This is a genomic window from Ruegeria sp. BHSB056 (assembly GCF_059613305.1).
This window is the reverse complement of record NZ_JBXWSG010000023.1, coordinates 1-46,280: the sequence shown is the minus strand read 5'-3', so window position 1 is coordinate 46,280 and position 46,280 is coordinate 1. Positions and strand designations below refer to the sequence as shown.

General features: G+C 57.0%; 49 protein-coding genes, 1 tRNA gene, 2 pseudogenes and 1 riboswitch. Of the genes and pseudogenes, 25 read left to right on the top strand and 27 right to left on the bottom strand.

The features are described 5' to 3' along the window. The 3 genes from AC2FND_RS08380 to AC2FND_RS08370 form a co-directional block, all read right to left on the bottom strand. Positions 1–1,951: cobaltochelatase subunit CobN (locus tag AC2FND_RS08380; protein WP_496769087.1), on the bottom strand; the 1,951-nt coding region annotated here is incomplete at its 3' end. A 3-nt stretch (positions 1,952–1,954) separates the two neighbouring features. Next, positions 1,955–3,010: a cobalamin biosynthesis protein CobW gene (gene cobW, locus AC2FND_RS08375; protein ID WP_209597013.1), complete on the bottom strand. Its 1,056-nt coding sequence runs from the start codon at positions 3,008–3,010 to the stop codon at positions 1,955–1,957. Between the two features lie 4 nt (positions 3,011–3,014). Beyond that, positions 3,015–3,389 (bottom strand): DUF1636 family protein, encoded by a 375-nt coding sequence (locus AC2FND_RS08370; RefSeq protein WP_209597011.1) that lies wholly within the window; start codon positions 3,387–3,389, stop codon positions 3,015–3,017. A gap of 94 nt (positions 3,390–3,483) precedes the next feature. After that, a riboswitch (cobalamin riboswitch) is annotated at positions 3,484–3,688 on the bottom strand. A gap of 84 nt (positions 3,689–3,772) precedes the next feature. Between AC2FND_RS08370 and AC2FND_RS08365 the strand changes: the two genes are divergently transcribed. Next, the gene (locus AC2FND_RS08365; RefSeq protein ID WP_496769084.1) at positions 3,773–4,786 is read left to right on the top strand and encodes an NAD(P)-dependent oxidoreductase; all 1,014 of its coding nucleotides are present in this window, start codon (positions 3,773–3,775) and stop codon (positions 4,784–4,786) included. A gap of 178 nt (positions 4,787–4,964) precedes the next feature. On the opposite strand, the gene AC2FND_RS08360 is transcribed toward AC2FND_RS08365, so the two are convergent. Beyond that, positions 4,965–5,038 (bottom strand) — tRNA-Cys (locus tag AC2FND_RS08360). 224 nt (positions 5,039–5,262) lie between these two features. Between AC2FND_RS08360 and AC2FND_RS08355 the strand changes: the two genes are divergently transcribed. The 3 genes from AC2FND_RS08355 (at position 5,263) to AC2FND_RS08345 (ending at position 8,291) form a co-directional block, all read left to right on the top strand. Further along, the gene (locus tag AC2FND_RS08355; RefSeq protein WP_209503353.1) at positions 5,263–5,916 is read left to right on the top strand and encodes a protein-L-isoaspartate O-methyltransferase family protein; all 654 of its coding nucleotides are present in this window, start codon (positions 5,263–5,265) and stop codon (positions 5,914–5,916) included. A 94-nt stretch (positions 5,917–6,010) separates the two neighbouring features. Continuing rightward, positions 6,011–7,429 (top strand): TolC family outer membrane protein, encoded by a 1,419-nt coding sequence (locus AC2FND_RS08350; protein ID WP_209503355.1) that lies wholly within the window; start codon positions 6,011–6,013, stop codon positions 7,427–7,429. A 73-nt stretch (positions 7,430–7,502) separates the two neighbouring features. Further along, positions 7,503–8,291: a hypothetical protein gene (locus AC2FND_RS08345; protein ID WP_496769081.1), complete on the top strand. Its 789-nt coding sequence runs from the start codon at positions 7,503–7,505 to the stop codon at positions 8,289–8,291. A 3-nt stretch (positions 8,292–8,294) separates the two neighbouring features. On the opposite strand, the gene AC2FND_RS08340 is transcribed toward AC2FND_RS08345, so the two are convergent. Together AC2FND_RS08340 and AC2FND_RS08335 are read right to left on the bottom strand one after the other, a co-directional pair. After that, positions 8,295–9,752 carry a cobyric acid synthase gene (locus AC2FND_RS08340; RefSeq protein ID WP_496769079.1) on the bottom strand — a complete coding sequence of 486 codons (1,458 nt, stop codon included), beginning with the start codon at positions 9,750–9,752 and terminating at the stop codon, positions 8,295–8,297. 162 nt (positions 9,753–9,914) lie between these two features. Continuing rightward, the gene (locus AC2FND_RS08335; RefSeq protein ID WP_037310273.1) at positions 9,915–10,235 is read right to left on the bottom strand and encodes a DUF6280 family protein; all 321 of its coding nucleotides are present in this window, start codon (positions 10,233–10,235) and stop codon (positions 9,915–9,917) included. Positions 10,236–10,454: 219 nt separating this feature from the next. Here AC2FND_RS08335 and efp point away from each other — a divergent pair, with 219 nt between their 5' ends. Continuing rightward, positions 10,455–11,018 carry an elongation factor P gene (gene efp / locus AC2FND_RS08330; RefSeq protein WP_496769077.1) on the top strand — a complete coding sequence of 188 codons (564 nt, stop codon included), beginning with the start codon at positions 10,455–10,457 and terminating at the stop codon, positions 11,016–11,018. Positions 11,019–11,071: 53 nt separating this feature from the next. Here efp and AC2FND_RS08325 read toward each other — a convergent pair whose 3' ends face one another. Next, positions 11,072–12,013 (bottom strand): ABC transporter transmembrane domain-containing protein, encoded by a 942-nt coding sequence (locus tag AC2FND_RS08325; RefSeq protein WP_209503363.1) that lies wholly within the window; start codon positions 12,011–12,013, stop codon positions 11,072–11,074. Positions 12,014–12,119: 106 nt separating this feature from the next. Beyond that, complete coding sequence (ygfZ, locus tag AC2FND_RS08320) at positions 12,120–12,863, bottom strand: CAF17-like 4Fe-4S cluster assembly/insertion protein YgfZ (protein ID WP_496769075.1); 744 nt, start codon at positions 12,861–12,863, stop codon at positions 12,120–12,122. Between the two features lie 73 nt (positions 12,864–12,936). Between ygfZ and AC2FND_RS08315 the strand changes: the two genes are divergently transcribed. Then, positions 12,937–13,611: a TIGR04283 family arsenosugar biosynthesis glycosyltransferase gene (locus AC2FND_RS08315; protein WP_496769073.1), complete on the top strand. Its 675-nt coding sequence runs from the start codon at positions 12,937–12,939 to the stop codon at positions 13,609–13,611. 7 nt (positions 13,612–13,618) lie between these two features. Here the strand turns inward: AC2FND_RS08315 and AC2FND_RS08310 are convergent. Beyond that, a pseudogene (locus tag AC2FND_RS08310) lies at positions 13,619–14,374 on the bottom strand (hypothetical protein); the annotation flags it as partial. Positions 14,375–14,614: 240 nt separating this feature from the next. On the opposite strand from AC2FND_RS08310, the gene AC2FND_RS08305 reads away from it, so the two are divergent. After that, positions 14,615–15,454 (top strand): EamA family transporter, encoded by an 840-nt coding sequence (locus tag AC2FND_RS08305; RefSeq protein ID WP_496769071.1) that lies wholly within the window; start codon positions 14,615–14,617, stop codon positions 15,452–15,454. A gap of 28 nt (positions 15,455–15,482) precedes the next feature. Here AC2FND_RS08305 and AC2FND_RS08300 read toward each other — a convergent pair whose 3' ends face one another. Further along, positions 15,483–16,454, bottom strand: coding sequence for a UDP-glucuronic acid decarboxylase family protein (locus AC2FND_RS08300; RefSeq protein ID WP_496769070.1), 972 nt, complete (start codon positions 16,452–16,454; stop codon positions 15,483–15,485). Positions 16,455–16,773: 319 nt separating this feature from the next. Here AC2FND_RS08300 and AC2FND_RS08295 point away from each other — a divergent pair. Beyond that, positions 16,774–17,454: pseudogene (locus AC2FND_RS08295) on the top strand (AbiU2 domain-containing protein). 3 nt (positions 17,455–17,457) lie between these two features. On the opposite strand, the gene parE reads toward AC2FND_RS08295, so the two are convergent. Beyond that, entirely contained in the window at positions 17,458–19,416 is a 1,959-nt protein-coding gene (gene parE, locus AC2FND_RS08290) for a DNA topoisomerase IV subunit B (protein WP_496769068.1), read from the bottom strand. A 152-nt stretch (positions 19,417–19,568) separates the two neighbouring features. On the opposite strand from parE, the gene AC2FND_RS08285 reads away from it, so the two are divergent. After that, the gene (locus AC2FND_RS08285) at positions 19,569–20,177 is read left to right on the top strand and encodes a carboxymuconolactone decarboxylase family protein (RefSeq protein WP_496769066.1); all 609 of its coding nucleotides are present in this window, start codon (positions 19,569–19,571) and stop codon (positions 20,175–20,177) included. 70 nt (positions 20,178–20,247) lie between these two features. On the opposite strand, the gene AC2FND_RS08280 is transcribed toward AC2FND_RS08285, so the two are convergent. Beyond that, a complete protein-coding gene (locus AC2FND_RS08280) occupies positions 20,248–21,126 on the bottom strand; it encodes an alpha/beta fold hydrolase (RefSeq protein ID WP_496769064.1) in 879 nt (292 codons plus the stop codon). Between the two features lie 121 nt (positions 21,127–21,247). Between AC2FND_RS08280 and ppk2 the strand changes: the two genes are divergently transcribed. Both ppk2 and AC2FND_RS08270 read left to right on the top strand, forming a co-directional pair. Further along, positions 21,248–22,171 (top strand): polyphosphate kinase 2, encoded by a 924-nt coding sequence (gene ppk2 / locus AC2FND_RS08275; protein WP_496769062.1) that lies wholly within the window; start codon positions 21,248–21,250, stop codon positions 22,169–22,171. Positions 22,172–22,278: 107 nt separating this feature from the next. Then, entirely contained in the window at positions 22,279–23,649 is a 1,371-nt protein-coding gene (locus AC2FND_RS08270) for an MATE family efflux transporter (RefSeq protein ID WP_496769060.1), read from the top strand. On the opposite strand, the gene AC2FND_RS08265 is transcribed toward AC2FND_RS08270, so the two are convergent. Together AC2FND_RS08265 and AC2FND_RS08260 are read right to left on the bottom strand one after the other, a co-directional pair. Beyond that, positions 23,646–24,047 (bottom strand): hypothetical protein, encoded by a 402-nt coding sequence (locus AC2FND_RS08265; RefSeq protein WP_496769058.1) that lies wholly within the window; start codon positions 24,045–24,047, stop codon positions 23,646–23,648. The two genes, AC2FND_RS08270 and AC2FND_RS08265, sit on opposite strands and share 4 nt — an antisense overlap. A gap of 2 nt (positions 24,048–24,049) precedes the next feature. Then, entirely contained in the window at positions 24,050–25,252 is a 1,203-nt protein-coding gene (locus AC2FND_RS08260; RefSeq protein WP_496769056.1) for a pyridoxal phosphate-dependent aminotransferase, read from the bottom strand. A 92-nt stretch (positions 25,253–25,344) separates the two neighbouring features. Between AC2FND_RS08260 and AC2FND_RS08255 the strand changes: the two genes are divergently transcribed. The 3 genes from AC2FND_RS08255 to AC2FND_RS08245 all read left to right on the top strand — a co-directional run bounded on the left by AC2FND_RS08255 (position 25,345) and on the right by AC2FND_RS08245 (position 26,567). Further along, positions 25,345–25,737, top strand: coding sequence for a helix-turn-helix domain-containing protein (locus tag AC2FND_RS08255; RefSeq protein ID WP_209503387.1), 393 nt, complete (start codon positions 25,345–25,347; stop codon positions 25,735–25,737). Positions 25,738–25,766: 29 nt separating this feature from the next. Further along, positions 25,767–25,991: a succinate dehydrogenase assembly factor 2 gene (locus AC2FND_RS08250; RefSeq protein WP_480505786.1), complete on the top strand. Its 225-nt coding sequence runs from the start codon at positions 25,767–25,769 to the stop codon at positions 25,989–25,991. Between the two features lie 78 nt (positions 25,992–26,069). Further along, on the top strand, positions 26,070–26,567 hold the full coding sequence (locus AC2FND_RS08245) for a MarR family winged helix-turn-helix transcriptional regulator (RefSeq protein ID WP_496769053.1): 498 nt from the start codon (positions 26,070–26,072) through the stop codon (positions 26,565–26,567). On the opposite strand, the gene AC2FND_RS08240 is transcribed toward AC2FND_RS08245, so the two are convergent. Genes AC2FND_RS08240 through AC2FND_RS08230 form a run of 3 tightly spaced genes read right to left on the bottom strand, consistent with a single transcriptional unit; the run spans position 26,568 to position 28,404 of the window. Continuing rightward, on the bottom strand, positions 26,568–27,281 hold the full coding sequence (locus AC2FND_RS08240) for a DUF1194 domain-containing protein (RefSeq protein ID WP_496769051.1): 714 nt from the start codon (positions 27,279–27,281) through the stop codon (positions 26,568–26,570). Beyond that, positions 27,278–27,979 carry a DUF1194 domain-containing protein gene (locus AC2FND_RS08235; RefSeq protein ID WP_496769049.1) on the bottom strand — a complete coding sequence of 234 codons (702 nt, stop codon included), beginning with the start codon at positions 27,977–27,979 and terminating at the stop codon, positions 27,278–27,280. The genes AC2FND_RS08240 and AC2FND_RS08235 overlap by 4 nt, the downstream gene beginning before the upstream one ends. Continuing rightward, positions 27,976–28,404: a VOC family protein gene (locus AC2FND_RS08230; protein WP_209503395.1), complete on the bottom strand. Its 429-nt coding sequence runs from the start codon at positions 28,402–28,404 to the stop codon at positions 27,976–27,978. Before AC2FND_RS08230 ends, AC2FND_RS08235 begins: the two co-directional genes overlap by 4 nt. Positions 28,405–28,580: 176 nt before the next feature. Between AC2FND_RS08230 and thyX the strand changes: the two genes are divergently transcribed. Both thyX and AC2FND_RS08220 read left to right on the top strand, forming a co-directional pair. After that, positions 28,581–29,489: an FAD-dependent thymidylate synthase gene (thyX, locus tag AC2FND_RS08225; protein WP_496769048.1), complete on the top strand. Its 909-nt coding sequence runs from the start codon at positions 28,581–28,583 to the stop codon at positions 29,487–29,489. 61 nt (positions 29,490–29,550) lie between these two features. Beyond that, positions 29,551–29,859 (top strand): hypothetical protein, encoded by a 309-nt coding sequence (locus AC2FND_RS08220; protein ID WP_496769047.1) that lies wholly within the window; start codon positions 29,551–29,553, stop codon positions 29,857–29,859. An 84-nt stretch (positions 29,860–29,943) separates the two neighbouring features. Here the strand turns inward: AC2FND_RS08220 and AC2FND_RS08215 are convergent, their stop codons facing one another. Continuing rightward, positions 29,944–30,150, bottom strand: coding sequence for a cold-shock protein (locus AC2FND_RS08215; RefSeq protein ID WP_008758035.1), 207 nt, complete (start codon positions 30,148–30,150; stop codon positions 29,944–29,946). 214 nt (positions 30,151–30,364) lie between these two features. Between AC2FND_RS08215 and AC2FND_RS08210 the strand changes: the two genes are divergently transcribed. Then, positions 30,365–30,682, top strand: a complete 318-nt coding sequence (locus tag AC2FND_RS08210; protein WP_496769045.1) for an ArsC/Spx/MgsR family protein — start codon at positions 30,365–30,367, stop codon at positions 30,680–30,682. A gap of 41 nt (positions 30,683–30,723) precedes the next feature. Further along, positions 30,724–31,092, top strand: coding sequence for a hypothetical protein (locus AC2FND_RS08205; protein ID WP_267365395.1), 369 nt, complete (start codon positions 30,724–30,726; stop codon positions 31,090–31,092). Between the two features lies 1 nt (position 31,093). Here AC2FND_RS08205 and AC2FND_RS08200 read toward each other — a convergent pair whose 3' ends face one another. The 5 genes from AC2FND_RS08200 to thrS all read right to left on the bottom strand — a co-directional run bounded on the left by AC2FND_RS08200 (position 31,094) and on the right by thrS (position 35,780). Then, complete coding sequence (locus AC2FND_RS08200) at positions 31,094–31,612, bottom strand: DoxX family protein (protein WP_267365394.1); 519 nt, start codon at positions 31,610–31,612, stop codon at positions 31,094–31,096. Next, positions 31,609–32,370, bottom strand: coding sequence for an HvfC/BufC family peptide modification chaperone (locus AC2FND_RS08195; RefSeq protein ID WP_480484200.1), 762 nt, complete (start codon positions 32,368–32,370; stop codon positions 31,609–31,611). Before AC2FND_RS08195 ends, AC2FND_RS08200 begins: the two co-directional genes overlap by 4 nt. Continuing rightward, on the bottom strand, positions 32,367–33,224 hold the full coding sequence (gene bufB / locus AC2FND_RS08190; protein ID WP_496769042.1) for an MNIO family bufferin maturase: 858 nt from the start codon (positions 33,222–33,224) through the stop codon (positions 32,367–32,369). Before bufB ends, AC2FND_RS08195 begins: the two co-directional genes overlap by 4 nt. A 73-nt stretch (positions 33,225–33,297) precedes the next feature. Then, complete coding sequence (locus tag AC2FND_RS08185; RefSeq protein WP_209503410.1) at positions 33,298–33,600, bottom strand: BufA1 family periplasmic bufferin-type metallophore; 303 nt, start codon at positions 33,598–33,600, stop codon at positions 33,298–33,300. Between the two features lie 221 nt (positions 33,601–33,821). Then, entirely contained in the window at positions 33,822–35,780 is a 1,959-nt protein-coding gene (thrS, locus tag AC2FND_RS08180) for a threonine--tRNA ligase (protein WP_496769040.1), read from the bottom strand. Between the two features lie 212 nt (positions 35,781–35,992). Between thrS and AC2FND_RS08175 the strand changes: the two genes are divergently transcribed. From AC2FND_RS08175 to AC2FND_RS08160, 4 genes are all read left to right on the top strand, one after another. Next, positions 35,993–36,742 (top strand): alpha/beta fold hydrolase, encoded by a 750-nt coding sequence (locus AC2FND_RS08175; protein WP_496769038.1) that lies wholly within the window; start codon positions 35,993–35,995, stop codon positions 36,740–36,742. Continuing rightward, complete coding sequence (locus tag AC2FND_RS08170) at positions 36,742–37,734, top strand: alpha/beta hydrolase (RefSeq protein ID WP_496769037.1); 993 nt, start codon at positions 36,742–36,744, stop codon at positions 37,732–37,734. The genes AC2FND_RS08175 and AC2FND_RS08170 overlap by 1 nt, the downstream gene beginning before the upstream one ends. Positions 37,735–37,775: 41 nt before the next feature. Beyond that, complete coding sequence (locus AC2FND_RS08165; RefSeq protein ID WP_496769089.1) at positions 37,776–38,390, top strand: hypothetical protein; 615 nt, start codon at positions 37,776–37,778, stop codon at positions 38,388–38,390. 83 nt (positions 38,391–38,473) lie between these two features. Beyond that, on the top strand, positions 38,474–39,190 hold the full coding sequence (locus AC2FND_RS08160; protein WP_496769035.1) for an alpha/beta fold hydrolase: 717 nt from the start codon (positions 38,474–38,476) through the stop codon (positions 39,188–39,190). Here the strand turns inward: AC2FND_RS08160 and AC2FND_RS08155 are convergent. Together AC2FND_RS08155 and phaZ are read right to left on the bottom strand one after the other, a co-directional pair. Continuing rightward, on the bottom strand, positions 39,181–39,768 hold the full coding sequence (locus tag AC2FND_RS08155; RefSeq protein ID WP_496769033.1) for a DUF6151 family protein: 588 nt from the start codon (positions 39,766–39,768) through the stop codon (positions 39,181–39,183). The two genes, AC2FND_RS08160 and AC2FND_RS08155, sit on opposite strands and share 10 nt — an antisense overlap. A gap of 5 nt (positions 39,769–39,773) precedes the next feature. Then, the gene (gene phaZ, locus AC2FND_RS08150; RefSeq protein WP_496769031.1) at positions 39,774–41,045 is read right to left on the bottom strand and encodes a polyhydroxyalkanoate depolymerase; all 1,272 of its coding nucleotides are present in this window, start codon (positions 41,043–41,045) and stop codon (positions 39,774–39,776) included. Positions 41,046–41,156: 111 nt separating this feature from the next. Here phaZ and AC2FND_RS08145 point away from each other — a divergent pair, with 111 nt between their 5' ends. From AC2FND_RS08145 to phaR, 3 genes are all read left to right on the top strand, one after another. After that, a complete protein-coding gene (locus AC2FND_RS08145) occupies positions 41,157–42,959 on the top strand; it encodes a PHA/PHB synthase family protein (RefSeq protein WP_209596897.1) in 1,803 nt (600 codons plus the stop codon). A gap of 130 nt (positions 42,960–43,089) precedes the next feature. Then, positions 43,090–43,536 carry a phasin family protein gene (locus AC2FND_RS08140; RefSeq protein ID WP_209503426.1) on the top strand — a complete coding sequence of 149 codons (447 nt, stop codon included), beginning with the start codon at positions 43,090–43,092 and terminating at the stop codon, positions 43,534–43,536. A 135-nt stretch (positions 43,537–43,671) separates the two neighbouring features. Then, positions 43,672–44,223, top strand: a complete 552-nt coding sequence (gene phaR / locus AC2FND_RS08135) for a polyhydroxyalkanoate synthesis repressor PhaR (protein ID WP_209503428.1) — start codon at positions 43,672–43,674, stop codon at positions 44,221–44,223. A 48-nt stretch (positions 44,224–44,271) separates the two neighbouring features. Here the strand turns inward: phaR and AC2FND_RS08130 are convergent, their stop codons facing one another. Together AC2FND_RS08130 and AC2FND_RS08125 are read right to left on the bottom strand one after the other, a co-directional pair. Continuing rightward, positions 44,272–45,486 (bottom strand): DegT/DnrJ/EryC1/StrS family aminotransferase, encoded by a 1,215-nt coding sequence (locus AC2FND_RS08130; protein WP_496769030.1) that lies wholly within the window; start codon positions 45,484–45,486, stop codon positions 44,272–44,274. 113 nt (positions 45,487–45,599) lie between these two features. Then, positions 45,600–46,280: NAD(P)/FAD-dependent oxidoreductase (locus AC2FND_RS08125; RefSeq protein WP_496769028.1), on the bottom strand; the 681-nt coding region annotated here is incomplete at its 5' end.

The window sequence follows — 46,280 nt, the reverse complement described above, 5'->3', positions numbered from 1 at the left end:
TGGTGGCCTGGTTCAGGCCCAGATCGTGCTCCAGCCCAATGGCTTGCGCCTCATCCCGGATATCTTCCTGCAACCGGTCACGGCGTCTGGGGTCAAGGCCGTCCGCGTTTGAGAACTCGTCCAGCAGGGCCTCCAGCCGCACCATCCGATCCGGCGTTCCGCTTTCTTTCATGGGAGGCGGGATGTGGCCCAGAGTCACCGCGCCGATCCGGCGTTTGGCCTGCGCGGCCTCGCCCGGGTCGTTGACGATGAACGGGTAGATCACCGGCAGGTCACGGATCAGCGCCTCGGGCCAGCAGTTTGCCGATAGGGCAACTGATTTGCCGGGCAGCCATTCCAGCGTTCCATGCGCACCGATATGGATCAGCGCATCCGCTCCTAGACCTTTGCGCAGCCACAAATAGAAGGCGACATAACTGTGGCGCGGGGTGCGCAAGAGGTCATGATAGTCGTCATCCCGCAGCTCGGGTGTTCCGCGTTCTGGTTGCAGTGCGACCAGTGCCTTGCCGCGTCGCAAAGCCGTGAAGTGAAACGCGCCATGAGCGAAAGTTGGGTCTTGCTCGGGATTGCCCCATACGGTGTGCAGATCGGTGCGCAGGGTCTGGGGTAATTCAGCGAGTGCGCTCAGATAATCCTCAAGCGGCCACGATATCCGGGCGTCCAAGAGTGTGTCGGCAATTGGTTCGCCAGCCGCGATGTTGTAGCCTTCACCGCAAAGATCAGACAACATCGCCTCAGCCGAGGCCAGTGCGTCGAGACCGACCGCATGGGCCATTTGCCAGTCTTTGCCCGGATATGTGGACAGCACCAATGCGGGAATCTGATCTGCCTTTGGTTTGTCATTCAGGGCAAGCCAGCCCGATACCCGGTCGATGATCGCCTCGATCCGGTCCGGCTCGGCCCGATGCGCAAAACGCGAGTATTCCAGTTGCGGATCGCGCTTGCCCGGCTCTTTGAAGGAGGCAACGCCTGCCGATATTCGCCCGTCCACTTCGGGCAATACCACGTGCATGGCGAGGTCGGCGGGTGAAAGGCCGCGTTCCGCCTCGGCCCAGGCCTTGCGTCGCGAGGTGGCGAGGGCGACCTGAAACACCGGCACATCCGCTGCGTCCAGAGGCGACGTGCCGGATGCGCCCTTGCCCGAGAATGAAGTGGCGTTGATGATCGCCGATGGTCTCAGGGCAACGACCTGTTCCCTGAGCCAGTCGGCAGCGACCGGTGCCTTGAGTGACGGGGCAAACAGACCCACCGCCTGGAGCCCGCGGGCGCGCAGGCTGCGGATCAGGGCCGCGACCGGGGCGGTGTCTGCGGATGTCAGATATGCGCGGTAGAAGGTGACAAGGATGCGTTTCGCATCGTTATCGAACGCGGAATCCACCGGGACGACACCCTGATCCGGGCACCACGCACCGCATTCGGGTAGGGTTTTCGCGCCCATCACCGGCCCGGCATAAAGCCCTGCTGCCAACGCCATCTGGGCCAATGCGGCCTGCGCGGCGACTTCGCCGCCGGTGTCACACAGATGTGCCAGCCGCCGCAGGGTCGAGAGGGGCAGGGTCGAATACTCATCCAACCGAGTGTCTTCGCGCCCATCCGCCGGTAAAACGGCCAGAGCGATGCCTTTGGCCTGCGCCAGTGCCAGAACCTGTTGCAATCCGTAAGACCAATAGGGCACGCCACCGATCAGACGGATCAGGATGCCCTTTGCGCCTTCAAGTGTCTGTTCAACATAGGTGTCGACGGACAGGGGGTGTTTCAGTGCTGCAAGATTGGCCAGCCGCATCGTGGGCATCCGCCCCTCAGGTCCGCCGCCGCGATGCCAGCCCGCCGCGAAAGCGCCCAGGTCACTGTCGGAAAAGGACAGCACAACCAGATCAGCCGGGCTTTGGCCCAGATCGGTTGGGGTCTCGGTTTCCTCGAGCCCGTGGCTTTCGCGAAAGACGACGTGCATGACTTACTCGGCAACCTCGGTCACACCCACGAGGATATCACGGATCTCGGCCTCTTTGATGTCGTCATGCTCGGCAATCACGACCAGGCGCGAGCGGCGCTCTTCACCGGGCTCCCACGGGCGGTCGTATTGGTGACGAACCCGCGCGCCGACAGCCTGAACCAGCAGGCGCATCGGTTTGCCTGTGACGGCGGCATAGCCTTTGACGCGCAGGATATTCAGCTCAGATGCAAGACGTTCAATCCTGGCTACCAGTTCCGCCGGGTCGGTCTGTTCCGGTAACTCGACGATGATGCTTTCGAAATCGTCATGCTCATGATCGTGATGGCCATCGTGATGTGACGGGCGGGCGTCCATGTCATCTTCGGCGGCAGCCTCAAGGCCAAGCACGACACGCACGTCGACGACACCCTCTGCGACCTCGACGACGGGAAGCGGGCGCGGCGCCTCGGCGGCGATAATCTGTTTAGCTTTCGCGACACCTTCGGGACCTGCCAGATCGGGCTTGGTCAGCAGGATGATATCCGCGCACGAGATCTGATCCTCGAACACCTCGGACAAGGGTGTTTCGTGATCAATCGAGTCATCAGCCAGCCGTTGGGCATCCACCGCTTCAACGTTCGGAGCAAAGCGACCGGCGGCCACGGCCTCGGCATCGGCCAGCGCGATCACGCCATCAACAGTGATTTTCGAACGGATATCAGGCCAATCAAATGCTTTCAGCAGCGGTTTGGGCAGTGCAAGGCCGGATGTTTCGATCAGGATGTGATCCGGGCGCGGTTCCAGCGCCATCAGCGCCTCGATGGTCGGGATGAAATCATCAGCCACGGTGCAGCAAATGCAGCCGTTTGCCAGTTCCATGATGTTTTCCGCAGGGCAATCCGGTATTGCGCAGGATTTCAGAATGTCGCCATCAACACCCACATCTCCAAACTCGTTAACAACAATCGCCAGCCGCTTTCCCTGCGGGTTCTGCATCAGATGGCGCACCAGCGTGGTTTTGCCCGAGCCCAGAAAGCCGGTGATCACGGTGACGGGAAGTTTTTCTAGGTTCGACATGATCTCAGCCTCCAATCGGGGGAATGCGCGAGGCGCAGTTTTTGCGGAAATGTTCAGGACGGTCGCGCCACTTCACCAGACCATCGTCTGTGGCCAGATACTTGGTCACACCATCGATGATGACATCGACGTGATCGATTTCGTTCAGGTTCTCGTAAACAAAGGTCCAGCGATCCGGCCCGCCCCGAAGAACGATGGAACAGCCCTGATCGCAGTTCGAAAGGCATTCGACAGGTTTCAGAGTGATACCATCTGGCAAGGCAGCCTGTTCCAGGGCCTTGTGCAACAATGTGCCGGGTCGTTCGGCGTCATCCTCGACGGGCAGACCCCGGCGGCAAGTCGTGCAAACCAGTAGCTCTACCGGTGCGGTCTCGGTCATGTCTCTCATCCCCCCAAATCCTCTTCGCGGGGGACGGGGTTTCATGCGGGCACCACGTCTGCACATGGACCCGACACCGGAACACCCCGCCCGGTTTCAACTTCGGGTGTTGGCAGGTCTCCCGGCTTGCGGATGCCAGAGCGGTCGCTCTGTCGGATGTCCCGCCTTCCCGGCACAGGCCAGTGGCATTGGGCATCCTCTCCGGTCACGGTCGCGGGGGCGGCTGCGTTTGGCGGATGAACCGTTGACGCATTCCCTTTTCATCGGCTGTCGCCGACACCAACGACAGGGACATGCGGCACCGCTGACCCGCTTGTCAAGCGGTTCGCGCGCAACAAATAAGCCAAGGTGAAAAAAGCGACCTGTAGGCGTCGTTCGGCGGCATGAAGAACGTGTTCGGTATATGGTCGCATGACGGGAAAACGACGAACTTGGAGATGCGTCATATGAAAGTGGGATTTATCGGTCTGGGTAACGTAGGCGGCAAGCTTTCGGGATCCCTTTTGCGCAACGGTATTGATCTGACTGTGCATGACCTGAACGCGGATCTGGTGGCCGAGTTTGTCGCCAAAGGCGCAAAGGCGGCAGAGGGGCCCGCCCAGTTGATGCGCGATTGCGATGCGGTGATCACCTGTCTGCCGTCTCCGGCAGCATCGGACGCAGTCATGCAGGAGATGTTGCCCGAAGTGGGCCCCGGCAAGATCTGGATGGAGATGTCGACCACAGACGAGGCGGAAGTCAAACGCCTGGGTGCCGAAGTCATATCGCGCGGCGGTGCGGCCGTCGATTGCCCGGTTTCTGGCGGGTGCCACCGTGCCGCGACGGGCAATATCTCGATCTTTGCGGGCTGCGACCGGGAAACGTTTGAACGAATTCTGCCGTTCCTGACGACAATGGGCCGCCGGGTTTTGCACACCGGTGAACTGGGCTCGGCGTCGGTGCTGAAAGTGATGACCAACTATCTTGCCACCGCCAACCTGATCACCTGTGCCGAAGCACTGGTTACGGCAAAGGCTGCTGGGATGGATCTGAACACGACCTATGAGGCGATCAAAATCTCGTCCGGCACGTCCTTCGTGCACGAAACCGAAAGTCAGGTCATCCTGAACGGGTCGCGCGATATTTCCTTCACCATGGATCTGGTGAAGAAGGATATCGGTCTGTTTCAGGAGGTCGCCGACCGCGCCGGGGTGCCGCTGGAAATAAACCCGGTGATGATCAGCATCTTTAACGATGGTATCGCGCGCTATGGCGAACGCGAGCTTTCACCAAATATTATCAAACGGCTGGAAGAGGCAACCGGCCTGGATATCACCGCCCCGGGCTTTCCAGCCGAAATGACGGATGATGAGCCGGAAGAGCCGGGATACGAGGTTGTGCCACAAGGGCGCGCCTGAGGGTAAGGCAAACACCAGACTACATCGCGCCCCGTGAACGAGCAGAGGTAGGAAGGTGATCCGAAAAAACACGCCATATCTGGCCCGCAGTTCGACAGAATCGCGGGCCATGAACGTCTGAAAATACCAAGCGTCACACGCGCGTACTGCGGGGCCAAGTCAGCGATTAGGATGTTGTTGGAGGCGAGTACCGGAATCGAACCGGTGTACACGGATTTGCAATCCGCTGCGTCACCACTCCGCCAACTCGCCTTTTCAAGTAAAATCAAATACTTGCCGTGGTGTGACTGGGTTTTTAACAGCTTTCCTCTGGGGCGTCCAGTGGATTGCGCGCGAAATTGCCGGCAAGATCGAAATTTGCCGAAGTCCACGCCCAAGGAGGTGATCAAGATTCAGGTTGCGGCAACAGGGGCGTTGCTGGAAGGTTCAGGATATGGCACAAGCCCGACATCTTTGGGAATGAGACGAGATATCCAATGACTGACTTCGCAGCCCGGCGCCGCACAATGGTTGATACACAGATCCGCCCCTCTGACGTCACCAAGTTCCCGATCATTGAGGCGATGCTGAGTGTTCCGCGCGAAAGCTTCGTACCCGATTCTCAGCGCGAGGCGGCCTATGTGGACGGCCTGATTGATCTGGGTGGCGGGCGCAGCATGCTGGAGCCGCGGACCCTGGCTAAAATGCTGGACGTGTTGAACATATCCAAGGATGAGATGGTCTTAGATATCGCTCCGGCAATGGGGTATTCCACGGCTGTTACCGCACGGATGGCTGAGTTGGTCGTGGGTGTTGAATGCGACGAAACCCTTGCAACCGAGGCGCAAAACCTCTTGGCCGAAGCCGAAGTGCTTAACGCTATCATTCACGTTGGCGCGCTGGAACAGGGTGTGGCGGAACACGGTCCCTATGATGCAATCATGGTGCAGGGCGGTGTCGAGCAGGTGCCCGATGCCCTGTTGGATCAACTCAAGGACCACGGTCGGATCGTGTGCCTGTTTGTCAACGGCAACCTGGGTACAGTTCGGATTGGTCGAAAAACCGGGGGCCGCGTCAGTTGGCGTGATGTGTTCAATGCCAATGCGCCGGTTTTGGAAGGTTTTTCGGCAGAGTGTGCATTTTCGCTATAGTCCGCCGATAGATTTTTCTATCGCCTTGATTAGTTGAAAAGAAGGCCGCAAACTGCCTGCAGGGCAGTGTAATTTCGTTTGAGAGGATTTTGGTATGCGTGGTTCGGCGACAGGTAAGCTGGTCAGGGCGTTTGCTGTGACCGCAGGACTTGCCATGAGCGTGATGCCAGGGCGTGCAGCGTGGGCAGACAACATAACGGATGCGTTCATCGGCGCGTATAACACCAGTGGTTTGCTTGAACAGAACCGGGCGTTGCTGCGCGCGGCGGATGAAGATGTGGCCATTGCGCTTTCTGCGTTGCGGCCAATCATCAACTGGACCGTGCAGGTCAGCCAGGATTACACCCGTTCGCGGGTCAATAATGTCGTGACGACAAACGAACCGTCGCGGTTCTTTTCGGGCCTGACGCTGAGCCAGCTTTTGTATGATGGTGGCGCGTCTGTACTAGGCAAGCAGTCGGCGCAGGAAACGGTGCTGTCGACCCGGCAAACCCTGATTGATATTGAACAACAGGTACTTATTCGCGCAGCAAATGCCTATCTGGGCGTTCTGCTGCAGGAAGAGACCGTGGCGATCCGCCAGAACAACGTGGATGTGTCGGCAGAGGAACTTAGGGCGTCGAATGACCGCTTCGAAGTTGGTGAAGTGACCAGGACCGACGTCGCGTTGTCCGAAGCACAGCTGGCAAGCTCTCAGGCGGATCTGGCGGTGGCACGCGGTGAATTGAGCATTGCGCAGGCCGAATACGTGAATGCAGTCGGAAAGGCACCGGGGCGAACGGCTGGTCAGCCGAGCCTGCCCAATCTGCCGCGTTCCGAAGCAGAAGCTGTGAATCTGGCGCAACGCAACCACCCGGCCATTCTATCGGCTCAGCATCAGGTCAGGGCGTTTGATCTGGTCGTGCAGCAACAGCGGGCAAACCTTGGGCCGAATGTCAGCCTGAATGCCGATGCTGGCGTGTCCGAGCGCTATGACAATAATGACTATGTGAACGACGCGACCGTGTCGCTGAACTTCACACAACCTATCTACGCGGGTGGCCGGTTGGCGGCAAATGTGCGTCGCGCAATGGCCAGCCGGGATGCCTCGCGTGCGAATCTGCTGAACGTTCAAAAGAACATCACGCAGGGTGTGACCGACCGGTATGCGGCGTTTCAGGCGGCCAGCGCCAGCCTGAGGGCATCAACTGAGCGCGTTAACGCCTCGCAAGTGGCTTTTGATGGCATCCGGGAAGAGGCGACTCTGGGCGCGCGAACAACTCTGGATGTATTGAATGCACAGCAGGATTTGCTGGATGCACAGCTGGCAGAAGTCGCTTCGCGCACCGAACGGTCGCGGGCTGCCTATCAGTTGTTGCAGGCGCAGGGCCTTCTGACAGCCGAGCGTCTTGGGTTGGCGGTGCAAATCTATGATCCGACATTGTATTACAATCTGGTCAAGAATGCGCCGGCACAGGTCAGCAAGCAAAGCAAGGATCTGGATCGCGTTCTCAAAGCATTGCGCCGGGACTGATCGACAATACTATTTGTTGTGAGGCGCGGATTGTTTGGCTACACTCGATCCAAGGATAGAGCGGTAGAGAACAATGTCTGATAATGTCGTGAAAGCAGGGATCGAAGACGTTCTGTCTTCGGTCAAACGTCTGGTCAGTGAAGACAGTCGTGATAAAACCGTCTCGGATCAAACGACTAAAGCACGAAAGCCGGGGCGGCTGGTGCTTACTGATGCATTGCGCATCAGCACACCAGATCAATTGGGGGTGATTCCCGCTAAAGCTGTGTCGGAGGCCGAAGTTTCAGATGCCGCCAAGCCCATGTTGTTACGCACCTGTGACATCGTTCAGACGGGGCAACCTGCGAACGCTGACCAGGACAAGCCAGAAGCCGCCGAGACGAAACGCGCTCCGTCGGATGATGCAACAAGCAGCCTGAGTGCAAAGATCGAAGCGCTGGAAGCGGCAATTGCGCAAACAGAAGATCAGTGGGAACCGGACGGTGACAGCCAGGATGCATATTCGGGCACACCGTCACACGCGCTGCCATGGGATGTCGAAGAAGAATTTGCCGCTGCGATGTCGATTGATGCTGCCGGTGGTGACGAACCAGAGGCAGTTCAACAGGACGAAGACGCATCTGGTCAGGCGGAATTCATCCGGTCGTCTCAGGCTGTTGTGTCTGATGCCGATGCCGAAGAACCTGATTCCGATGAAAATGTCAGGACGATCGATATGGATGAAGACGCTCTGCGCACCCTTATCGCAGAGGTTGTCCGCGCCGAGCTGCAAGGAACGATGGGCGAGCGGATTACACGAAATGTGCGCAAGATGGTCAGGCGAGAGATCGCCCGCGCTCTTGCGGCTCAGGATCTGGAGTAGCGATTACCCGCTGTGCGGGGACTGCGCGAGGCTGAACAGCAGGTCAAGGTCCATGTGGCGCTCCAGATGATCGGCCAGATCGTCCAGCGCTTGCTCGACGCCGTCCTCATAGGACAGGTCCGAGGTCACGCCTATCGTTGACAAATACCGCGCCCGGAATGCGTCGGACGAAAAGATACCGTGCAGATAACTTCCCTTGATCCGCCCGTTTGCGCTGGCCGCGCCTTCAGGGCGGCCTTCGACCTCAAGCCATGCATTGGTGCAATCCGGCCCGTCTGTATGGCCCATGTGGATTTCGTATCCGGCGACCGGCTCTCGGTCCGGCAAGGCATGGGCCGTACGCAGAACAACTTGCTTTTGTCCTCCCATGACCGTGTCTACATCCAGCAACCCCAACCCTTCGACCTTACCCGGTCGACCGTCCACGCCATCGGGGTCGGAAATGGTCTTTCCCAGCATCTGAAAGCCACCGCAAAGACCCAGCACATGCCCGCCACGCCGGACATGACCAAACAGGTCGATGTCCCAGCCTTGTGCACGGAAATAGGCCAGATCTCCGATGGTTGACTTGCTGCCCGGTAGCAAAACCAGATCGGCATCGCCGGGCAAAGGGCGTCCGGCCGGAATGATCTCGACGCTCACTCCGGGTTCGGCAGACAAGGGATCAAGGTCGTCGAAATTCGCCATCCGTTCAAGCTGTGGCACAACAACCTTGCATGTGCCGCCTGTGTGAGAGCGGATGTCCATCATATCTTCGGCCGGAAGCTTCCAGGCGTCTTGAAACCATGGCACAACCCCCAGACAGGGCCATCCCGTTCGAGAGGCGATATCACCGCGCCCTTCGTCAAAAAGGGATACATCCCCCTTGAACCGATTGACGGCGAAGCCCCGAATTCGAGCAAGATCGCCGTCATCCAGAACCGCCTGAGTGCCAACGATCTGTGCAATCACACCACCGCGGTGAATGTCGCCGACAAGTATCACCGGAATATTCGCAGCACAGGCAAAACCCATATTGGCGATGTCACCCTTGCGCAGGTTTGTTTCGGCCGGGCTGCCTGCCCCTTCGATCAAAACCAGATCCGCGTCGCTGCACAATCGGTCAAAGCTTTCCAATGCGGCGCTTAGCAGTCTGGATTTATCCTTGCGGTAATCACCGGCTTTCATGGTGCCCGCGCGCTGCCCCTGAACAATGATCTGCGCGCCGGTATCTGTTTCGGGTTTCAGCAATACAGGGTTCATATCGGTATGTGTCGCCCGCCTTGCCGCCCGTGCCTGAAGGGCCTGCGCGCGACCGATTTCCCCACCGTTTTCCGTAACAGCAGCATTGTTCGACATGTTCTGCGGCTTGAAGGGCGCAACCCGAAGACCTCGCCGTGTGAAAGCTCGCGCAAGCCCCGCCACCAGAACGGATTTTCCGACATTGCTGCCGGTACCTTGAATCATGATGGCGCGAACCATGGATTGTCTCCTACCTGTCAAGGCGCAGATGAACCGATTTGGGCGGGCAGGGGAAGCCCCGAATTCACCTTGACGCCCGGGATCGGGATCGCGGCGGTATACGCATAGAAAAACGCGCTCTGATGGCAGAGCGCGTTTTTTCTGAGTTGAAACAACCTTGGATCAGGCAGCTTCAGCCTGCTGAGCGGCATTGCGACGCTCGCTTTCTTCACGCGACAGTGCGACCGAGGTCCGCACGCCACGTCCAACGAACTCCATCAGTCCGCTGACAACCCGTTCGTTCGGGTCGATTCCCGCGCAAGACAGCACTTCGCGCCCATCGCGTGAGCGCGCCCAACGGGCAATTTGTTCCGGACCATTGCCATATTTCTTGTCATCGGCAATGGCGTCATCAAGTGCGGCCAACACAACGGCCGCGAAAAGTTTGCGAGCACGATTGCCTTGTTCGTTGTTAAAGGCAGTGCCGTCAACGAAATCTCTCATCTCGTCTTCCTTGTTTTTCTTGCTCTTGCAATTTTCGGCGTGACGGTCCTTATGACCGATAAAGTGCGATTCGGATACAGCTAATATGCATAGTTGCGTTGCGTCACTTGCATATCTCGCTGCACGTGCAGCACTAGGTTTGGTTGTCTTGTCAGGTATGTTCCCGCCAGATATAGGAGGCGCAACTGACGCATCAACCGTTTGTGAAGGAATTATGTAATGGCCAAGATAAATGGGAACGAAATTCGCCCCGGCAATGTGCTTGAGCATAACGACGGCCTTTGGGCCGCGGTCAAGGTTGACCATGTGAAGCCCGGCAAGGGCGGCGCTTTCGCGCAGGTCGAACTGCGCAACCTGCGCAATGGTTCGAAACTGAACGAACGGTTCCGCTCGGCTGACAAGGTTGAGCGTGTGCGCCTTGAACAGAAGGATCAGCAGTTCTTGTATGAAACCGATGGCATGCTGGTCTTCATGGATGCCGAAACATACGAACAGATTGAATTGCCAGCGGATTTGCTGGGCGAGCGTCGTCCGTTCCTTCAGGATGGCATGACGATTGTTGTCGAATTCTACGAAAGTGAAGCGCTGAACGCGACGCTGCCGCAGAAAGTGACCTGCAAGATTGTCGAAACCGAGCCGGTCGTAAAAGGTCAGACCGCCGCGAACTCGTTCAAGCCTGCAATTCTGGATAATGGCGTGAAAGTCATGGTGCCGCCGTTCATCGGTCAGGATGAAATGATCATCGTGAACACCGAAACGATGGAATATTCCGAACGCGCGTGACGTTTCGTCGCTTTTAATGTCAGACCGCGCAAGCAGCCGCTGCGCGGTCTTTTTTATGCACTGTTGCGGTACCGGTAATGCGCGGGGTCCGGGCCGAATAGTTCTAGCATCAGCTCGTATTTGATGCGGTTGGCACTGACTTGTCTGTAAAAGGCGATCAGGAACGCGGTCGGGCCCTGTATCCGGCCAAGCCCGCTGGTCGCGGCCACCACCGTGCCGACATCGGTCTTTCCTTGCAGCACCAGATAACCGCCCAACATCAGAATACCTACGGTTCCGGCGCCGTTGATTACGCTCAATAGGAACTTGGCCGAAAGCTTCCAAAGAAACATGCGCCGCCTTGTGTCATAGATGTCGTCGAACAGGGCATTGATATCCCGCTCGACGGCATCGATATCCTCGGTGGTCAGCCTATCAGTGGCGCTGCGCAAAAGGCGGACGCGTTCGGCGACGAACGTGTTCACTTTGCGTTGCGACACCAGAACGATAATGATCTGGGGCACAATCATGGAAAACGCGATAAGGCCAAGGCCTGGCTGCGTTGAGGATATATACCCGATCACGCTGATCAGCGTTCCAACCTGAACCACCGGGTCCGAAAATGCGCCCCCTGCAAACTTGCCCAGTTCCTCGGCTTCGGCCGAGATGGCGGTCGTCATGGTGCCCTTGCGCAGATTTTCACCCGTTTCCTTCAGGTCGGTCGCGCGCCAGAGCAAGCGTTGCCGGATCAGCCGGATCATGTCTTCGCCCAATGTACCCGCGCGAAAACCCAGAACCCATTTCAGGGCGAGGCTTAGCAGGATGACTATCATCATGCCGATGCCCAGCAGAACCAGCTTTTCGACATGAAGATCGTTGGACGTAAGGTGGTTGACAATATCGCGTTGAAATTCAAGCGGAACCGCGGCAAGCGCAGCAATGGCAATGGATAACAGAATGAGGACAATCTGCCGTCCGGCGCTGGCGCGCCAAATCGCGGAGTAAAGCTGAAACATGCGGGTATCCGTGTTGCCCCTGTGCCGACACATTGGCAGGGCTGGGTAACGGGTTCAAACTTTACGAAATAAACGGCGGATAAGGCCGTGCCGATTTGGCAACAAGTTACGCTTGATCCGTCAGGCGAACCACGATGTCTCCGGCCAACATGTCAGCACCCGCGCGGTCAAAGCGCAGATACGCGATTCCGTGTCCGCCTGATTGCGTGAACAGGGTGCCGACGGGTTTGCCGTTTGCGGCAATCTCAGTCCCCACCGGAACCGATCCTTCGACAAAGACCCGCCGCAAGCCTTTGCGCAATTCGGTCTTGTGCTTCATGCGCGCAGTCACTTCCTGACCGACATAGCAACCCTTTTTGAAGTCCACGCCGTTCAGCGCCTCAAACCCGGATTCGAGGATATAGCTGTCTGGCGTCAGTTCGACCCCAGCCTCGGGGATGCAGTGTCGAACGCGCAGCGCGTCCCAGTCGGTTCCGTCATCGCCTTCTGGGGCTGTCGAATAGACACGCCAACCCATATCCGGGTGACGGGGGTCGGGCAGGGCGGTGTCCGGTGCTGGACCTGTGCCGCGTTGTAGATGTAGATCCGTGCCTTCGATCACCACATCCGCGCGGAGTTTGTACATGTTCAGGCGCTTGATCAGGTCATCCGCAAGTGGCTCGGCCACGTCCAGCAGCACGCCACCGTCATCGCGTTTCAGAAAGAAATCTGCCAGATACTTGCCCTGTGGAGTAAGCAACGCCGTATAAACAAGCCCATTGCCCAGCCCCCGAACGTCATTGGTGACAAGGTCCTGCAGAAAGTTTTCGGTGTCCGAGCCGATCAGGCGCAGGATGCGGCGGGTGGGCATGGCTTGGTCCTCGTCATTGCCTTTGGCCTCGTGATATAGGAAGTCCTGCAGTCAAGACCAGAGGTTATCGGACGTGCCCGCACCCGTCACTGTAGTGATTCCAACCTTGAATGCCGCCGGTTCCTTGCCTGCGTGCCTTGAAGCCCTGATGGAAGGGGTGCATTCCGGGTTGATTCGGGACCTGATCGTCAGCGATGCAGGCTCAACAGACCAGACGTTGAGAATTGCAGAAGATGTTGGCGCGCTTGTTCTGAAAGGTGAGCCATCACGCGGTGGTCAATTGCGCCGGGGGTGTGCGCAGGCTGAAGGTGAATGGTTGTTAATCCTTCATGCCGATACCGTGCTGCAACAGGGATGGGCCGAGAGCGTAAGCGCCCATCTGCCATCCAACGCACCAGCGGCGTTTCGGTTGGCTTTTCGCGCGCGTGGGTTTGCGCAGGCCTGGGTGGCCGGATGGGCCAATCTGCGCAGCAGTCTGTTCGGTTTACCTTACGGAGATCAGGGGTTGCTGGTTCCGCGTGATGTCTATCTAGCGGCTGGTGGGTATCCGGACCAACCCTTGATGGAAGACGTCGCGCTGGTGCGCGCATTGCCACGGATCGAGATACTCGGGTCGCGTGCCTTTACGAGCGCGGAGCGCTATGAACAGGCAGGTTGGTTTCGGCGGGGTGCACGGAACTTGTGGACACTTCTGCGCTATTTTCTGGGGGTTGATCCACGGGTGCTGGCGCGGGGCTATCGACGTTAAGCGCCCGGCGCAACTCGACCAAAGATTTTCCCAGTCGAAACGGGGCCGCAAAGCTAACAAGACAAAGCGCCACGATTTGCAGAACCAGAATATGGGCATTGGCCTGCAGGTATTCCCACTCGTCCTTCAACTTGCCGACTTGCTGGATCAGGTCGTCATAGCTTTGTGCCAGGATCTGATAATCTCCGGCAATCGCGGGCACCTTGCGGCGCATGTTGTCGATGGCCACCTGGGTTTTGTCGTCCAGAGACGTGAAAACGAGGAACTGGTCGATATCGAAAGCATCAGCTTTGGCCGTCATATCCCGCAGCTCGTCCATTTCATCTTTGCCCTGACTTCCGAACAGGAAGTGCAGGCCCTGCAAGGGGGCCACTTCGTTGGTTACGGCGATGAACAGGGGCAATTCCGAGTTGCTGGCAGTTGATGCCGACAGAAATTCAACCTTGTCGCACAGCACTGCCGTGTCCGGATCGTAAGCAGGGTCGCAGAAACGCAGACGAAACCGTGCGGCATCCCGGTCGAATGCCAATGTTGCGGCGTAGGCTACATCAATCTGGCGATCCAGTCGCGAACTGTCCGACGTATAAAGCCCCGCCAAAACAGCCACCAATGCGCCGATGCCACCCAGCACGACCCAGACCAGATCGGCCAGTTTCCATGCCCTGTGCCCTGCTGGTTTGCGGAACAAAAAGGCGGTGCCGATCGATCCTGACAGAAAAAACAGGATAAGCAGGGGCAATTGGTTGTCTGTCACAAAACTCATGTTCACGATCTTAGAACGTCGCACGCTGCCTGCAACCGGGATCACGTGCAGTTGTAACTTCTTACCGGACACCGGCGCACAGTACAAAACCAGGAGCGGCTTGCGGACACATTCCCGACAGTGGCGGTACTTTGACCACTGGAAACCCGCTTGACAAAAATCCCGGTTTTGACAGACACCACGCCCAAGTGAATAGGGCCCAAGACCCTTGTTGCGCGTATTCTGCGGGAAAGGTCGGGCATGACCCTGTTCGTCACTCTGATTATTCTGTCGGCGGCGTTGCTGCATGCCGTATGGAATGCCATCGTGAAAACGGCGGCGGACCGCTCCACGATGCTGGGTCTGGTCGCGTTGGGTCAAGTCTTGCCAGCGGCGGTAATGGTGATGGTCCTGCCCCTGCCGAACACGCAGAGCTTTGTCTATATCCTGCTCTCGACCATCGTGCATTTCGGCTATTACTTCATGCTGAGTAAGGCCTACCAGCATGGCGATCTGAGTGTGGTTTACCCGATTGCACGCGGGATTGTTCCGGCACTGGTCTCGCTTTGGGCGATGGCGCTGGTGGGCGAAGTTCTGCCTTGGCAGGCCTGGGGCGGGATCGCCCTGATCGCGGTTGGCATTCAGCTGAGCAGCTGGGCCGCGCTGCGTTCGGGCGTTGGGCGCAGCGCGCTGGGATTCGCGCTGGGAACCGGGTTTTGCATTTCGATCTATTCGGTTGTTGACGGCATCGGGGTACGGCTGTCAGGCAATACGCTCAGCTATTGGGCGTGGGGGGCCTTTCTGCACCTGTTCATTGCAGGTTTTGTCGGGGTCAGGAAACGCGCCACCCTGAAAGACCTGCCAGCCAGAATATGGATGACGGGTCTTCTGGGCGGGCTGGTTTCGATGACAGCGTATGGTCTGGTGCTTTACGCCAAGAACTTTGCGCCGCTTGGGGCGGTTTCGGCCCTGCGGGAAACCTCGGTCATCTTTGCGGCGCTGATCGGGTTCATTTTCCTGAAGGAAGGCAACTGGATGCGACGCCTGGGCGCCGCGGTCCTCATGGCGATTGGCGTCGCGCTGATCGGCACGGCGGTCTGACCCGGTCCGCGTGCGATGGCGAGACGCGTTATCCGGCTGCGCTTTCCGACTGAAGCGCCCGGAAATACCGGATCGTTGCGTCCAACCCTTCCTTCAGTTGCACCGTAGGCTCCCAGCCCAACAAGGTCCGCGCCAGCGTGATATCGGGCTGGCGCTGCTTCGGGTCATCTTCTGGCAATTCCTTGAAACTGACAGGGGTTTCTGCTCCCACAAGGGCCTGCACCTCGCTGGCCAGCTCGTTCATCGAGAATTCGTTGGGATTGCCCAGATTAACGGGGCCGGTGACCTCCTTGCCTGTGTCCATCAGGCGGATGAACCCTTCGATCAGATCGTCCACGTAACAGAATGACCGGGTCTGCGTGCCGTCGCCAAAGATGGTGATGGCCTCACCGGTCAGGGCCTGCATGATGAAGTTCGACACAACGCGCCCGTCGGCGGGGTGCATTCGGGGGCCGTAAGTGTTGAAGATGCGGGCGACCTTGATCTCAAGCCCCATCTGACGGTGATAGTCGAAGAACAACGTCTCGGCACAGCGCTTGCCCTCGTCATAACAGGACCGCGGCCCAACCGGGTTGACGTTGCCCCAATAGTCTTCGGTCTGCGGATGGATGGTCGGGTCGCCGTAAACCTCAGACGTTGAGGCCTGGAAAATCTTGCATTTCAGCCGCTTCGCCAGCCCCAGCATGTTGATCGCGCCATGCACGCTGGTCTTGGTCGTCTGCACCGGATCGTGCTGATAATGCACGGGTGAGGCCGGGCAGGCGAGGTTATAGATCTCGTCCACTTCCACGAACAGAGGGAAGGTCACGTCGTGGCGCATGAACTCGAACCGCGGGTTGCTGTGCAGATGGTCGATATTGCGCTTGGTGCCGGTGAACAGGTTGTCGACGCACAAAACCTCATGCCCCTGATCCAGAAGCCGGTCGCACAGATGCGAGCCTAAAAACCCGGCCCCACCGGTTACGAGAACACGTTTTCGACTGTCATAAAGGCGGGCCATTGCAAATCCTTAATCGTTAAATCCAAGCCAGCTTGTCACAGGGAAGCCGGGTCTTGGTTTGATTAGTAAACCGAAGGGATTTGAATTGCAGTAGATTTTGGTTTTTTGAGGGCGCGTATGGTGGTGGTGTGTCTTCCTATACATCCAATGCTTGATGCAGAGCATCATTCACGCGCCCGACCCGCGCCCCCATGGGCGGGCGCGAGGATTTTGATCGGGTAGGATGGGTGTTTACACCCATCTCGATGCGGGCAATTTGATAGGTGCGAACATCCACCCTGCGGATGCTAGCTGCGAAAAAACTTCTGAAAGAAACTAAATGGTAAATGAAGCTGAGAACCTCTTCGAGCACTTAAAGACGGACTTCTTTAGGTTGCGTGTTGAATGGAGGTTGTACCGGTCGCTATGGGGGACCAATAAAGAAACCTTTGATATGCTCCAGTCAATTTCAGTTTCAACCTCTCAAACCTTGGAGGCAATCGTTTTTGAAAGAGTTCTACTTGGATTGAGAAAGCTAACTGATCCACCGCATGGTAGAAGAATGAGTGCAAAGTCTGTTTCCATACGTGCTTTGCCAAAGTACTTTGACGATGGTGAATAGACACTTACCAAACTTGTTTCGAGTAGCCTTAGGTCTTCGAGCTTTGCTCGAAACTGGTCAGACAAGCGGATTGCACATTCGGATTTTGAATACCGTGTAGGAAACGCGCAACTCGAACCCGCCAGCAGAGCAAAGGTCGAGAAGGCTTTAGAAAGCATCGCGACAATCGTCAAATGGATCGCGCTAAACCACTTTGATACAACGTTGATTACTCATCCAATACCGCCGCTTTCCGACGAGAGAACGTTTCTTCGTTGTCTTTATGAAGGAAAACAGGAAATGGAACGTAAACGCGAACTGTCTAAACAGCTTTCTCTTCAAGGCAGGTATGAGGAAAGAAACAAGTTGAGAGAAATGCCCGATTGGCTCAGGAGGTCTGAACCGCCGATAGACTCTTAACCCTCAAACATCCAGCTCCTCCACAAACCGCGCGTTCTCCTGAATGTACTGGAACCGCAGTTCGGGCTTCTTGCCCATCAGACGCTCGACCAGATCGCCGGTCTCGCCGGGTTCGTCCTCGTCGATGGTGACCCGGATCAATTTCCGGGACGCGGGGTCCATCGTGGTCTCTTTCAGGTCCTTGGCGTCCATTTCACCCAGACCCTTAAAGCGGGACACGTCGATCTTGCCCTTGCCGCCCAGACCTTTTTTCAGCCATTCGTCGCGCTCGGCCTCGTCCAGACAATAGACGCGTTTGGCGCCCTGGGTCAGGCGATAGAGGGGCGGGCAGGCCAGGTACAGGTGGCCCGCGTCAATCATTGGGCGCATCTGGGTAAAGAAGAACGTCATCAGCAAGGACGCGATATGCGCCCCGTCCACATCCGCGTCTGTCATGATGATGACCTTGTCATAGCGCAGGTCGTCAACGTTGAACTTGGTGCCAAGCCCGACACCCAGCGCCTGCGTCAGATCGTTGATCTCGGCATTGGTGCCCAGTTTCGAACTGGCCGCGCCCAACACGTTCAGGATCTTGCCGCGCAGGGGCAGCAGGGCCTGCGTTTTGCGGTCACGACCCATTTTGGCAGAACCGCCCGCAGAATCGCCTTCGACGATGAATAATTCTGTGCCGTCGCGTGTTGAACTGGAACAGTCCACCAGCTTGCCGGGGAGACGAAGTTTCTTAGTGGCGGACTTGCGTTGTGTTTCCTTCTCGGCCCGTCGGCGCAGGCGTTCCTCAGCCCGCAGGATGAGGAAGTCGAGGATCGCGCCCGCGGATTTCGTATCAGCCGCCAGCCAGTTGTCGAAATGGTCGCGGACCGCGTTTTCGACCAGCCGCTGCGCCTCGACCGTAGCCAGACGGTCTTTGGTCTGGCCTACGAATTCCGGTTCGCGGATAAAGCACGACACCAGCGCGCAGCCACCTGTCAGCAGGTCGTCGCGGGTGATCTGAGCGGCCTTCTTGTTGTTGATCAACTCGCCATAGGCCTTGATCCCCTTGAGGATCGCGGCCCAGAATCCAGCCACATGGGTGCCGCCTTCGGGGGTGGGAACGGTGTTACAGTAGGATTGGATGAACCCATCACGCGACGGTGTCCAGTTGATCGCCCATTCGACCTTGCCGGGGGTGCCGAATTTCTCGTTGAAATCGACGGTGCCCGCAAAGGGTTGCTCGGCATAGGTGGACGAGCCGTTCATCGTCTCTTTCAGGTAATCCGACAGGCCACCGGGAAAGTGGAACGAGGCCTCAAGCGGGGTCTCGCCGTCATCGATGGCGGTTTTCCAGCGGATTTCGACGCCCGAGAACAGATAGGCCTTGGAGCGGATGGACTTGAACAGCCGCGCGGGTTTGAACTTGTGATGGCCAAAGATGTCCGGGTCGGCGTGGAAGGTCACCGTTGTGCCGCGCCGGTTCGGGGCCGCGCCAACCTTTTCGACCGGGCCAAGTGGGATACCGCGCGAGAAACGTTGTTCATATAGCTGCTTGTCCCGCGCCACCTGCACGACCATCGAATCAGACAGCGCGTTCACCACCGACGCACCAACCCCGTGCAAGCCACCCGAGGTCTGATAAGCCTTGCCCGAGAACTTGCCACCTGCGTGCAGGGTACACAGGATCACCTCCAACGCGGACTTGCCCGGAAATTTCGGGTGCGGGTCGATCGGGATGCCGCGCCCGTTGTCACGGACGGTCAGGGCGTAGTCGGAATGCAGCTCGACCTCGATCCGGTTGGCATAGCCTGCCACGGCCTCGTCCATCGAGTTGTCAAGGATCTCGGCCAACATATGGTGCAGCGCACGCTCATCCGTGCCGCCAATATACATGCCGGGGCGTTTGCGAACCGGTTCCAGCCCTTCGAGCACCTCGATCGAGGAGGCGTCATAGGTAGAGGTGGCGCTGGGCGTCAACAGATCTTCGGGCATGGGTGCTGCTCTTGTTTTTGGGTTTCCGCCATTATGGCAGGTGATGTGGTCCGGGGGAAGAGGGACGCGAGGTGTTGTGGATTTTCTGCCAAGCCGCTTGCAATCCGTGCAGATAACCCGTCCTTTGATCCCGGTAAAGCGGAGGTGAATAAATGAGCTGGATCAGAACCGTTCCGTTCGAAGAAGCGACTGGAAAGTTGAAGAAACTCTACGAACGCGTGACCGGGCCGAACAATAACGTAGACAACATCATGATGGCACACAGCCTTCGCCCGCATTCGATGGAAGGCCATATGGCCATGTACAAGGCAGTGCTGCATCATTCGGGCAACAAGATACCGAAATGGTTTCTGGAAGTGCTGGGGGTTTGGGTCAGCTCGCTGAACCGGTGCGGCTATTGCGTCGAGCATCACTTTGCAGGTCTTCAGCGCTTGCTGGGTGACGCGACGCGCGGCGACACGATCAGGGCAGCGATTGAGGCGCGCGATCCCTTGGCCGCGCCATTGGATGCGGCGCAAACGGCTGCGATGGATTATGCCCGCAAGTTGACCGAAGCGCCGGGCGATCTGGTCGAAGCGGACATCACCGCCCTGCGCAACGCGGGGTGGGATGATGGCGAAATCCTCGAGATCAATCAGGTCTGCTCCTACTTTTCATATGCAAACCGGACGGTTCTGGGGCTTGGGTGCTCAACCGATGGTGATGAATTGGGCTTGTCGCCCAACAATTCTGACAACCCTGACGACTGGGGGCATCGGTAAGGTGCTAAAGATATCGTTGGCGCTGCGACAAAGGCTGCTTGGCTTGCCGTTGCGCACGGGCGGGGCCTGATTACGTCTGGCCTGTCCATTCCAAAATGGCCTGAGCCACGGCCTGCGGGTTTTGATGATGCAACCAATGATCGGTGCCAGGGATCATGACACGGGTGAGGTTGGTGGCGAACGCCTCCAACCCCTCAGTGGCTTCGGGTAAAAGGGCTTTGTCGTCCGGCCCCCAAAGCAACAGGTGTGGACACTTGACATGCAACCGGTCGAGCGGCAGGTCAGGTAGGTCTTTCGAGGGGACACCGGGTTTAGCTACAACGAGCGGAGAAGCTCGGTACCAGTTCAGCATCGCCTGCAGCCGACCGGGTCGGGCCCATTCAGTGCGGTAGTTGGCCATGCGAGCTTCGGTCAACCAATCCAGCCCCATACCATGGCGAAAGAACTGTTCCAGCATCGCAAAGTTGTTTTCGGACAGTTTTTGTTCGGCATCAGGTGTCCGCAGCAGATTGATATATTGCGAGGCTGTGGATTGTGCGCCACCCGAGGCCATGGCGCGTTGAAACGGCACCGGGTGCACGCCGTTTGCAATGATAAGCCGATCAACCAGTTCCGGGCGGAACATGGCTACGCCATAAGCCACCGATGCGCCCCAGTCGTGACCAAGCAACGCAACAGGCGCGCCGCAGGTTTCAATCAGTACGGCCATGTCCGAGACCAATTGCGACAAGGTATAGTTCTGCACCCCCTCGGGGCACCAGCTTTGTCCATAACCGCGTTGGTCCGGAGCAATACAACAAAAGCGTTCTGCCAGATGAGGCGCAAGATCAGCCCAGGCGCCGCTGAATTCAGGGAAACCATGCAGCATCAATAGTGGTGGCGCGGCTTTGTCGCCCCATGTCCTGACGTAAATAGAATGGCCGTTCAGCTTGAAAAAAGACGTTTGCATTGGAGCAAGTGATCCGCGCTGGAATTCATGGGTTTTTGAGGCATCTATTTGACACCAATCAAAGCGCATTTCCGAGCTTTCTGCTAGCCACCCTTCAGAACAGTAGAAAAGGACAGAATGCATGGACGCCATTGCCACGAACAAAGCGGAACTTACTCAGATCAAACCGGCACCTGCCGACAGCGCGGACCCATCAGCACCCAGCCCCGAGAAAATCCGGCAGGCGTTCGAAAGCGGAAAGTATCCGTACGAGCGCAAGATGGCGCGAGGCACGTATGAGGCGCAGAAAGCCGGGTTGCAGGCCGAATTATTAAAGGTTCAGCTGTGGGCGCAGGATACGGGGCAGCGGTTTGTGTTGTTGTTCGAAGGGCGCGATGCGGCCGGCAAAGGGGGTACGATCAAGCGGTTCATGGAGCACCTGAACCCGCGTCAGGCCCGTGTCGTTGCATTGAACAAACCCACCTGGGAAGAGAAAGGCCAGTGGTACTACCAGCGCTACATTCAGGAGATGCCGACCGTAGGCGAAATGGTGTTCTATGACCGGTCCTGGTACAACCGTGCGGGTGTGGAACGGGTTATGGGGTTCTGCACACCCAACGAATATCTTGAGTTCATGCGGCAAACGCCCGAGTTGGAACGGATGCTGGTGCGCTCGGGCATTCAGCTATACAAATACTGGTTCTCGGTTACACAGCAAGAGCAGCAACGCCGTTTCAAAAGCCGTGAAACCGACCCCCTGAAGCAATGGAAACTGTCGCCCATCGACAAGGCGAGCCTCAGCAAGTGGGATGATTATACCGAGGCGAAAGAAGCCATGTTCTTTTACACTGACACGGCTGACGCACCCTGGACGATCATCAAGTCAAATGACAAGAAACGCGCGCGCCTGAACTGTATGCGTCACTTCCTGTCCTCGCTGGATTACCCTGGCAAGGATCACGATATCGTGGGCGAGCCTGATCCGCTGATCGTAGGGCAGGCGCATCACGTTATTCACCGCTCCGAGCATATTCTGGGTACGGCTCTGCACCCCGATGCCCGCTGATTGCAAAGATGCCCGGCCACAGGAAACGTCCGGGCATCAAAGTCTCAATGTGAAATATTGCCGATCCGCCCTTGTCCCGCGCCAAAGCCGCGCATATGGCTGGAGCAATGACAAAGGTGATGACATATCCGGCCCATTTTCGGGCTATTGCCGTTCTTGGCCTGCCATTGGTTGGCGGTCATCTGGCGCAATACGCAATCGGTTTGACCGACACCATCATGCTGGGTTGGTACGGGGTCGAGGCGTTGGCGGCCGTTACCTTGGCCAACAGTTTTTATTTCGTGTTGTTTTTGTTTGGTGCGGGGTTTGGCTGGGCCGTGATGCCCATGGTTGCCACAGCGGCGGCGGAAGGGGATGAAACCAGCATTCGCCGCTCGACCCGGATGGGTCTGTGGTTGTCGTTGCTGTATGCCGTGGTTGTCATGCCCTTGCTGTGGTGGTCCTATCCGATCCTGATCGCCATGAAGCAGGAACCGCAAGTTGCTGAAACCGCAGCCGAATATCTGCGAGTTGCCGGTTGGGGATTGTTTCCGGCTCTCATTGTGATGGTGTTGAAAAGCTATCTGGCGGCATTGGAGCGAACACAGATCGTTTTATGGATCACGATTGCGGCGGCGGCTGTGAACGGGCTGACCAATTATGCGCTGATCTTCGGAAACTGGGGCGCTCCCGAACTGGGCGTGACAGGGGCGGCAGTTGCCTCGATCACGACACAAGTTGTTTCGCTGATCGCGGTCGTTATCTATGTGGTCCGAACGTTGCCGGAGCACAGCCTATTTCAACGGTTCTGGCGACCGGATTGGGAGATGTTTGCCAGCGTATGGAAGCTGGGCGTACCCATCGGGTTGACCACACTGGCCGAAGTTTCACTGTTCGCGACTTCTGCGGTGATGATGGGCTGGTTGGGTCAGGTCCCGCTGGCTGCGCATGGGATCGCCCTGAACCTGGCTTCGGCCACCTTCATGGTTCACCTGGGGTTATCAAATGCGGCGACCATACGGGCTGGCAATGCGCTGGGTCGTCGGGACAGGGCGCATTTGGAAAAGGGCGCAATCTCTGTGACTGGCATGTCGCTGGTCATGTCAGTGGCAACCATCATCCTGTTTCTGACCTGCGCCGAGCCTTTGATTTCTCTGTTCATGGAAGCAGATGATCCGCAGCGGGGGCAAATCCTGACCATTGGAACCGGATTGCTTGCCATGGCGGCGTTGTTTCAGCTTGTCGACGGCGCGCAGGTGATTGCGCTGGGCCTGCTGCGCGGGCTGCAGGATGCCAAGATCCCAATGCTCATGGCGGCGCTCAGCTATTGGGTCGTGGGGATTCCTGCGTCGTATTATTTCGGCTTTGTCCGTCATATGGACGGCATCGGCGTCTGGCTGGGGCTGGTGCTTGGTCTCGCCTTCGCGGCCGTGCTTCTCATGACCCGGTTCTGGATGCATTCGGTACAGCAGATACAGGCATCGGCCGAGCCCGCTTAGTCTTTGTCCAGCCGATCTGCCTTTTTTCGCACCAGTACCGTACGCAGGTCGTGCATGGCCATCAGTAACCTGTCTGTCACTTCCGCCAGCTGCGTGTCGCTTGCCTTGGACTGCGCCCATTGCGTGGTTAGGTTCAGATAGTCGACTGCGCGATGAATATCGTCGATGTCACGCTGGGCCAGCAGGGCCCGGCGCTCTTCCATCCATTGGGTAATTTCGGCCTGATCCCGGTCAGACAGCGTCCGCTGCCCGTGCGGCTTGACCTCGCCATTGCGGATATTGACGACGGCAATCTGGTCCATCTCGATCCGGCGCTGACGGTTTTCGGTATCGATCCGAAACACCGCAGCACCGTTTTCACGTATGCGAAAGTAATACTCGGGTAGTTCGGCGGTCATGGTCACCTCAGGGAAGCACAAAAGCGCTGGATGCGGCCGCAAGCTTCGGTCAGTGCCGCGTCAGACGTAGCATAGCTGACGCGGAAATTCGGCGACAGGCCAAAGGCGGCACCAAATACAACGGCAACGTCGGCCTCTTCCAGCAGTGCGGTTGCAAAGGCTTCGTCGTCTACAAGGACCGTCCCAGCGGGCGTCGTTTTCCCGATCAGTCCGGCGATAGACGGATAGACATAGAAGGCCCCTTCAGGTGTGGGGCAGGTAACGCCATCCATCTCGTTCAGCATCCGAACCACCAGATCGCGTCGGCGTCTGAATGTCTCGTTATTCGGGGCCAGAAAATCCTGAGTTCCGTTCAGGGCCTCGACAGCAGCCCATTGACTTACCGAACAGGGGTTCGAAGTTGATTGCGACTGGATCTTGCGCATGGCCGCAATGATCTCGACCGGGCCGGCGGCATACCCGATGCGCCAGCCGGTCATGGCATAGGCTTTTGAAACCCCGTTGCAGGTGAGCGTCCGGTCAAATAGACCGGGTTCAACTTCGGCCGGGGTACAAAATTCAAACCCGTCATAAGCCAGATGTTCGTACATGTCGTCCGACATGATCCAGACATGCGGATGACGCATCAGAACATCGGTCAGCGCCTTCAGTTCATCCCAACTGTACCCAGCGCCCGTCGGGTTCGAAGGCGAGTTAAAGATGAACCACTTCGTCTTGGGCGTGATGGCGGCTTCCAGTTGTTCTGGGGTCAGCTTGAAACTGTTTTCCAGCGTCGTCTCGACCACAACAGGGGTGCCCCCGGCCAAAAGCACCATATCGGGGTAACTGACCCAGTACGGTGCAGGGATGATCACCTCGTCGCCTTCGTTCATCGTCGCCATCAAGGCATTGTAGAGCGTTTGCTTGCCGCCGGTCCCGACCGAAATCTGGGCTGGAGAATAGTCCAGCCCGTGATCACGTTTCATCTTGGCACACGCCGCTTGCTTCAACTCTGGGATACCGTCCGGTGCGGTGTATTTGGTTTTGCCTGCTGCGATGGCCGCAACTGCGGCGTCCTTGATGTTCTGGGGCGTGTCGAAATCCGGCTCACCGGCGCTTAGCCCGATGACATCACGTCCGGCGGCCTTCAGCTCGGCTGCCTTGGCTGTCATGGCGATGGTGGGTGAAGGTTTGACGCGTGACAGTGTCGCAGACAGAAAACTCATGCTCGGCCTCGGTTTGTATGTTTAGCCTGACTGTCATAGGGTGCGCCCGAGTGACGATCAAGCCGTATAGATAAAGTGAATTGGAGACCCGAATGAATGACGAAAACGACTGGTACGGTCCGGAATCTGCTACATTCGGAGACCGCCTGGCCGGCGCACGAGAAGCCGCGGGAATGACGCAAGCGCAACTGGCGCGGCGCCTTGGGGTCAAAAAGGCAACAATTTCGGATTGGGAAAATGATTTGTCCGAGCCCCGGGCCAACAGGCTGTCAATGATGGCGGGCATGGTCAATGTCTCGATCATGTGGTTGTTGACCGGCGAGGGCGAAGGCATGGATGCGCCCGTGGATGAAGGCGAAGGCGGCATGGAACTGTCCTCGGCCGTGGCCGAACTGCGCGCCATTCGTGCGGAAATGCGCACATGTTCCGAACGCGCAGCGCGTCTGGAAAAGAAAATGCGTCAGATGCTGGAGCAGAAGAATTGAGCGAACCCCGGGATGTGCGCATCAAACGCATGCAAATGCGGTCGATGCGACGCGGCATCAAAGAGATGGACATTATCCTGTCAGCCTATGCCGGTCGCAATCTGGCCGACATGGATACCGCCGGGCTGGATGTCTATGACGCGCTGTTGCATGAAAATGACCAGGACCTTTATCAATGGGTCACAGGGCAGGTGCAGCCTCCGGCGCGATTTGCCAACCTGATTGCAGACATAGCGCAAACCTTTCAGAAATAAGGCAAAGTTCTGTTTAACCGATTTTTCGGAATTTCGGTTCATCGTGTGTCAAACAGCGCGACTGAATCGGAGGGTCGGATGAGTATGGAAATGCAGGTCTCCACACCAGAGACCAAGGGCTTCATAGCCAGCTATCTTGAGGCGTTGGCCCTGGTGGAGCGTCTGCACCGGTTGTTGCTGGATGTCATCAAGGATGAGTTTGAGCGCGTCGGCGTTTTGGAAATCAATGCGGTTCAGGCGTTGTTGCTGTTCAATATCGGTGATCACGAAGTCACGGCAGGCGAACTGAAAAGCCGTGGATACTATCAAGGCAGCAATGTCAGCTATAACCTCAAGAAACTGGTTGAGATGGGCTACATGCACCACCAAAGATGCGAGATTGACCGCCGTTCGGTTCGCGTGCGCCTGACGCCGCAAGGCAGGGAAATCCGCAATATCGTGTCCAAGCTGTTTGCGCGTCACGCAGAAGGTCTGCAAGGCAGGGGGGTGCTTGGGCTTGAAGGCATCGAGGATATCACCAGTTCGCTGCGTCGCGTCGAACGGTATTGGACGGATCAGATACGGTATATTTATTGATCAGTGGCGGGCGTCAGACAGGACAAGGCTGTCCAACTCGCGAAGAAGTTTGCGGGTCATGGCCTCTTCATACGCCTCGAAGCCCAGCGCCACTTCTACGAACGCGTTTGGCCCCAAAATGACCCAGGCTGAATAGTAAGCTGAAAGTTCACCGACCTGAACATATCTCCGATCACCTTCTTTCGGATCGTCGGCGCCGATCACCAGCCCGTTAATTGTGATCCCGTCATGTCGCAAACTGGCTTTCACATCACGTGGATGCGGTCCGAGGTTATGTTTGCCATCACCGGACAGATCCAGCGTACGGCGCCAGCACCCCCTTTGCTGATCAAGCAGGGAAGAGCCAAATAACATGGCCGACCCTAGCGCCGTTCCCTGCGGCGCTGTGCTACGCGAGTTTCGAATCAAACGATCACTGATTGCGATCAGGTCGGCGGGGGACCGTACTTCTGTCCACTCCAGCAGCATCCGTTCATGTCCCCGCTCGCTCCATTCGTAGATCGCCAGACGCAAGGAGGTTGCACCGTCCGACAACATCAGCTGGCTGACTTCGGGGCGGCTCAGGGCCGACGCCAGCCCGTCCAGTTGCAGCCTGTACTCCCGGCTGTCGACCGAACCCGACACATCCAGCCCTAGCGCAAGGGCCTGGCGGCACTCGCCAAGGGCAGGTCCTGAAATCAGGCAAGCCAGAAAGACGATCACGCGACGTATCATGGGCCTTCAATCCGCAATGCTCCGATTTGCAGACCGCTCAGTTCTCGTTTCAGTTTCTTTCGCATGGCGCGCTCGAAATCTTCAAACCCGGTGGCAATTTCCAAAAAGGCGCCGGGCCCGTGCAGGACGTTATTTTCGAAGAAAGGGATCAGGAACAGCTCTCCCTCGAAATCCGCCGCGTTGATCACAAGCCCATTCACGACAGTGTTTTGAAAGGGAAAGTGCCGATAGGCGATCTGAGGCCCATAGCCGTCGTTGTTCGTGCCGTCACCGGACAGGTCAATGGTTTGAAACAGGCATTGTGGAGCTTGCCTCATAAGGCTTGCACCATATGCCAAGGCATAGCCCATAGCTGTTGCTGATCCGCTGTCAGATCTGACGGATTGACTGACCTGGCTGGATGCGAACAGCAGATCACCAACATCATCGATCATTGTCCAGTCCAGGACGACATTTTGGGTTGAGCGGCCACTCCACTCATATACCGCCAGAGCAACCGGCATCGGTGAAGAAAAGAAGGCCTCTTGCACTTCGGGCGCAATCAATGCGGCGGCTAACCCCTGCCGCTGTAACACATCTTCGACCTCATCGACTGAAACGGAAATATCCATCGCCAAGGCCAGCGCCAAGCGGCATTGCTCGGCCTTAACAGGGCTGGCCTGAACGACCAGCCCAAACGCTATCAGCCAACGGATCACCAGTGACCACTGCTCTCCATGCTAGCCCAGGGTTCGGCTGGTTCCAGTGCTTCTCCATTCTGCAAAAGCTCAACCGAGATGTTGTCGGGAGATCGAACAAAAGCCATGCGACCATCCCTTGGCGGGCGATTGATCGTAACGCCATTGTTCTGAAGATGCTGGCAAACCTCGTAGATATTGTCGACACCGTAGGCCAGATGGCCGAAGTGACGGCTGTCGGCGGGCAACTCATCATCGCCGTCCCAATTGTACGTCAACTCGATCGGCGCGTCTTCTTGTCCCGGAGGGGCCATGAAGATCAGAGAAAATCGCCCGGCTTCACTGTCATACCGGCGTGTTTCTTTCAGACCCAGAAGCTCGTAAAACGCCATGGATTTTTCCAGATCCTTCACGCGGACCATGGTGTGAAGATATTTCAGCGCCATTTCGGCCATCCTTTTTCGACTCACATTGCCAAGAGCTTAGCGCTCCGCCTCGATGTGTCGATAGAGCCTTCGGCAGCAATTTGTTTTTTGCGCCCGCTGCGGCATATATCGCGGTTCCTGTGTCGAAATTGGCGATATATAGTAGGGGGCGACTCATTGCCAGAAAGGAAGATTCGATGCCGCTGTCCCCTGATCAACAGGCCGAGATTGACGCGCAACGCGCGCAATCGCATCCCACGCGTCGAGTTGTCTCGGCGGGAATGGAAGACCACCTGTACACGGCGCATCAGGTTCTGGATCATGGCTTTGTCCGCGTGATCGACTATATGGGGGACGATGCCGCCATCTGTCAGGCTGCGCGCGTTTCATACGGCAAAGGCACCAAATCCGTTCAGAATGACGAGGGGTTGATCCGGTATCTGATGCGGCACTGGCATTCGACGCCATTCGAAATGTGCGAAGTCAAATTGCATGTGAAATTGCCTGTGTTCGTGGCGCGGCAGTGGATCCGGCACCGAACCGCCAATGTGAATGAATACTCGGCACGGTATTCAATTCTGGATCGCGAGTTTTATATTCCCGCCCCTGAACATGTGGCGGCACAGTCCGAAGTGAACAATCAGGGCCGCGGGGCAGCGTTGGAAGGCGAAGAGGCCGCGCGCGTATTGGAAACCCTCAAGGCGGACAGCACACGCTGCTACGACAATTACGAATCCATGATCAGCCAGGACGGGCAACAGGGGCTTGCACGTGAACTGGCCCGCATGAACCTACCCGCAAACGTTTATACGCAGTGGTATTGGAAGGTGGACCTGCACAATCTGTTCCACTTCCTGCGCCTGCGGGCCGACCCGCATGCTCAGTATGAAATCCGCGTTTATGCCGAAGCGATGTGCAAGATCGTCGCTGATTGGGTGCCGTTTGCGTATAAGGCGTTTGAGGATTACCGGCTGGGTGCGGTGAACCTGTCTGCCCAGATGGTCGAAAGCCTGCAACGAATGCTGGCAGGAGAGGCGGTCACGCAAGAAAACTCCGGGATGACGGCGCGCGAATGGCGTGAGTTCGAGGCGATCATTCGTAAATAGAACCGACAAGCTGCATAGCTTTTGTCTATACGTGTCGTCATGGAATTGTTACACTTGTTCCATGGCGCGCGTTTTGGATCTTGCTCTGTTATGTCTGTTTCTTGGTCTCGCCTTGCCTGCGCAGGCCAAGTCTCCCATAGCTGAGGTTTTGTGCGAACCGACACCCCGGTTGCACCAGAAACTGGAAAGGCAGTTCGGTGCGCGGCGCGTCGCATCGGGTGTTCGCGGGCCGGAACAGATTATGGAAGTCTGGGCAAGTCAGCACGGGGACTGGACCATTGTTGTCACCTACGCGACAGGCACATCCTGCATCGTTGCCATGGGCGAAAACTGGAACACCCACGCCGACGCCAAGCCCGCGCGAGGGTAATGGAACGACACCGGTGGGGGATGGATAACGGCCGGAAATTGGCCGTCATCCTTATTGATCTACCGCGTGTTTAGCGGGATATTGTTACAGTGGTTTCAAATCAGCTGCCATTTGGCGGCCGTCGCGTCCGTCCTGCAACTCGTACGAAACTTTTTGGTTGTCTGCGAGTCCGGTGAGGCCGGACCGTTCTACGGCCGAGATATGTACAAACACATCTTTGCCCCCTTCGTCAGGGGCAATAAATCCATAGCCTTTGGTGGTATTGAACCATTTCACGGTGCCGGTTGGCATGTCCCGTGTCTCCTTCTACTTACGCATTGTCCCACAAATTGGTGGGGGCTGTGGTCAGCGTCACCACGAAAAAGATGTTTTGGCACTGGCTGAACAGTCCAATTCGTGTGTTTCGCCTTTTTCAACATTGCACGGTGAAGTAAAAAATCAAGAATAACCGCAAGAAGCGGGCAAGATTGCTTAAAATCAAAGCATGGGCAGGAGCGTCAAAGACATGCAGCTTTATGGGTTGAAAAATTGTGACACCTGTCGCAAGGCATTGAAATCGCTGCCAGACGTCAAATTTTCTGATGTGCGCAGCAATGGCGTTCCGGATTCTGTGCTGTCCCGGGCCTTTGCCGAGTTCGGCAATGACTTGCTTAATACCAGATCGACAACATGGCGCGGATTGGACGAAACCCAGCGTGCCAAGGCCCCTTTGGAGCTTTTGAAAGAGCACCCGACCCTGATGAAACGCCCATTGATCGAAGTCGATGGCAGGCTGTTGTTGGGTTGGACAGCTGAAACCCGTGCACAGCTTGGCATTTCCTGAACGGGCGCTTATCTGCGTGAAAGCAACAATGAGGATTTTCAATGCGTAATGCCGCAATGCTATTGGGTGTAATCGCCGGGTTGATCGGTATGATCGTCGGGTTCTTCGGCTATGCGAAGGTGGTCGTGGTTGACCATGTCGGCGAGATTGACGGAGTTCTAAGCCAGGTCGACAATCCCGATATGGTGCAAGCCATTTCGATTATCGCGCCCTTGCTTGCAATCGCGGGTGGGGCCATGGCGCCAGCGCGCGCGTTGATTGCCGGGGTTTTGTTGCTGGTGTCAGCGGCTGCGATGTACTACGCGTTCGGCTTTGGTGTTTTCACCATGTTCCCGATCACGTTTGCCGGGATCGCCGGGATACTTGGGCTGGCCGCGGGAAAACCGGACCAGCCCAAGGCGCATTTCTAAGTTACTTAAGGCGCAGTATCCGGTCGAGCGAGATCGGCCCTGCGCCGTTGATGACGATCACCAGCATCAGGAAGGTCCACATTGTGCGCTGATCCATCAGGGACGGCGCGGCGTCGAACAGGCTGCCCAGTTTCACGCCATGGCCGGTGACGTCGACAAGGGTCTGCACCCAGATAAAACCGATCATGCCCAAAGCCGCCAGACGCGAGAACAGCCCAACCAGAAGAAGTGCCGGTAGCACAAATTCGGCAACCGTTCCCATGAAGATGACGATGCGTTGGAAGAACGTCATCTGGGACACGTCATACAGAACAGCCTCGGCCGCTTTGGGGAATATCTGACCAAAGGCACCTGCCGAAGGCGAAAAGATTGACCCGTCGATCTTCAGCATGGCCGAGTTCCAGTAATAGACCAGAAGAACCGCAACAAAGACCAGCCGTGCCAGCGTAGGGGTCAACCAGCCAGAGGCAAGGTCCAGTTTTCCCATGGTGTTATTGTAGGTTGAGATCAAAGCAGTCATGTCTCGGGCCTTTCGATAGTCACAGAGGTTATTGCACCGCCCTGCAACAGCAGTGCCAGAGTGGTTCCAAGATCAAATTCAGGCAGTTTGGCAGTCGTTTTTTCATATGCGTCACCGATTGTGTCGCCGTTCTGCATACAGGCGATCCAGTCTGCACCACCCGCCGGAAGTGGATTGGGTGTGGGATCGAACTCGGCGCGTGTGATCAACACGTCCTCTGCACCGGCATTCGGTTTCGGTGCGTTCTCTTCGCTGTTAAATCGCCAGATCGCGAAAATTGGCCAATCCGAGCGGATCACCTGCATGGCCGGTGCAAACTGCAACCGGGCCTGCATGACCTGTTCGGGTTCGACGGCTAGAACATCTGCCGGTGCAGGTTCGCTGTCGGCGGCGTGGTAGGACTTGCGCAAGGCAATCTCCAACCGGGCCACGTCCGGCAGGTATCCAAGATGGGCAAGTTGGGGCATTCCTGCCAGAAAATCAGGAAACGCCTCGCCATAAAACATCATCAGCGGAGAGGAGGGCGGGTGCTGACGCAGGAAAATCCCGGCCAACCCATCCATGTTCTGCGCCCCTAGCAATTTGGCAATCACAGGAAACGCCTGATGCATCGCTTCGGTCAGCGACACCGCAACGTTGTTGCGGTAAACGCTGAATCTGCGACCGGCCGGTCGCGCACCGCCGTCCAGCAATCCACCGGGAACGGGCGCTGACGCATCCATCATGGCCGCGCGGAATTCAGATTGAGAAACGCTCATACCGGTATCCGGTCCAATGCGGTTTGCGCGCGAATGGCCTCATCCCGCAGAACGGGCCAATCAGGCACATCAGTGTCCCATTCGATCAGAACGGGTTTTGGCCCCGAACGCTCCAGCACATAATCCAGCAGGGCCCACACCGGATCGACCACTTCACGTCCGTGACTGTCGATCAGCAGCGGATGACCGTGATCGTCTTCATCCTCATCATGGCCGCCAAGGTGGATTTCCGACACCTTTTCAATCGGATAGGCGTCAATATAGCCTTGTGGTGAGAAATCCAGATTGGTCGCCGAGACAAAGACATTGTTTACGTCCAGCAACAAGCCGCAACCGGTGCGCTTGGCAATCTCCCTCAGGAAATCAGGTTCGGACCAGGTGCTTTCCTCGAAGGCCAGATAGCTGGACGGGTTTTCCAGCAGCATCTGACGCCCGACGGTGTCCTGCACCTGATCGATATGTTCACAAACCCGCGCAAGAGTTTCGTCGGTATAGGGCAGGGGCAGCAGATCGTTGTAGAAATGGCTGTCATGGGTAGACCAGGCCAAATGTTCGGAAAAGCTTGCAGGGTTCAGCCAACCGACCAGATGTTTCAACCGGGCCAAATGATCGGAGTCCAGCGCGCCTTCACCACCAATGGACAGGCCAACGCCATGGACCGAGATTGGGAACTTTTCGGAAAGGTGGCGCAGTTGCGCCAAGGGTCGCCCGCCGTCGCCCATATAATTCTCGGCATGGATTTCCAACCATGCGACGGGCTGTGCGTGTTCAAGTATCTGAGCGAAGTGTTGCGGCTTGTAACCAACGCCCGGCGCTGCGGGCAAGCGGTTTGACCGGTGGGTGTCATCCAACATGGGGCCAGTTCCTTGATCACGAAAGGGAAAGGGCGGGCGAAGGTGCCCGCCCCTCGAAATCGTCAGGCCAGTCTTATGCCGGCAGGTCGCGGTCAAGCGCTTCCAGCGAACCTTTGCGCGGTGTGCCGTTTGCTTCCGCAGGCAATTCGATGTCGGCGCAGGTGCCTGCATCAACCAGGGTCCATGCGTTGCCCTGATAATCAACGGTCGAGGTGCCCGCGCAGGTGGTGCCGGGGCCTGCGGCACAGTCGTTCTGACCGGCCAGCGATACGCCATAGCACTTTTCTTTTGCCTGTGCGCTTGCTGTGGTTGCGACACCCGATACGGCGGCTGCGACTGCGGTTGCGATAACCAGGGACTTAGCTGTGTTCGACATCTCGGTAATCCTCTTGATGACTGGGTATGTCTGCTTGTGACAATGACAAAGGTAGTGGCTTGGTGGGCAGAGTTGAATTCACGAGCCCGTGTCTCACAAGCGCGTCATGGGGCGGCCTGCCCCCTTGCAGCGTAATACACTGTTTTTGATGAAGAAAGGGTGAAATGTTACAATCCGACCCCTTAGTAGGGGTCGGATTTTTTTGGAAATGGTGCTGTTTGTTACAGCAGATCTGGCGGGGTGGCGGCGTGTGCCAGCTCTTTTGTTACAACATCAAGCGGTTGTACCTGGGTCTGTTTTTCACCCAGTCGCCGCACGCTTACGGTGCGTTCGTCAACTTCGCGGTGACCGACGGCCAGAATTACAGGTACTTTGCCGACCGAATGCTCGCGGACCTTGTAGTTGATCTTTTCATTACGGATGTCGGCCTCGGCCCGCACACCCGCAGCACGCAGGGTTTCGACCACTTCGGTGACATAGTCGTCCGCGTCGGACGTGATGGACGCGACGACGACCTGACGCGGGGCCAGCCAGAACGGCAATTTGCCTGCGTGTTCCTCGATCAAGATACCGATGAAGCGTTCGAACGAACCAAGTGTTGCGCGGTGCAGCATGACCGGGCGGTGCTTGGCCCCGTCGGCGCCGATATAGGTGGCGTCCAGCCGTTCGGGCAGAACAAAGTCCACCTGATGCGTTCCGCATTGCCAATCCCGGCCGATTGCGTCGGTCAGAACAAATTCAAGCTTCGGACCATAAAATGCACCTTCACCGGGGTTTAGCTCCGGTTCGATCCCAGCCGCACGGGTCGCGCTGAGCAAAGCAGCTTCGGCTTTGTCCCACACTTCGTCCGATCCAGAGCGCTTCTCGGGCCTATCCGAAAATTTGACCGAAAAGTTCTCGAACCCGAGGTCTTTGTAGATCTCGGACAGGAAGCGAATGAACTCGGCAGTCTCGGATTCAATCTGATCCTCGGTGCAGAAAATGTGGCCATCATCCTGTGTAAAACCACGCACACGCATAATGCCGTGCAATGCGCCCGACGGCTCATAGCGGTTGCACGATCCGAATTCGGCCATGCGCAGCGGCAGGTCGCGATAGGATTTCAGGCCCTGATTGAAAATCTGCACATGGCAGGGGCAGTTCATCGGCTTCAGGGCGTTGATCGCCTTTTCGCGCGCATGTTCTTCGTCCACTTCGACGATGAACATGTTTTCCTGATACTTGTCCCAATGGCCCGATGCTTCCCACAGTTTGCGGTCAACGACTTGCGGCGTGTTTACCTCAACATACCCACCCTTGCGCTGCTGACGGCGCATGTAGTCCTGCAACTGGGTGTAGATGGACCAGCCATTGGGGTGCCAGAAGATCTGACCGGGGGCTTCTTCCTGCATGTGAAACAGGTCCATCTCGCGGCCCAGTTTGCGGTGGTCGCGCTTTGCGGCCTCTTCCAGCATATGCAGGTGGTCTTTCAGCTTTTCCTTGCCGGTGAAGGCCACGCCGTAGATGCGTTGCAGCATCGCGCGGTTGCTGTCGCCGCGCCAATAGGCACCGGCGATGGACATCAGCTTGAACGCATCACCGGGAACCTGACCGGTATGTTGCAGATGCGGACCGCGGCACAAATCCTGCCAGTGGCCGTGCCAGTACATGCGCAACGGCTCATCCCCGGGAATGGCTTCGATCAGCTCAACCTTATAGGGCTCATTGTTGGCCTTGTAGAACTCGATGGCCCGCTCGCGGTCCCAAACCTCGGTGGTGACTGGGTCGCGCTTGTTAATGATCTCTTTCATCTTTTTCTCGATGAGGCCAAGATCTTCGGGCGTGAACGGTTCTTCCCGGTCGAAGTCATAATACCAGCCGTTTTCGATAACGGGGCCGATGGTGACCTTGGTCGCAGGCCAGATCTCCTGCACAGCGCGGGCCATGATGTGGGCCAGATCGTGGCGGATCAGTTCGTTGGCCTGCGTGTCATCCTTCATGGTGTGGATGGCAATTTGCGCATCGGCTTCGATCGGCCATTGCAGGTCCCAGTGTTTGCCGTCAACGGTGGCCGAGATGGCCTTTTTGGCCAGCGAACTTGAAATATCGGCAGCCACCTGCGCAGGCGTAACCCCTGCGTCATAGGAACGTGCATTGCCATCTGGGAAAGTGAGAGAGACGGATTTTGAATCCAGGGCCATGTCGGCTCTCCTCGTCGGTTTGGCGCCCACTGAACGCCCGGTTGCGGGTTATTTGCGTCTGGCTGATGTGGCAGGTGGATATGCCTGTGTCAAGTGTAGGGGCGAGGGGCCAGCCCCTCGCGCTCCCCAGAGTATTTGAAAAAAGATGAAGTGGGCGGAATTGCACTCGGGGGTGGGGCGTGCATGATGCAGTAAAAAGGAAAGAAGGTTTCATGGCAGCGACGAATTTTCTGGAGACGCCGCAGGGGCGGCGACTGGCTTATCACAAGACCGAAGGGGCAGGGCCGACCATCGTTTTTCTGGGTGGGCTCATGTCGGATATGGAAGGCACCAAGGCAGTCCATCTGGAAGCTTGGGCGCAGGCGCGGGGGCGGGCCTTTTTGCGGTTTGATTATTCCGGCCATGGCGAAAGCTCTGGCGCGTTCACGGATGGGTGCATTGGGGATTGGCATGAGGACACTGTTGCTGCGGTCGATGCCTTGACCAAGGGGCCGCTGATCGTTGTCGGCTCGTCCATGGGGGGGTGGCAGGCGCTTTTGCTGGCCAAGGCCATGCCGGACCGGATAGCAGGTATGGTCACGATCGCCGCCGCGCCGGATTTCACGGAAGATGGCTATTGGGCTTCATTCACCGATAACCAGAAAGCCGCCCTGGAAACTGACGGGCATGTCGAGTTGCCGTCCGATTACATGGAACCTTACATCGTTACCAAACGGATGATCGAAGATGGGCGGCAGCGCCTTGTACTGCGCGACACGTTGAACCTGCCGTTCAAGGTTCGTTTCCTACAGGGAACAGCGGATACAGCCGTTTCGACTGAAACGGCCGTTCGGTTGCTGGACCACGCAACAGGGCCGGACATGCAGCTTCTTTTGGTCAAGGATGCCGATCACAGGTTCTCGGACGATGCATGTCTTGGCATGATCGAGGCGGCGGTTCTGGATGTGTTGGGAGACGCGTGATGCGGCGTTTTGGAAGGCTTCTGGGGCGCTTGTTCCTTGCGTTGATTGCCGTTGGTGGCCTTATCTACTGGTTTGGCCCGCGCGAAGAGGTGAACCTGAGCCCCAACTTTGATCCTCGAAAGTTTGGTGAGGGCGTACAGGTTTATTTCGAAAGCACCGAAGCCGCGTTTGACGATATCGTTCCGGGTGTCGAAAAACGAGTGATCTGGCAGGATGGTTATAACGAGCGGCGCACCCCGTATTCCGTTCTTTACATCCATGGCTTTTCTGCAAGTTCCGAGGAAATCCGGCCAGTTCCGGACCTTGTGGCAGACGCGCTGGGGGTCAATCTGGTGTACACGCGTTTGCAAGGTCATGGGCGAACCGGATCAGCCATGGCAGAAGGCACTGCCTCGGGCTGGATGCTGGACACTGCCGAGGGATTGGCAGCCGCACGTGCTGTTGGGGACAAGGTGATTGTGATCTCAACGTCGACCGGTGCGACGCTTGCAGCCGCCGCTGCTTTGGATACCAGCCTCAGCGAAGACGTTGTCGGCATGGTCTTTGTCTCTCCGAACTTCGGGGTCAATACGGCCGCGGCATGGATCCCCACTTTGCCATGGGCAAGGGATTGGTTACCGGTCCTGATGGGGGACGAACGCGATGTATCGGGGCCAGACCCGGAAAAGAACAAGTATTGGTCTACTGTCTATCCGTGGGAGTCGGTCGTGCCGATGTCCGTTCTGGTTGAGAAAGTCTATGCGCTGGATTTCTCGAATGCCCTGGTGCCCGTGCTGTTCTGGTTCTCGGACAACGATCAGGTGGTGCGCCCTGACCGAACCCACGAGGTCGCCAAAGTGTGGGGTGCGCCAACATCCGTCAAACTGGTGACAATGGGCCCCGAGGATGATCCGTCATCTCATGTCATAGCTGGCCGCCTGATGTCTCCAGGGCAGACCGACGCGGCTGTGGACGGTATTCTGGATTGGCTAAAAGGGCTGGGGGTGGAATGATGGCGGCCTCGGGTCGTGGGACGATGCGAAAGCCGGGCAGTATGTGGAGCCTTGAGACGTTGGGGCGCGTTCGTCTGTCCCGGTATTTCTTCATGCGCGATTTCCTCTATTCCGAGATCGGGAACTTTCACCAGAAACAGAACATTCCAGACAACCCGGAACTGGCTATCGAGACAGGACGTGCGTTCTGTGAAACTCTGCTGGACCCTCTGGAAGAGACCTTTGGCAGGATCGCCGTGCGCTCGGGCTATCGCTCACCGTCGCTAAACAGGTTTGGCAATGAAAACAAACTGAACTGCGCCCGGAATGATCACCCGTTGGAATGCCACATCTGGGATCGTGGGGACGGGGATGCGCGGATTGCCGGGGCGTCTGTTGTAATTCCGTGGTTTGCGGATCAGCATGCGCAGGGCAGGGATTGGCGCGATCTGGCATGGTGGATGCATGATCACCTGGATTATTCCGAGATCTGGTTTTTTCCGAAACTTTGCGCTTTTAATCTGGTGTGGCGCCCTAAACCGCAGCGCCGGATTGACAGCTACATTGCGCCACGCGGATGCCTTCTGAAACCGGGCGCTGAGCCCGAGGAAAGTGCGGCTTCACGGCGGTCCCGCTATGCTGACTTTCCAGCTTTTCGGGCAATCGCCTATCCGTGACGTTCCGCTTGTTGGAATGTGATAAACTCTCAACCTGACTACAAACCCAAGGGCTCGGAATACCGAGCATATGGAGGCCCCGTGTGATCGAGCCGCTGGTACTGCTACCTGGACTGATGTGCGATGCCCGACTGTATCGCCCTCAGATCGAGGTGTTTTCGCAGACGCGACCCGTAACCGTTGCGCCAATCTCAGCAGGTGAGCGTATCGAAGAGATAGCCTCGGGTCTATTGGACCAACTTCCACATCGGTTTGCACTGGCTGGTTTAAGCATGGGTGGTGTGGTGGCGTTAGAGCTGATCCGCCGGGCCCCGGAACGTGTGTCACGCCTGTGCCTGATGGCAACTGATGCGCAGGCGGACACGCCTCAAATGGCTGCCGGTCGCGAAGACCTGATCATTGGCGCGCAGGGTGGCCGGTTGGAGGAGGTCATGCGGAAACTTGTGGGGTCCAACACGCTGGCACCGGGCCCGCAGCGTATTCCCATCCTGAACGGCTTGTTGGCAATGGCACAGGATTTGGGTGTTGAAACCTTCGTGCGTCAGATGCGTGCCCTGCAACGCCGCCCGGATCAACAGGCCGCATTGCGCCGCATCAAGGTGCCCACGTTGGTTCTGTGCGGTGCGCATGACACTCTGACACCGGTTAAACGACATTCTTTCATGGCAGAGCTCATTCCCGGAGCGGAACTGCTGGTTATTGAAAAGGCCGGTCACTTGCTGACCCTCGAAACGCCCGACATCGTCAATGAGGCGCTGCAAACCTGGTTGGACGCCCAGCAACGGTTTGATTACTGGTAAAGCGTCGCGCGTTCGGTCTTTGAAATGACAGTTGGCGTCACTACGGGTTTACCAGTTTTTTGGTCGAAAAACGGTGTGTTCTTCCATCGCCCAGACAGGCGCGATCCGACGGCCCTGCGCAACAGTCCAAAAATAACGGGGCCGGGATTTTCGTGCTTTTGCTTTCCGTCCAGTTGGGGAACAAACCCACGTGTCGTGACGGGTCCCAGCGCCGAAGCTCCACCCGCAACCCGGCCGACGATAACGCCAGCAAACGGGAGTTTCGCGGTTTTGGGCGTTGCCGCCAAAGGTGCGTTACAGCAACTGGCGTACCAACGCAGCATGCCCTTGGGGCTGAGTTGCATCGCCGCAAGATACTGACTTCCGGTGCTGATTTCGATCTCATCCGGTGCGATCTGAAAAATCTCGACAGGCGCAGGTGCAGGGTCGGGTTGCTTGAAATATAGTTGAGCGGCACGGCAATCGTGACAGAAACACTCAACATGTGTCCCTTGCTGAACACCGCGGGGTGAAATGCGTCCCTGCAAGTTGCCGCATTGGCAGGAAAAGGTAAGGCCATTTTGCGCTGACCCACTCATTTCGGTTAGGCAACCTTGTTGGAATTGGCCGCGCGACGGTTTGGTTTTCGCGCATTTTCGTTCATGAAATCAATCACAAGAGGACGAATGTTGTCGCGCCAGCTGCGGCCTGCGAAGATACCATAGTGACCGGCGCCGTGTTCAACGTGGCTTGCCTTTTTGCTGTCGGGCAGGCCGGTGCACAAATCCAGCGCGGCAATACACTGGCCGGGTGCAGAGATGTCATCATTTGCACCTTCGACAGTCTTCACCGCAACATCAGTAATCTTACTGATGTCCACCTTGTGACCCGCGACCACGAACTCGTTTCTCGCAATCTCTCGATTCTTGAAGACCCGCTCGACCGTCGAAAGATAGAACTCGGCAGTCATGTCCATCACGGCCAGGTATTCGTCGTAGAAGCGGTTATGGGCATCCTGATCCGAGGCTTCGTCCCGCATGACGCGCTGAATCTGGTCGGAAAACGCTTTGGAGTGACGATCTGCATTCATGGACATGAACGAGGCCAATTGCAGCAGGCCCGGATAGACCATGCGCCCTACGCCCTTGTACTTGAAGCCAACGCGCTGAATCATTGTTTCTTCCAACTGGCCCATGGTGACGCGACGGCCAAAGTCTGTCACATCGGTCGGCGTTGCGTCCGGATCGACGGGGCCACCAATCAGTGTCAGAGTGCTTGGCTGCGCTTTGGGTTCGATTTCGGCCAGGTATGCCGTTGCGGCCAATGTCAGAGGCGCAGGTTGGCAAACGGCAACAACATGGGTGTCCGGTCCAAGCTCTTTCATAAAATCGACAAGGTAGAGCGTGTAGTCTTCGACATCGAATTTACCTGCGGACACAGGGATATCGCGCGCATTATGCCAATCTGTGATGTAGACTTCGCAATTGACCAGAAGGCTTTTGACCGTCGAGCGCAGCAACGTTGCATAGTGCCCGGACATTGGGGCAACCAACAGCACTTTGCGGGGTTGTTCTTTCCGGCCATTGACGCGGAAATGTACCAGATCACCAAAAGGGCGTTCCAGAACAGTCGTGATTTCAACCAGATGATCCTTGCCATCTTCGCAGGTGAACGTGCGAATACCCCAATCGGGCTTTGCAACCATCCGCTGGAACGTACGCTCGGTAACCTCGCCCCAGGCGGCCATCCAGTTGAATGCGGGGTTCGGCACCATCGAAAACATCGGATAGGACGCCATCGCGCTGGCGGTTGCACCAAGCCATTGGTTGGTGTTTCGCGCAGTTTCCATCAGGTCGTAGGTCATCATATAGCGCATAAACGGGGCCTCCTGAGTGTCAGCCTGATAGTTCGGACCATTCGTCGCTTTGCCCCCCAGCACCCACGACGTTATTCTGCATAGCAGCGAGGTTAGGGGGGAATTGTTAAAATGACAACTAGTGAAGACCACATGCCAGACGTATCCGAAGAACACATTGAACGCCTTAAAGAAAATATGGATAAGGTCGAGAAGTTATCGAAGCGCCTGATTGAGGTCATGGCTGTAAAACGGCCCCACACTCCCGCGCTGGACGGCCCGAATCAAGAGCTTTTCGCACGGGCAGCAAGTGCCTATTGGGCGGAGGCTTGGCAAAATCCCGCCAAATTACTGGAACAGCAGATAGAATTCTGGGGCAAGTCAGTGCTGAACTTTGCCGAGGCGCAGAAAGCGCTGACTGCGTCTGACGCGGAAGACGAAGCACCCAAGCCAGAAGACAAGCGATTTTCGAACCCCCTTTGGGAAACTAACCCCTATTTCCGTCTGATCCGCCAGCAATACCAGACCAATGCGCAAGCGATCGCGCAGGCTGTTGCGTCCGTGGACGATCTGGATGCCAAGGACAAAAGGCGGCTGCAGTATTTCTCGCAACAAATCGTCGACATGATGGCGCCGACAAATTTCCTGGCGACCAACCCGGATGCCTTGCAAAAAGCGGTCGAAACCGAGGGCCAGTCACTGATCAAGGGGTTGGAAAACCTTGTGTCAGATCTTGAGGCCAATAATGGAGAACTGGTCGTCAAACTGGCAGATGAAAGTGCCTTTGAGGTCGGCGGTAACCTGGCGACGACGCCGGGGGAGGTGGTTTTTCGCAACCGGATGATGGAACTGATTCAGTACAAGCCGGCGACCGAAACGGTCTACGAGACCCCGATTGTCCTGTTCCCGCCCTGGATCAACAAGTTCTATATCCTGGACCTGAAAGCCCAGAACAGCATGATCAAATGGATCACCGAGCAGGGATATACCCTGTTTGTTGTGAGCTGGGTCAATCCGGACGAAAGCTATGCCGAAACAGGCATGGAAGACTACATTCAGGATGGTTTCCTGACTGCAATCGAGACGGCCAAGAAGATTTGCAAGGTCAAACAGGTCAACGCTGTGGGGTATTGCATCGCGGGCACCACCCTGAGCCTGACGCTGTCACTGCTGAAACAACGAGGAGACAAGTCGGTCAAATCGGCGACTCTGTTCACCGCATTGACGGATTTTTCCGATCAGGGAGAGTTCACGCCTTTCCTTCAAAACGATTTTATCGACGGAATCGAAGAAGAAGTGAAAAAGGAAGGTGTTCTGCGGTCGTGGATCATGGCGCGCACAATGTCATTCCTGAGATCACGTGACCTGATTTATGGCCCGGCCATTCGCAGCTATATGATGGGTGAAGTGCCCCCGGCCTTTGATTTGCTCTACTGGAACGGAGACGGGGCCAACCTGCCTGCGAAAATGGCGGTTGAGTACTTGCGTGGGTTATGCCAGCGCAACGAATTCGCCACCGATGGCTTTGAGTTGCTGGGGCATAAGCTGAAGCTTGGTGACGTTGATGTGCCCCTGATGGCCATCACATGCGAAACCGATCACATCGCGGCGTGGAAAGATTGTTATCGCGGTGTGCAAAAGATGGGCTCGCGATCAAAAACTTTCGTGGTTTCCGAGTCGGGTCATATTGCGGGTATCGTGAACCCACCCAGCAAGAAAAAGTACGGGCATTACACCAACCCGGATTTGAAACCAGACGCCGCCACCTGGTTAAAGGAAGCCGATTTTCATGAAGGGTCATGGTGGCCCATGTGGGATGCGTGGCTGAAGAAACGTTCAGGCAAGCAGGTACCGGCCCGTGAACCGGGCGATTCGAAGCACCCGAGCCTAGCTGCTGCACCCGGAACGTATGTAGTGGCAAAACCAAACGCCTGATTTCATTCTGAAACTTAATTATTTCTGCAGCGCAGCAAAAAAAACTTGCAATGCTGCGTTGCAGCAATCATATTGTCCTCAAGCTGATGAAACCCGGGGTGGGCCCGGACTGGCTAAAAGGATTAAGACAATGGCTAAGACCCAAGACTTTACCGCGATCATGAAAGACATGATGGGTGCATTCCCTGTGGACACAACCGCAATGGAAGGCGCATTCAAATCGACCGCCTCGCTGAACGAGAAGCTGTCGGGCGTTGCTCTGGAAGCAGCTGAGAAATCGGCAGAGATCTCGAGCAAATGGACCAAAGACACGCTGGCTAAACTGACCGAGATGTCGAAAGCCAAGGCAGAGCCTGCCGACTACGCAAAAGCAGCAACCGATTTCGCAAGCGCGTCTGCTGAAGTTGCAGCCGAGAACATGGCCGCTTTCGCAGAAATCGCGAAAAAAGTTCAGACCGAAACCGTCGAACTGCTGATGGCTGCTGGTAAAGAAGCTGCGGAAGAAGCATCCGCCGCTGTTAAAAAAGCAACCAATGACGTGACCACAGCCGCTAAAAAAGCTGCTGCTGCGAAGTAAGAAAAGTCAGCGAAACGCACCCGACCCTCCCTATAGGTGCAATCGCGTTGGGCAGGTCCATTGACCTGCCCTTTCTTTTTGTGCTGCACTCGCATAACCTGTGCTGCAACGCATCATCCTTGGGGAGGGAACCCGGTGTCGGACCAAGAAAAACCGCTGCTGATCAAGCGCTATGCCAGCCGTCGGCTGTATAACACCGAGACCAGCGATTACGTGACGCTCGAAGATATCGCGGGGTTCATCCGCGACGGGCGCGAAGTACAGATTATCGACCTGAAGTCCGGCGACGACCTGACACGGCAGTATCTGCTGCAAATCATTGCTGAACATGAAAGCCGCGGCGAGAATGTGCTGCCTGTCAATGTTCTTAACGACCTGGTGCGCAGTTACATGCTGCCGGGCGGAGGCATGATGCCGCAATTCCTGCAAAGCTCGTTCGAGATGCTGCGCGAAAGCCAAAGCAAGATGATGGAAAACATGAATGCCATGAACCCGATGTCTCAGATGCCGGGTTTTGACGCGTTGCAAGCGCAGCAGCAGGCATTTTTGAAGGCTATGACAGGTGGGTTGTCTGGCAGATGGTCCTCGCCAGAGAAGGAAAGCGAAAAGTCAAAGCCGAAAGAGGATCTTGACGATATCAAGAAGCAGTTAGCTGAACTACAACAGAAGCTTTCAAAGCTGAATTGAATTGAGCCCGAGTAAGAGGCCCACCAATTAAGTGGGCCAGTTTTAGTCTCAGGTGCCGTAGACCGGCATTGGGCCGGTCACTTCGCCGACGGCAGCCAGCAGAATATCCGCGATCACGTCCAACTCTGCGCGTGTCAGGCGTACGGGCAGTCGGACGTCACACGCTTTCATCAGCATGTCACGTGTTTGCGGCAGTTCGAAGGTTTCCGGCAGGAATTGCCAGTTCCAGAAGGCGCGTGCATTGTCCTGACTCAGGCCAAAGACCTGAACTTTGACGCCGCGCGCCTCGGCTGCGGCGGCAAATGCGCGAATCTCGTGCTCCTGCAACCCAACCAGATTGAACTGAATCGAATCTGGTGCGCGCTGCTCGGGGGGCAGTGGCGCTGGTACGTCGATATGCGGTGAGGTATTCAAGCGTCCGGCAACATAGTCGTGGTTCGCCAGACCGTCGCGAACACGACGGGCCAGTTCTGGGATCTGCGGGCGGATCACAGCGGCGCTCAGGTTGTTCAAACGCAGGTTATAAAGCGGCAGCTTGTTCTGCCAGCGGACGAAGGCCTCTTCCAACTCGGGCGAGTTGTCGCCGTGCGGTCCTTTGTGTTTCTTCCAGTTATGTTCGTACGCGCCCGACATGATGACGGCACGAGCCACCAGATCAGCATCGTTTGAGATTAGAATACCGCCTTCGCCCGCATTGATCATCTTGTAGGATTGAAACGAGAAACAGCCGACCTTGCCGATGGTTCCGATATTTTTGCCATTCCAGGTCGTGCCCAGCGAATGCGCGGCGTCTTCGATCACCGGGATGTCACGCGCGTCACAAAGTGCCATGATCGCGTCCATATCAGATGTGTGGCCGCGCATGTGGCTGATGATCACCGCATGAACGCTGTCGAGCTTGGCCTCGAAATCGGCCATGTCGATGCGATAATTCTCGCCTACTTCGCACAGAACCGGAATGCAGTCCGCGTGGATGACTGACGAAGGAACCGCCGCAAAAGTGAAGCCGGGGATCAGGACGCGCGCATCGCGCGGCAGACCCAGTGCCTTGAGCGACAGGAACAGCGCAGCAGAGCAGGATGAAACAGCGAGAGCGTATTTTGTGCCCAGCAGTTCGGCAAACTCGGCCTCCAGCAAAGCCACCGGGGCATCTTGCGGGGCGGTATAGCGAAACAAGTCGCCCGACTGCATCAGGGCGTCGATGGCTTCTTTTGCTGCTTCTGGGATGGGTTCGGCGTCATGAACGTTTGGTGGAAGCGTCATATTTGGATTTCCCGAATTCTATCTTTGGTAAAGATAAAGCTATTCAGGTGGCAATCCAAGCCCTCAATCGCCGCGCCAGCGGAAATTTACCAATTTGTCACAAGTCACGTGGATCAGATCCCAAGCCGGTCTCGCATGGCGAACCATGTCATTGCCAGCACGAGCAGCGGGTTGCGCAGGGCGGAACCGCCGGGGAAAGGCAGGGTTGGCACGCGGGCCATTGTATCGAACCCTTCTGCCTGCCCCTGAATGGCCAGTGCCATCAGTTGCCCGGCGTGGATCGCGGTGCCTACACCATGGCCGGAATAGCCGGAAGCAGACAGAATATTGGGTGCGATACGAACCAGATAAGGCATCCGCCGCATGGTAATGGCCAGAGTTCCACCCCATGCGTAGTCGATTTTGACATCGCGCAGATGTGGGAAAATCTCGGTCATCGGCTTGCGGACCTTCGCCGCGACATCCGCAGGAAAACGATAGCCATAACTTTCGCCGCCACCGAACAGAAGCCGGCCATCGGCGCTGAGGCGGAAATAGTTCACCACGAACTTGGTATCCGCGACCGCGACATCCTGAGTCAGGACCCGCGCAGCTTCGGTGCCAAGGGGTTCGGTCGCTGCGATGAAGTTGTTGATGGGCATGACACGGGCCGCGACAGTCCGGTTGAGATTGCCAAGATAGCCATTGCAGGCCAGCACAACATGGTCGGCCCTTACGTTCCCCTTGGCGGTCCGGATCAGCGCAGGCTGGGTTTCGTCAATATCGAGGACTTCGGTGCCCTCAAAAATGCGAAC

Bases quoted from the DNA above. Each gene is read 5' to 3' on its own strand.
- AC2FND_RS08145 (WP_209596897.1), top strand. From the start codon at position 41,157: ATGACAACTAGTGAAGACCACATGCCAGACGTATCCGAAGAACACATT.
- AC2FND_RS08265 (WP_496769058.1), bottom strand. From the start codon at position 24,047: ATGACCGCCGAACTACCCGAGTATTACTTTCGCATACGTGAAAACGGT.
- AC2FND_RS08255 (WP_209503387.1), top strand. From the start codon at position 25,345: ATGAATGACGAAAACGACTGGTACGGTCCGGAATCTGCTACATTCGGA.
- AC2FND_RS08370 (WP_209597011.1), bottom strand. From the start codon at position 3,389: ATGACCGAGACCGCACCGGTAGAGCTACTGGTTTGCACGACTTGCCGC.
- AC2FND_RS08350 (WP_209503355.1), top strand. From the start codon at position 6,011: ATGCGTGGTTCGGCGACAGGTAAGCTGGTCAGGGCGTTTGCTGTGACC.
- AC2FND_RS08215 (WP_008758035.1), bottom strand. From the start codon at position 30,150: ATGCCAACCGGCACCGTGAAATGGTTCAATACCACCAAAGGCTATGGA.
- AC2FND_RS08335 (WP_037310273.1), bottom strand. From the start codon at position 10,235: ATGAGAGATTTCGTTGACGGCACTGCCTTTAACAACGAACAAGGCAAT.
- bufB (WP_496769042.1), bottom strand. From the start codon at position 33,224: ATGTTGGATGACACCCACCGGTCAAACCGCTTGCCCGCAGCGCCGGGC.
- AC2FND_RS08165 (WP_496769089.1), top strand. From the start codon at position 37,776: ATGTGGAGCCTTGAGACGTTGGGGCGCGTTCGTCTGTCCCGGTATTTC.
- AC2FND_RS08175 (WP_496769038.1), top strand. From the start codon at position 35,993: ATGGCAGCGACGAATTTTCTGGAGACGCCGCAGGGGCGGCGACTGGCT.
- AC2FND_RS08305 (WP_496769071.1), top strand. From the start codon at position 14,615: ATGACCCTGTTCGTCACTCTGATTATTCTGTCGGCGGCGTTGCTGCAT.
- thrS (WP_496769040.1), bottom strand. From the start codon at position 35,780: ATGGCCCTGGATTCAAAATCCGTCTCTCTCACTTTCCCAGATGGCAAT.
- AC2FND_RS08345 (WP_496769081.1), top strand. From the start codon at position 7,503: ATGTCTGATAATGTCGTGAAAGCAGGGATCGAAGACGTTCTGTCTTCG.
- efp (WP_496769077.1), top strand. From the start codon at position 10,455: ATGGCCAAGATAAATGGGAACGAAATTCGCCCCGGCAATGTGCTTGAG.
- AC2FND_RS08200 (WP_267365394.1), bottom strand. From the start codon at position 31,612: ATGACTGCTTTGATCTCAACCTACAATAACACCATGGGAAAACTGGAC.
- AC2FND_RS08260 (WP_496769056.1), bottom strand. From the start codon at position 25,252: ATGAGTTTTCTGTCTGCGACACTGTCACGCGTCAAACCTTCACCCACC.
- AC2FND_RS08140 (WP_209503426.1), top strand. From the start codon at position 43,090: ATGGCTAAGACCCAAGACTTTACCGCGATCATGAAAGACATGATGGGT.
- parE (WP_496769068.1), bottom strand. From the start codon at position 19,416: ATGCCCGAAGATCTGTTGACGCCCAGCGCCACCTCTACCTATGACGCC.
- AC2FND_RS08355 (WP_209503353.1), top strand. From the start codon at position 5,263: ATGACTGACTTCGCAGCCCGGCGCCGCACAATGGTTGATACACAGATC.
- AC2FND_RS08240 (WP_496769051.1), bottom strand. From the start codon at position 27,281: ATGATACGTCGCGTGATCGTCTTTCTGGCTTGCCTGATTTCAGGACCT.
- AC2FND_RS08340 (WP_496769079.1), bottom strand. From the start codon at position 9,752: ATGGTTCGCGCCATCATGATTCAAGGTACCGGCAGCAATGTCGGAAAA.
- AC2FND_RS08280 (WP_496769064.1), bottom strand. From the start codon at position 21,126: ATGCAAACGTCTTTTTTCAAGCTGAACGGCCATTCTATTTACGTCAGG.
- AC2FND_RS08285 (WP_496769066.1), top strand. From the start codon at position 19,569: ATGAGCTGGATCAGAACCGTTCCGTTCGAAGAAGCGACTGGAAAGTTG.
- ppk2 (WP_496769062.1), top strand. From the start codon at position 21,248: ATGGACGCCATTGCCACGAACAAAGCGGAACTTACTCAGATCAAACCG.
- AC2FND_RS08205 (WP_267365395.1), top strand. From the start codon at position 30,724: ATGCGTAATGCCGCAATGCTATTGGGTGTAATCGCCGGGTTGATCGGT.
- AC2FND_RS08220 (WP_496769047.1), top strand. From the start codon at position 29,551: ATGGCGCGCGTTTTGGATCTTGCTCTGTTATGTCTGTTTCTTGGTCTC.
- AC2FND_RS08230 (WP_209503395.1), bottom strand. From the start codon at position 28,404: ATGGCGCTGAAATATCTTCACACCATGGTCCGCGTGAAGGATCTGGAA.
- cobW (WP_209597013.1), bottom strand. From the start codon at position 3,010: ATGTCGAACCTAGAAAAACTTCCCGTCACCGTGATCACCGGCTTTCTG.
- AC2FND_RS08170 (WP_496769037.1), top strand. From the start codon at position 36,742: ATGCGGCGTTTTGGAAGGCTTCTGGGGCGCTTGTTCCTTGCGTTGATT.
- AC2FND_RS08130 (WP_496769030.1), bottom strand. From the start codon at position 45,486: ATGACGCTTCCACCAAACGTTCATGACGCCGAACCCATCCCAGAAGCA.
- phaZ (WP_496769031.1), bottom strand. From the start codon at position 41,045: ATGCGCTATATGATGACCTACGACCTGATGGAAACTGCGCGAAACACC.
- AC2FND_RS08365 (WP_496769084.1), top strand. From the start codon at position 3,773: ATGAAGAACGTGTTCGGTATATGGTCGCATGACGGGAAAACGACGAAC.
- AC2FND_RS08185 (WP_209503410.1), bottom strand. From the start codon at position 33,600: ATGTCGAACACAGCTAAGTCCCTGGTTATCGCAACCGCAGTCGCAGCC.
- AC2FND_RS08155 (WP_496769033.1), bottom strand. From the start codon at position 39,768: ATGAGTGGGTCAGCGCAAAATGGCCTTACCTTTTCCTGCCAATGCGGC.
- thyX (WP_496769048.1), top strand. From the start codon at position 28,581: ATGCCGCTGTCCCCTGATCAACAGGCCGAGATTGACGCGCAACGCGCG.
- AC2FND_RS08250 (WP_480505786.1), top strand. From the start codon at position 25,767: ATGCAAATGCGGTCGATGCGACGCGGCATCAAAGAGATGGACATTATC.
- AC2FND_RS08195 (WP_480484200.1), bottom strand. From the start codon at position 32,370: ATGAGCGTTTCTCAATCTGAATTCCGCGCGGCCATGATGGATGCGTCA.
- ygfZ (WP_496769075.1), bottom strand. From the start codon at position 12,863: ATGCCCACCCGCCGCATCCTGCGCCTGATCGGCTCGGACACCGAAAAC.
- AC2FND_RS08300 (WP_496769070.1), bottom strand. From the start codon at position 16,454: ATGGCCCGCCTTTATGACAGTCGAAAACGTGTTCTCGTAACCGGTGGG.
- AC2FND_RS08270 (WP_496769060.1), top strand. From the start codon at position 22,279: ATGACAAAGGTGATGACATATCCGGCCCATTTTCGGGCTATTGCCGTT.
- AC2FND_RS08325 (WP_209503363.1), bottom strand. From the start codon at position 12,013: ATGTTTCAGCTTTACTCCGCGATTTGGCGCGCCAGCGCCGGACGGCAG.
- AC2FND_RS08210 (WP_496769045.1), top strand. From the start codon at position 30,365: ATGCAGCTTTATGGGTTGAAAAATTGTGACACCTGTCGCAAGGCATTG.
- AC2FND_RS08245 (WP_496769053.1), top strand. From the start codon at position 26,070: ATGAGTATGGAAATGCAGGTCTCCACACCAGAGACCAAGGGCTTCATA.